Genomic DNA, 56700 nt, shown 5'->3' with positions numbered 1-56700 from the left:
GAGGGGGGCTTGACAACCTGTGGCTGCATGCTGCAGCTTGATACCATTGTTCTGCGGGGGCGAACATGGGGGCTATGCGTCGAGGTCTGGCGACTGTTCGACATCGTTTGATATCTGTTCCGGCCAGGTTGGTGGCCGTTGGGCGGATAGGATCCATCCCTTTTACATTGCCGACCATCGCTCTGCCGTTGGCTGCGAGAGGATGGAAACTTGCGGTGCGAGGTGCGTGGGCCAGGACGCTGAGCTCCGTGGTCGTGAGCGCGTTGTGCGCGCTGACCGGTTGGTCCGCTGATGGAGTAGCCAAGGGTCATCGGGTGTCGGCGCCGTATCGCGCGCCCCGTTGCGATGATCCTGTGGTGATCGATCAGATCATTGCTGAATTCCCTGGCAGATACCGAGCCTCGGGCGTTGCGCCTGTCCTCGTTCGCGCGCGTGAGGCCGGTTGGCAGTCCTGGCCCCAGGACCGCTGGCCGCGGCGCTTCTGTAAAGGGACGATCATGGCGCCGAGTGACGCCGAGCGACCGATTTTCTACGTGATTGTTTCGAATGACCAAAGCTATGAGCTCGAATGGTGCGTCGTGGGCCTCGATGTTGCGTGGCCTTACGATCCACGATGCAGGCTTGCGCGGCCCTAGCTCAGCAACGGGGTAAGACCTCGAGAACTGTGTGCTTCGCTCGGCTGGCTGGCCGAACGAGAAGTGGGGGACGTCATGCGTACAGTTATTGTCGAGTCGATCCGTCAATTGGGACGGTGTCGCAGCTTCGATCCATGGCCATTGAAACGAGCCGCTGCGCGCAGGCCATCAAGCCGTGTGGGTCGCATCTGCACGGTTCTCGCCGCAATGGCGCTGACAGGCTGCTCGATCCATCCGCTGGTGGATGATGTATCCCCGATCCCGACGGAAGCGATCGTGGCAGCCGCCCGTTGCGAGTTGAGGCTTGGCCTCGTTCACCAGGTCGAAGTCTGGTTCGCCGACGAGGACCCGCCGGTCACGGGATTTGACCCGAACACCATTGGCAACGCGGCTAATCTGGCGCGGATGAAGAAGCGCTTCCCCAAAGTCAAGGAGAGCCATTGGGATGATTATATGGATATTGCGATTGCCTATGAATGGAGCTTCGACATCACGGAAACCAATCATGCCGACGCCGGTGTCGGCTTCCGGCTGCCTACGCTCAACCCGGTCGGCGCCTTCGATCTCACCGCCGGCGGCAATGCCAACGCGACCAGACAGGCCAAGCGCACTTTCAAGAATCAGGACAAGTTCAGCACCCTTCTGACACAGGACTGGTGGAATTTTTGCAACGACGTTGACCGCTCCATCGAACATTTTCCAAACACCCCGGCAGACCGTCCGCCATTCCAACCTCAACCCGTCCGCCCTGTGTATCCGATCACCGGCACGATCGGATTGGCGCGCGCCGTGACGTCGTTCTTGAAGATAGCGGTTCAGGACGGCGCACTGGACACCTTCACCGACGAACTGACCTTCACCACGACATTCGATGGAAAAGTTGGCGGGGCCATAACGCTTGCGCCGGTTCCAAAGGAATTCCGCCTGGTGAATGCCACGACGAATCTCGCTGGCTCCCGCCTGGACATCCATAAGGTCAAGGTCAGCATGGCCTTTCCGAAGGCTCGGGTCACGCAAAAGAGTGAAAAGCAAAAGGTCGATGAATTGCTGAAGGACGTCGTCGGCGGCTATGAGCTGAACTCTCAGTGGCGCGCGGCCTATACGCTTTGCGTCATCGATGCGAGGAGCCGCGAGGACGACTTCAAAAATCTGCGGCTTGATCCACCCGAGGTCAGCTGTCTCGCCTCGACGGACGCATTCTATCCGCGAGGAAACGGCCGCACCAATTCGCTACTCCTTGGCCGTCGCTCCGAGCGTTTTGAAGAGCGGGTCAATTATGAGCAGCAAAAGCAGAGGACGAAAGCGTTGCTGCAGGGAAGGCCCGACGTCTCGCCGGGCTCGCCTCCGGTCCCGGAAGACCCGGCCGGATCGAAACCGCGGCCGTGATCCTGCCTATTGAGGATTGGGTCGGACAGTGTTGACTCGGCGAAAAGCCGGCGACGCAGCAACGATCACGCCGGGACGACGATATGGTCCGGCGCAATGCCCGCCCGGTGGCGCTCATGCATCGCGGTGTACGCGGCCTCGATGTGCCGGGTGAAACGTTTGGTATCGAACAACGGTGCCATGAGCCGGTTGGCCGCCAGCCTGGCCTTGAGCGCTGCGAGCTTTTCCGGATGGGTCGCAAGATCGATCGCCATGCGCTCGTAAGCCTCCGGCGATTCCGCAACAAGCTCGGGCAGGCCGATCGCATGGAGCAAGCTTCCCGCGACCCGGCCGGCAAAGGTGTCGCCGAGAATCGTCAGCACCGGCAGGCCGGCCCATAGCGCATCGCTCGCGGTCGTATGGGCGTTGCAGGGAATGTTGTCGAGGAACAGGCCGGCGAGGCGATGGCGTGCGAGATGGTCGGGCATCGACACCCGCGGTGCGAACACGAGGCGCTCCGCAGCGACGCCGCGCGCGACCGCCTCCTTGCGCAGATTCGCGGCAGCACGGGCGTTGCCTTCGAGGAGCCACAACATGCTGCCCGGGACGCGGCCGAGAATCCTCATCCACCGATCGAACATGTCAGGCGTGATCTTGTAGTTGTTGTTAAAGCAACAGAACACGAAGCCCGTCGGCGCCAATCCCACCTCGCCGCGCGTGAACACGCGATCGGCAATGACGCGCTTGTCGTCGTTGGCCTGATAGCTGCCCGGCAGAGCGACTACCTTTTCGCTGTAGAACTCGCGATGATGATCCGGAATCACCGTACGATCGGCGATGATGTAGTCGATGAACGGGGCACCGAGTTCCCGGGTAACCCAGATAATTGACCTGGACGGGGGCGGGCCGGCGGCCAAGCACTCTGGTGCGGGATCCTCCGGTAAAGCCTTTCAAATCGACCAGGATGTCGATTTCCAATCGTCTGATCAGGTCAGCGACCTCATCGTCGCTCATGTCCTGGACCTCGACAAATCGATCGAACGACGCTTCCAGCCGTCGACGCATCTCCGGGTCGTTGTTGGGCGACCATGAGATTGCCACCGTCTCGAATTTCGACCGGTCGTGGCACTCGAACATTCCTGCCATCAGATTCGATGTCGCGTGGTTGCAGAAGTCCGACGAGAAATAGCCGATCCGAATGCGATCGTGATGGTAACGCTCGCCGCGCCAGCGCGGACTTTCAGACGGCGGGTGATTCCTCGCGATCCATCGCGTGGCGCAGAGCAGTTGGTCGGCGGCCGATGAAGGAATGCCAAACAACAGGAATGGCGGCGCGACCGCGTTCCGGTTCCTGATCGACTCGATGAAGTGGTCGCACGCGGCGTCGAAGTCGGCCCAGTCGCAAATGTGGAATTTGGCGTGCAGGCGATCGCCTTCGATGTTGGCCTGGTCCGGCTTGAGCGCGACGGCCTTGTCATAGGCGGCGAGGGCCTCGTCGTAGCGCGCGAGAATGGATAGAACCCCGCCGCGGTTGGCGTAGGCAGCCGCATCGTCGCCCTTGTACTGGATCGCCTTGTCGATGCTGGCGAGCGCCGCCTCATGATGCCTGAGCTTGAACAGCGCCATGCCGCGGTTGTTGTAGGCCTCGGCATAGTCGGGCCGCAGTGCGATCGCCTGATCGTAACTTGCGATTGCCTCTTCGAGACGATCCAGCTTGATCAGCACGTTGCCGCGGTTGTAGCAAGCGCCGGCAATTCCCGGCGCCCGGTCGTAGCTCGCGAGCGCATCGTCGAACCTTTCGAGGTCATTGAGCACGTTGCCGCGATCGTTGTGCGCGCCGGCATCGTCGGGCTTGAGCGCGACCGCCCGGTCCAGGCTCGCGAGGGCCTCCTCGAGTCGCTCCAGCTTTCTCAGCGCGGCGCCCCTGTTTCGATGGGCATCTGCATGGTCGGGCACCAGCGCGATCACGCGATCGTAGCTCGCGATGGCCTCCTCGTGGCGTCCAAGCTCCGCGAGCGTAAGCCCGCGATTGTAGAGTGCCGGCGCAAGGTTTGGCTTGAGCGCGGTCGCCCTGTCGAAGCTCGCGAGCGCTTCGTCGAGGCGACGCAAATCGCGCAGCGCATTGCCGAGGTTGTTGTGCGCGTCCGCGACGTTGCCGTTGAGATTGATCGCTCGCCGGATCAGGTCGACGCCGCGCTGGCTGCGGCCGGTCTGGGCGGAAACCAGGCCCAGCAGATGCAGCGCATCGAAGTCGTTTGGCTGCTGCCTAAGAATGTCTTCATAGATCTTCTCCGCTGCCGCCAACTGCCCGCGCTGATGCAGCGCGACGGCCTGTCCGAAGGCGAGCTGCAAGGCGGTGGAACTGGATTTTTGAGGTTTACCTGTTTCGGGCATCCGACTGCTTCACGCGCTCCGTGTCCGATCCGGGGTTCCAAAAGCAGTTGCAACAAGCGGGTGGAATTGCGTCAGGTCTTGAGCCTCAAATCCTGAGCTTCAGATCTTGGCCCTCATGCTACCCGACATGTCGGATGCCCCGCGATATGGATCGCCCGTCCATGAAAGGTTGCAAAACTGGCAGATCGCCCTCGATTGCGCAACGGTGTCAGGGAGCAATTCGAGCAATAGCCGGGCAGAAGCGGGTGGTCCTTGGCCGCTCTGCCGGTTGCGTGCCACTTGATATCTGCATTGCCTCGAAAGCAACCGGCGGACGTGGGGCACCCACTCGCAGTGGGCGACCTGTGCGTCCGCCGGAAAACCGGGATGCTTCTCGATTCGTCGATACAACGAAGGTCAGTGCGTGCTCATGCGGCGACCAGGACCGGTTGCGCCGGCCGCTTCGTGATCATCAGTGACAGCACGGCAGCTAAGATGCCGGTCAAGCCTGCGATCATGAAAGCCTGCAGGTAATCGCCCTGGGCCGAGCGCACGAAGCCGGCGAAGAACGCGGCGCAGGCGGCGCCGAGCTGATGGCCTGCCACCACCCAGCCGAACACCAGCGGTGCGTTCTTGTCGCCGAACGCCTCGTTGGCGATCCGCACCGTCGGCGGCACGGTCGCGATCCAGTCGAGACCATAGAACACCGCGAACACCGACAGGCTCACCAGCGAGAAATCCGAGTAGGGCAGATAGATCAGCGACAGGCCGCGCAGCCCATAATACAGGAACAGCAATTTGCGCGGATCGAAGCGGTCGGTGAGCCAGCCCGACAGCGTGGTGCCGAACAGGTCGAAGAACCCCATCAAGGCGAGCAGGCTCGCGGCCTGCACTTCGACGATGCCATGGTCGCCGCAGAATGCGATCAGATGGGTGCCGACCAGGCCATTGGTGGTGAAGCCGCAGATGAAGAAAGTGGCGAACAGGAACCAGAACGCCCGCGTCTTCGCTGCGCGTGCGAGGTTTGAGAACGCGGCGGTGAAGGGATTGCCTTGCGCCGGCGGCGCCGCATGATCGTCGTGCTGGCTGCCGAACGAGCGCAGGCCGACCGAGGCGGGCCGCTCGGGCACCAGAAAATACACCAGCGGGATCAGCGCCGCGCAGCACGCGGCCACCGTCAGCACCACCGGCTTCCAGCCGCCCCATTCCACCAGCGCCGCGAGGCCCGGCATGAAGATCAGCGTGCCGGTCGCGGTCGACGCCGTCAGCAGCCCCATGACGAGGCCGCGATTGGTGGTGAACCAGCGATTGACGATGGTGGCGCCGAGCACGTTGGCGACCGCGCCCGAGCCGATGCCGGAGAGCAGTCCCCAGCTCAGGAACAATTGCCACGGCGCGGTCATGAAATAGCTGGCGCCGGTCGAGGCCGCCATCAGCACGAGCGCGCCCAGCACCGTGCGGCGGATGCCGAAGCGCTGCATCACGGCCGCGGCGAACGGGCCCGCGAGGCCATAGAGGAAGATGCCGACCGCGGCCGATGAAGAGATCACGCCGACGTCCCAGCCGAAGGCGTGCTGCAGCGGCAGCATCAGCACGCCCGGCGTTGAACGCAGGCCGGCGGAGGCGAGCAGCGCAAGGAAGATCACGGCGACGACGACGAAGGCGTAGTTCTGGCCGAACGGCCGTCTCGAGGTAGGGGCGGCTTGAATGGATGGTTCTGGCATGTTACTTACCGGTACGTATTGCGATGCGGCATGTATACGTACCGGTTAGTAACATTGTCAAGCGTGCCGCGTTGGGAGGATCCGGATGGCTGCCATGAAGAAATCAGTCGAACCGCCGGCGGAACGCCCGGTGCGGGCCGCCGACCGGATCCGCGCCTCCGCGGCCGAGCTGTTCTATCGCGAGGGCATCCGCGCGGTCGGCGTCGACGAGGTGGTGGACCGTGCCGGCGTCACCAAGCCGAGCCTCTATCGCAGCTTCGCGTCCAAGGACGATCTCGCCGCCGCCTATATGCGCGACTACGAGCTCGACTTCTGGGAGAGGTTCGAGAAGCCCGGTGGAAAATCCTATTCGGATGCGCGCGAGCACGTGCTCGCCTATATCCGCGAGCTGTCGACGCGCGCCGTGCGCAAGGGCTATCGCGGCTGCGGCCTCAGCAACGCGACCGTGGAATATCCGGCGCGGGACAATCCCGCGCGGCAGGTCGCCGAAGCGCACAAGAAGCTGTTTCGCAAGCGCCTGCGCGAACTCGCAGCCGGCATGGGCGCGCGTCATCCCGCGGTGCTCGGCGACGCCCTGCTGCTGCTGATCGAAGGCATCTACGTCACCGGCCAGCAGTCGGAGGAGGGACCGGCGCAGTCGGCGCTTGCGGTGGCGAAGCTCGTGATCGATGCGAGCGTGGCGAAGGGGTGACGTTGTGCTGCATCGAAGCTCCGCCTCCCCCTGCGGAGAGGTCGGCGCGCAGCGCCGGGTGAGGGGCTGCGCTCTCTCGTGAGACCTGCGGCCCCTCACCCGATTTGCTGACGTAAATCGACTTCAGAGCGAGCTTCGCTCGTCTCGGCCCCGTCGGGGAGGGGTGAGCCGCCTGCCGGCTTACGACCAGCGTCGAAACACCAGGCTGGCGTTGACGCCGCCAAATCCGAATCCGTTCGAGATCGCGTGTTCAATGGCCATCGGCCGCGCGAAATTGGCGACAAGGTCGATGCCCTGCGCCGCCGGATCGGCGTGCTCCAGGTTGAGCGTCGGCGGCGCGACCTGGTCGCGCAGCGAAAGGATCGTGAAGATCGCCTCGACGCCGCCGGCAGCTCCCAGCAGATGTCCGGTCGCCGACTTGGTCGCGCTGACGGCAATCCGTCCCTCGCGCCCGAACACCCGTTTGATGGCTTCGAGTTCGGAGAGATCGCCGACCGGCGTCGAGGTCGAATGCGCGTTGAGATGCTGGATCTGGTCGGGCCGCAACCCGGCCTGCCGCAACGCCGCCTCCATCGCGCGCCGCGCGCCGTCGCCGTCTTCCGGACCCGCGGTGATGTGATAGGCGTCCGCCGTGGTGCCGTAACCGACGAGCTCGGCGATCGGCTTGGCGCCGCGCCGAAGCGCGTGGTCGAGCTCCTCGATCACGAGCACGCCGGCGCCTTCGCCCATCACGAAACCGTCGCGGTCGCGGTCGAACGGCCGCGACGCCCGCGCCGGCGTGTCGTTGAACGAGGTCGACAGCGCCCGCGCCGCCGCAAAGCCGCCGAGGGCGACCGGATCGATGCAGGCCTCCGCGCCGCCGCAGATCGCAACGTCCGCTTCGCCCGACCTGATCAGCCGCGCCCCATCGCCGATCGCCTGCACGCTCGCGGCGCAAGCGGTCACCGGCGCGCCGATCGGACCCTTGAAGCCGTATCGGATCGTGATGTGCCCGGCCGCGAGATTGGCCAGGAAGGACGGAACGGTGAACGGCGACAGCCGGCGCAGCCCGCTTGTCTCCGCGGTGCGCACCGCGTCCGCGATCGCCGGAAACCCGCCGATCCCGGATGCGATCACGGTCGCGGTGCGCTCCTGCGCCCGCGCCTCGGTCGGCATCCAGCCCGCTTGAGCTGTAGCCTCCGCCGCCGCCAGCAGCGCGAACAGGATGAAGCGGTCCATCTTCTTCTGGTCCTTGCGCGGCGCCGCCAGATCAGGATCGAACCCGCCCTCGGCATCGGAGGCCTTGTCAGGGACCTGTCCTGCGACCCGCGCCGGCAGCGCCGCCGCCCACGCCGGCAATGCGCTGAGCCCGGACCGCCCCGCCAGCAGCCTCGACCACACCAGTTCGGTGCCACAGCCCAGCGGGGACACCGTGCCCAGGCCCGTTACGACAATTCGACGCATGGTGCTCCTGTTGTGGTCTTTGCGAACCGGCATGGCCTGGACGCGGGACTGCCCAGATTTATATGACGATTGTCATCTATTGGTTCGACCGGTCGAACGTCAAGGTGCGGCGTCACGCCGTTCGTAGGTGTTCCCGCGTTTCCCGCAACGCTGAATCCAGCGTCTGTGCGAACTTGCGGCTGCCATAGACGCCGACGAGCTCAGCGACGCCCTGTTGCTGACTGTAAGCATCTACGGCATGGGTCGACGCTCGCGGTGGCCAAGCTGCTGATCGATGCGAGCGTGGCTATGCCCTGAGATGGATGAATAATGGCGAGGCCGATTGAGCGAAACTCGATCGATTTTTGTATTTTATCTCAGTGACTTAATGGTGCGAGGGCTTTATTTTAGTGGCACGCGTCACGGCGATTCCAATAGTTTACACGCGGAAGCAATTCCAGATGGTCCGCCGACCAAGCGCGTACACACGCATCGACCATTTGAGGAACCTTTTCCGGGGATAAATTGCGGGGCATCGTTAGCGCATCGTGCTCCACCTTGAAGTGAACCCAAGCTCTTTCTACTTCGCGATGAGCTCCCAGTCTCAAGCCTCGGCGCTCGAGCAGCGACCGGCAGCAAGCCACGGGCCGGCTAACCTAGTGAGACAACGATGGTTCAGTTGAAGCATTCCGAAAAGAGAATTCTCGAAGACGCGCTCGACATGAGCAGCGGCTACGTACTCAATTTTTCCGATCGAACCTTTGCTGAATTCTTTGACGACCATGGGATCACAATCTACCAGGAGAAGTACGGCTTTAATGGCACTTCAAAGGCCAAGCATATGCGTGCCTTCATCGAGGTCGAGGATGCATTCACACTCTGCCGTGTGCTGCGGCAGCTATGGGAGCATCGGGAGAGCATACCTTCATATCAAAGGGCCGACGCTACAGGGCAGTTGAAAACGAGGTTTTTCGCTTTAGTCAACAAGTTGGAAAGTGGCGATGAAATCCCTCGTACCGATGCGATCGACCGCTTCGCCCGCGACGAAACACTAGAGGAACTTGTGGCGTCAATCGAGCGCGACATTGGAGCCAATAGGCCCGCCGCTGCGCTCGACAGACTTCACACGTACTGCATGAAGAAGTTTGGGCACCTGTTGGATGTGCACGGCGTCAATTGGGATCGAGCGGAACCTCTACACAGCCGGGTCGGTAAGTATGTGAAGGCGCTTGGTCAGGAGCGGGACCTGCGCGACGTTACCTCGCAAATCATTAAGAACGCGATCGGTGTGTTCGATAAGTTCAATCATGTGCGCAACAACCAGTCCCTCGCGCACGACAACGATCTGCTAGATCAAGCCGAAGCGCGATTCGTTTATGATTCCATCACAGCTATTCTACGATTTATCAAAAGCGTTGAGGCCAAGTTCGACACCGCGGGCGTGACGACGGCGGCTGCAGCCAACGATGACAAAATTCTATTTTGAACAAGATCGCCAGACGCTATGGCGTGAGAACCTAGTGGGACAACGAAGGATGACCGACAATCAAAACCCGGAAGGCGTGCGCGTCATGTCGTGGGCGCAGATAGAAAATCTCGGCGTCAACGAAGCGACTGGAGAATTGTATTGGCGCGGTAGGCCGGTGGAGACGAAACGTCCCCTTGTCCTTTCGTCCTGGCAAAATTTGTCGCCTTCCTCGTCGCAGCCTTCACCATCATGGGCGGGTTAGGTGCAGTTGCTCAAGGTTGGGCAGCTTACAACGATTGGGCCTGCAAGGTGAAATGGGTTGCGGTGTGTCCACCGCCAAATTGATTTGGTACTAGTGCTAAGTTACGGTGACGGTGCGCTCAACTTCGCACTGGCGATTTAGTGCAATTCACCGCAATTGAATCACACACTGCGGCAGCCGCTTTTCGGGAACACTGGCCATGGCGTCCGAACCAGAAGTACCCGGTGAGCCACGGCGGAAGCGGGCACGAGGCGAAAAGACCCGACGAGGCAATCCAAACCGGCTCACGGTCGATCAGCATGTGTTCCCAGCTAAGAGCATCGAACGTTTTGTCGATACAGATGGGCGCGTGTCTGTGCAGTTCCTGCAGCGCAACAAATCGGTCCGCGCGAAGTCGGATAACTCGATTTTTTGCGCCGATCGTTCATGGGATCAGCGAGTCGAAAGAGGATTCATGAAGCAAATTGAAGACGCGTTCCAAGAAGCCGTAAGGCCTATCCTGGAGGCGAAGGCAACAAGTGTGTCAGCCGAAGCCAGGCCCACAATCGACCGTATGTACTCGCTTTGGTACTGGCGTGCTCGCTACAGAGACCTAGAATCGCAGGAAATCGACCTAAAGGGGATTGTTGGTAGCAATCTTTCGCTCGAGCAGGAAGAGAACCTGGAGAGCAACGGGTACATGTTCGCTCGGGCAAACGGTAAGATGCCGGCGCGCCAGATGAACGGTGTGACGCTAATGATCCGCACGTACCGCTATGCTGACTACCTCACCAACACCATTTCCAGGTGGGGGGTGATCAGAGCGCGGGCCGGGGAGTTCATCGTGCCCGATATGCCATGGCATGGCGTCCTCCCGCTAACGCCGCAACTAGCGTTCATCAACTCCGCACCGGATGGCCTGTTTACCGAAGAGAGCGTGGCGGAGTTCAACAGTGCGATGCGCGCGGGCAGCGAGAACTATTTTTTTGCGCGCGATTTCAGGTGCTCGCCGTTCAGTTTGCCGTAAGCAGACAGAATTTGCGCAGCATCGGCGCCATCGATGATGCACTATCGACGTGGTCTGCGTCGCTCGTAGGCAACGGCAACTGCGGTGGCAGTGTCCACTTAAATCCTCTATTTGGTGCACCGTCCGTCACCATAATTTGGCGAGTGCTCCTTGTTAAGTATTGTTCCCATCTAACTCGCTTCGGCTATTGCAACGGGCGGCGGTGGGAGGGGAGCGAACGCCGTAGTTGCCGTAGCTTGGATTCCCGGCAACGAGGGTTGTTCCGGATTTTCCTTTAGTTCGCGCATATCTTTCGCCATCTCGGTCATTGTCGCGATGCTAATATTAAACACCGTATCGGCCCCCGGCTCATCCAACGTGTCTCGCGGATGCATCAATGGGTTACGATCAAACTCCCGAATCCTGTCGATCATTGCCGCCACTTTCGGAGATGGGTATTTTGATTTTCGTTTACCGCGCGTGTTCGACAGACGCGTGAAGCCCTTTACATAGTCATACCAACTACGAAATTTTGGCTTCTTACCTGCCACCGCTTCGTAATAGTCCTCCATGACGATCTCAAGGCCACGCAAGGCATGGAAGCCGCAAGCGGTGTAGCTATCTACCGCAAAACATCGTCCGGCCTCATCAATCTCCTGCATGGCTTCTTTGGAAATTTGGCCGCGGTAGTTCCCGTGAATCTTATCGGAGGCGCGGTTCACAAGAGAGGCAGTATCATAGATTGCTTTCCTTTCGATAAAGTACGTCTCGTTGTCACGGCACTCAGCCTTGAAAACATGCGTAAAGCTCTCAAGTGCAGTTCGCACGGAGTAAAAGGTCCAAGACTCCAATTCCGTGTTTGTATCCCTGAATACTGCGCTCCCGTCAGCGCCCTTCGTCATGATGTATTCCGCAATGAATTTACGAGAGGCAGCACTTAACGCTCTTGCTTCGTTCCTCGCCAATTGAAAAGCGTCCTGTTCGGCAAACGTATCCAATGCGTCGGCCGCAGCTTGCAGCGGCCACCAAGCTTCTACGATCTTTAGCTTTTGGCCCGAATTAACAACGTTCCCGAGGCGAACTAGCGCCGCCCCGATCTCATAGAAATCAACGACATTCAGCCGCTTCATCGGACGGCACCTCTGTCTACCAATAGAGTTGGGGAATCGGAAAACTCTACCAGAGATACTATGTTCAGTCAAAGTTGTGGCTCCTCTCTTTTGGACTATCGATTCGAATGACCGTCCCTCTCTGCAGCGATCAATCTCGATAGTGGTTTTGGCCAAACACGTGTGGGAGGATCACGCTCGGATGACCTATCTCCTGTGCGCAAAGTGCGTTCAGCTTCACCGAGACAATCATCACTTCATCCCCTCTAACATCTTCCGCACCTCCCCCAACACCTCCCGAATCCGCCTCCGCTCTTCGATCGCATCCCTGGTGAACAGCCCGTGCTTGCGCGCGTTCCGGTTTGCCCTTGGCGCGCCGGATCCCTCGGCGCCGCCGTGCATGCGGCAGCGCGCCTTGCCGTGCACCGCCGGCGCGCGGCACGCGCCGCCCGAGCGGGTCCTGGCGCCGCAGCGCGGGCTCGCCCGCATCGCCCCGGTGGTTCTGATGTGATCGCTCATGCCTCTGCGTTTTGCCCGGCATCGGCGGCATCGTGCCGTCGCCCGGCGCTCGCGGGCCTCAGTGCTCGCGCCGCGGCGGCCGGGGTCTGGTCGGAGACGATCACGCTCGCGTGCTGGGTGATGGTGCCGACGATGGCGTTGCCGCCGTCCTCCACCTTCACGTTCTGCACGGTGATGGCGGGCTCGCGCTGGCTGCGATAACGATTCAGCGCGTCGATCTGGGCGGGGAAGGTGCGGGTGAGCCGGCCGAGCGCCCGCGCGGCGCTGTCGTGCTGGGCGAGGTCGTCGGCATGCGCGAGGTGATGGGCGCAGCGCATCGCCATCACATGCACCGACACCATCTGCGCCACCAGCATGGCCTCGACGGAATCCCGCGGCTTGAGGCTCTTCACCATCGAGATCATGAAGGCGAGGTTGACCTCGCAGGGCCTGCCGCCGCTCACGCTGGCCTTGACCAATTGCCGCAGGATGCCGTCCATCGCGTCGCGATCGGCGACGCCCAACGCGTTCGCCATCAGCGCTTCGCCGAGCTTGCGGTCGGGATGGTCGATCGCGTATCCGCGTCGCGTGAGTTTTATCCGCGGTGTCGCGGCGGCGTGGCTCGGATCGGTTGCGGCGACCGTGGTCGGCGTGGTGGCTTCAAGTTCAGGTGTCATGTCGACGATCCCTAGGGGGTGCGCGGCACGCGCGCAGGCGATCGCTCGCTGCGGCTGCCGGTGCGATGTCGATTGTGGGGAGGGGGCGGTCGCAAGCGCAATCGTCGCGCCGCTTATTGCGGGCGAGGGAGGCGCTTGCACGATTTCGGAATATTGGAAATGTATCGCTGAGTTGCCCGACGTGTCAAGTTGCCTTGTCGAGCGCCGGCAGCCGGCCGCTTACTGTGCATGGGGTTGTTTTCGATATTTTGCCTGCGCGCCCCGCGGCGGACAGTTCCGCCGCGGTCGCCCGCAGTCATGCCGCCACGGCACGGGGCGATAACCCGCCGGCGGGTACCGCGTGCCGACTGGATCACTATACTGGCCGGAATGTTGCGACCCGGGCACGGCCTGACCTCCGGCCTGCGGATCAAGGAGACGAGATGAGCGAGACCATTGGCTTCCCCGATCCCGACCTCGATCTGTCCGATGGTTTCAAGCCGCATACCTCGCATTGGGGCGTGTTCTCGGCGCGGCTCGGCAAGCAGGGTCTCGAAGTCCGGCCCTATGGCGGCGATCCCGATCCGAGCGGCATCGTCAACAACTTCCCCGGCGCGCTGCGCCACCAGGCGCGCATTGGTAAGCCCGCGATCCGCCGCGGCTGGCTCGAGCGCGGGCCCGGTCCCGACGAGCGCCGCGGCCGCGACGAGTTCGTCTCGGTGAGCTGGGAGCAGGCGATCGATCTGCTCGGCGGCGAGCTCGCGCGGGTTCGCGACACGCTCGGCCCGGGCGCGGTGTTCGGCGGCTCCTATGGCTGGTCCAGCGCCGGCCGCTTCCACCACGCGCAGAGCCAGGTGCATCGCTTCCTCAACATCGCCATGGGCGGCTATGTCCGCTCGGTGAACTCCTATTCCTCGGGCGCGTCCTCGGTGCTGCTGCCGCAGATTCTGACCGGCTACGAGGACATCACCAAGCGCAACGTCACCTGGGAGCAGATCGCGGCCGAAACCGACATCGTGCTGGCGTTCGGCGGCATGGCGCTGAAGAACTCGATGGTCGCCGGCGGCTCGATCAGCAAGCATGTCGAGCGCGGCGCGATGGCAGCCGCGCAGCGGCGCGGCTGCCAGTTCATCCTGGTCAGCCCGCTGCGCGAGGATCTGCCGGTCGAGGCCGGCGCCGAATGGCTGACGGCCACCCCCGGCACCGACACCGCACTGATGCTCGGCATCGTCCATACGCTGGTCAGCGAAGGCCTGCACGATCAGGCTTTCCTCGATCGCTACACCGAGGGCTGGCCGGTGTTTTTGCGCTATCTCACGGGCGAGAGCGACGGTGTGCCGAAGAGCGCCGAATGGGCCGCCGCGATCTGCGGCATCGACGCTGAGGCGATCAGGACGCTGGCGCGCCGGCTTCCCGGCCGGCGCGCGCTGATCACCGTGTCGCATTCGCTGCAGCGCGCCGAGCATGGCGAGCAGCCGGTGTGGATGGGCATGGTGCTGGCGGCAGCGCTCGGCCAGATCGGCCTGCCCGGCGGCGGCTATGCCTATTCGCTCGGCGCGATCGGCTATTACGGGCGGCGCGTCAACGCGGTGCCCGGGCCGACGCTCGGGCAGGGCCGCAACGGCATCGCCGACTTCATTCCGGTGGCGCGCATCGCCGACATGCTGCTCAATCCGGGCACCACCTATCGCTACAATGGCGAGACGCGGACCTATCCGGATATCCGCCTGGTCTATTGGGCCGGCGGCAATCCGTTCCACCACCACCAGGACCTCAACCGCCTGCGCAAGGCATTCGCGCGGCTCGATACGCTTGTCGTGCACGAGCTTGCCTGGACCGCGACCGCGCGCCACGCCGACATCGTGCTGCCCGCGACCATGACGCTTGAACGCGAGGACATCGGCTATTCCAGCAACGATCCCCTGATGGTCGCCATGCACCGGATCGCCGAGCCGTTCGGCCTCGCCCGCGACGACTACGACATCTTCGCCGATCTTGCCGAGCGGCTGGGGGCCCGCGAGCCCTTCACCGAAGGCCGCACCTCGCGAGAGTGGCTGCAACATCTCTACGAGCCGACCCGCAAGGCGCTCGCCGCGCGCGGGCTCGAGTCGCCCAGCTTCGAGGAGTTCTGGGCGCGCGGCAGCCTGGTGGTGCCGCAGCATCTCGACGACGGCGGCTCGCTGCGCCGCTTCCGCGAAGACCCGCTCGCGCGACCGTTGCCGACCCGAAGCGGCCGCATCGAGATCTTCTCGCAGAAGATCGCCGATCATGGCGATGCGGATTGTCCGGGCCATCCGGTCTGGCTCGAAAAGACCGATACGCCAAAGCCGGATACGCCGTGCTTCCTGGTCGCCAACCAGCCGGTGACGCGTCTGCACAGCCAGCTCGATTTCGGCGGCCATTCGCTCGATGCCAAGCACCGCGGCCGCGAGGTGGCGCGCATGAATCCGCGCGACGCTGCGGCGCGCGGCATCGGCGACGGCGACATCATCCGCATCTTCAACGCGCGCGGCGCCTGCCTTGCCGCGGTGCATGTCACCGACGGCATCGCATCAGGCGTGGTGCAACTGCCGACCGGCGCCTGGTACGATCCGATGGACCCCGAGGAGGAGGCGCCGCTCTGCGTGCACGGCAATCCCAACGTGCTGACACGTGATATCGGCACCTCATCCTTCGCGCAGGGCTGCACCGGCCAGCTGACGACTGTCGAGGTGGAGCGTTTCAACGGCAATCTGCCGCCGATCCGAGCGTTCGATCCGGCGTAATTTCACCATCGGATCACGAACAAATCATCTGTTGGCGCTGGATGACGCCGAGCCGTTCGGCTACGGCATCACGAAGTCGTCCCTGAGTTCCGGATTTGCCGAGATGCACCTGAAAACCCTGCTTCACCTTGCCGTCGCAGCGACAATCGCGCTCGGTTCGTCCAGCGCATGGGCGCAATCGGCCGCCGAGCCGGCCTATGGGCCGGAATTGCAGGGTTTCGACTATCCCTATCCGGTCGAGCACTATCGCTTCAGCTCGCAGGGGCAGGAGCTCGACATGGCCTATCTCGACGTCAAGCCGGCGACGCCGAACGGGCAGACCGCGGTGCTGCTGCACGGCAAGAATTTCTGCGCCGCGACCTGGGACGGCACCATCAAGGCGCTCAGCGGCGCCGGCTATCGCGTGATCGCGCTGGATCAGATCGGATTCTGCAAATCCTCCAAGCCGGAACGCTATCAATTCACCTTCCAGCAGCTCGCCGGCAACAGCCGCGCGCTGCTGGCTTCGCTCGGCATCGAACATTCGATCATGGTCGGCCATTCGACCGGCGGCATGCTCGCGATGCGCTACGCGCTGATGTATCCGGAGGCCACCGACCATCTGGTGCTGGTCGATCCGATCGGACTCGAGGACTGGAAGGCCAAGGGCGTGCCGTGGCTCAGCCTCGATGGCTGGATGCAGCGCGAGGCCCGCGTCACCGCCGACAGCATCCGCGCCTATGAGCGCGCCACTTACTATGCCGACACCTGGGATGCGTCCTACGAGACCTGGGTGCAGATGCTCGCCGGCATGTATCGCGGCGAGGGCCGCGCCGCCGTGGCGTCGAGCTCGGCGCGGCTCTACGACATGATCGCAACCCAGCCGGTGTTCTACGAGTTCGAGCAGATCAGGCCGCCGACCCTGCTGTTCGTCGGCGACAAGGACACCACCGCGATCGCCAAGGACACCGCGCCACCCGAGATCCGCAAGACGCTCGGCAACTATCCGGTGCTGGGCAAGGCGGCCGCCAAGCGGATTCCGCATGCGCAGCTGATCGAATTCCCCGACCTCGGCCATTCCCCGCAGATCCAGGCGCCGGCGCGCTTCCACGCGGCGCTGCTCGGCTGGTTGCAGCATCCGGAAACCGGTGCGACGTTGGTCAAATAGCAACGCGAGACGAGCGGGCGACATCATGACGACAGCCGAGATGGTCAGCGTGTTCACGGTGGATGGGCAGGGCGGCAATCCCTGTCCGATCGTGGTCGATGCAAGCGGCATGAGCGCCTCCGAAATGCAGGACGTCGCCCGCCGCCACGGTCACGAGTCCGGCTTCGTGTTGCCGGCCGAGAGCCGCGATTTCGACGCCACCTTCCGCTTCTTCGTTCCGAACCACGAAATGGAGATGTGCGGTCACGCCACCATCGGCGCGCTCTGGCTGCTGGCGCGCCATGGCAAGCTGCCCGGCGATACGGTCCGGATCTCGACGCGCAGCGGTCCCGTCACCGGCTTCATCAGCCGGGATCATAGCGGCGAGCCGAGTGTCGAGATCACCCAGCCGGCTGGGAAGACCGTTCCGCTCACCGATGCACAACGCGATGACGTGCTGCGGGCGCTTGCGGTCGGGCCGGATGCGCTCGGCACGGCGACGCCCTGCAATGCCGTCACGTCGCGGATCAAGACCCTGATCCCGATGCGCTCGCCGGAGGCGCTGAATGCGTTGGATCCCGCGGCCGAGCAGGTCGAAGCGGTCTGCGGCCGGATCGGATCGACCGGGCTCTATCCCTTCGCGGTAATCGACCAGAAGGCGCGTCTGTTCGAGGCGCGGCAATTCCCGCGCTCGTCCGGCTATCGCGAGGATGCCGCAACCGGCATTGCGGCCGCGGCGCTGGCGTTCGGATTGCTCGACAGTGGCCTGGTCGCGCCGAACGACGCGGAGATTCGCATCCTGCAGGGCCGGGCCATGGGGCGCCTGTCGGAGATCCGCGTCCGCATCGGCTTTGCCGGTGGCCGTGCTGTCGGCTGCCTGCTCGGCGGCAATGTCGTGTTGATGGCTGCGCCGTCACACTGAATGAGCTAGCTCGATTCCGCGGCGCGCTTGGCGCGCTCCCGCGCGCTGGCGTGCACCGGCGACGATTTCCGGGCGCCGGGGCCCGGATGCACATGGACCGCCTTCGCGCTCAGCGGCTCGCCGCACTCCGAGCAGACCATGACAGGGTCGAACATCTTCCCGCAGCTCTTGTGTTCGTGCAGCAACGGCCGGCCGCGCGCGTCGACCATGTGGATGTTGCCCCAGTGCACGATCGACATGATGATCGGATAGAGGTCGAGGCCCTTCTGCGTCAGGATGTATTCGTAGCGCTTCGGCGCCTCCTGATAGGGAATCTTGCGCAGCACGCCGAACCGCACCAGCTTCTTCAGCCGGTCGGCGAGCAGATGCCGGGTGATCCCGAGCGATCCCTGGAAGTCATCGAACCGTCGGATGCGCAGGAAGCATTCGCGCAGGATCAACAGGCTCCAGCGGTCGCCGATCACAGCGACGGTGCGGGCCAGCGAGCACGGCTCCTCCTCGAGGGTATCCCATTTCATCGGCGTCTCCTGCGATCTGCGACGGCATCGCACATAAAATTCTAAAACAGAACTTACGTCATTTCAATAGGATGCCTACGTGGTGGCTGCCACTCGGTCATTGGATGACAAATATCATATTGACAGTTCTAAAATAGAACTTATGGTCCGGGCCACGATCAACCGGGCGGCAACAGGCGATGGCCGCCCATCGAAGGGAAGGGCGTTCCATGGCTGCTCCGCTCAAGGTCGAATTCCATTTCGATTTCGGAAGCCCCAACGCCTATCTCGCCGAACTTGCGCTGCCCGGGATCGAGAAGCGCACCGGCGTCAAGTTCGACTACATCCCGGTGCTGCTCGGCGGCGTCTACAAGGCCACCGGCAACATGTCGCCCGGCGAGTCGCTGCGCGGCATCAAGAACAAGCCCGAATACAACGCGCTCGAGACCGAGCGTTTCCTGCGCCGCCACAACGTCACGAAGTTCGCCATGAACCCGTTCTTTCCGGTGAACACGCTGGCCTTGATGCGCGGTGCGGTGGCCGCGCAGTTCGAAGGCGTGTTCGAGCCCTATTTCCGCGCGGCCTACAACCACATGTGGGTCGAACCCAAGAAGATGGACGACCCGCAGGTGTTCCGCGCAGCTTTCCTGTCTTCGGGTCTCGACATCGATCGTCTCATCGCCCGCGCCCAGCAGGATGACGTCAAGAAGAAACTGATCGACAACACCAGCGATGCGGTCGCGCGTGGCTCGTTCGGCTCGCCGACGTTCTATGTCGGCAACGAGATCTTCTTCGGCAAGGACAAAGTGCGCGAGGTCGAGGAGGAGATCGTCGCGCAGCTGGCCGCCGGGCAGCGCAAGACCGCCTGAGCAGTAAATTCAACACAACAAGCCCAAAGGGCAGCGACAGGGAGGTTTCAGTGCAGGCGCCGATCCGGATTATCGAAGGAAGTGTGGAAGGCTTGCCAAACCGCATCCACGAGGTGATCGATCATCACGTCGCGGCGACGCCGGATCATCCAGCGCTGATCGACGACAAAGGGCAGCTGACCTATCGCGAGCTCGACCGAACGGTCGGCCGTGTCGCCGAGGCATTGCAGGCGCTGGGCATCCGCGCCGGCGACCGCATGATGATCGTGAGCGAGAATTCGATTCCGCTGGCCTGCCTGCTGCTGGCGGCGAGCCGGCTCGATGTTTGGTCGATCGTGGTCAATCCGCGGCTGTCGCCGCGTGAGCTGGACCAGATCAGGGATCACAGCGGCGCGCGTCGTGTGTTGCTGACCGCCGATGTATCCCAAGAGGCGGCCGCGCATGCCGCGCGCTACGAGGCAGCCGTGCAGGATGTCGGCCCGCTCCGCGGCGTTGCCGTCACCGGGCTGAATCTCGCGACCACGACCGAGCCGGTCGAGGCCGATGGCGCCAACCAGGTCGCGGTCCTGATCTACACGTCCGGCACCACGGGTACGCCAAAGGGCGTGATGCTGACCCATCGCAACCTGCTGTTCAGCGCTCGCGGCACCGCGGGCTTCCGCAAGATGGCGGCCGACGACGTGCAATATTGCGTGCTGCCGATCTCGCATATCGTCGGCATCTCGCTGCTGACGATGACCTTGATGGTCGGCGCCTCCGTGCGCCTGGTCGCCAAATACGATCCGGCCGCGCTGGTCAGGGCGATGGCCGAAGAGGGCATCACGATCCTGAACGGCGTCCCCGCGACTTATCAGCGCCTGCTCGAATACCGGCGCAACGCCGGGCTGCCGAAGCTCGACCGCGGCCGGTTGCGGGTGATCTCGGTGGCCGGTGCGCCGCTCGATCTCGAACTCAAATCCCGGGTTGAGCAGGAGCTCGGGCTCCCGCTGCTCAACGGCTATGGCATCACCGAATGCTCGCCCGGCATCTCCGGTGTCCGGCCCGATAGCCCGCGGGCCGACCACGCGGTCGGCGCCGTGATGCCGGGGTTGGAAGCAAAACTGGTCGGCCGCGACCTCAAGCCGGTTGCATCAGGCGAGGTCGGCGAGCTGCATGTCCGCGGCCCCAACGTGATGCGCGGCTACTACCGCGCGCCCGATCTGACCGCCAAGGCGATCGACCCCGACGGCTGGTTCAACACCGGCGACCTGGCTCGCTTCGAGAATGACGTCCTCTACATCGTCGGGCGCACCAAGGAAATGATCATCCGCTCCGGGTTCAACGTCTATCCGGCCGAGATCGAGGCGGTGCTGAGCACGCACGACGCCGTGGTGCAGTGCGCCGTGGTCGGTCGCCCGGTCGAGGGCAATGAGGAAGTCGTTGCCTTTGTGCAGCTGATCAAGGGTTCGACCGCCACCGTGCAGGACCTGATGGCCCATATCGCACCGCAACTGACCTCGTACAAGCGCCCGTCGGAGATTATCCTGATGGACGCGCTGCCCGCGACATCGACGGGCAAGCTGCTGAAGCACAAGCTCGCGGAGTCGCTGCGCAGCTGAGGCTGAGCCGCCGCCGCAAGCCAGTTCCCTCAAACACAACCGGAGTACACCATGCAGAAGAGAAACAAGACGGTGGCCGTCATTGGTGCCGGTGATTTTATCGGCGGCGAGATTGCCAAGAAGTTCGCCGCCGAGGGTTTTACGGTCTTCGCCGGCCGCCGCAACGGCGACAAGCTCGCGCCACTGGTCAAGGAGATCGAGGCCGCCGGCGGCGAGATTCATGCGCGCTCGCTCGACGCGCGCAAGGAGGAGGAGATCACCGCATTCCTCAATGACGCCGACAAGCATGCGCCGCTGGAGGTCTGCATCTTCAACATCGGCGCCAACGTCAACTTCCCGATCCTGGAGACCACCGAGCGCGTGTTCCGCAAGGTCTGGGAGATGGCCTGCTACTCCGGCTTCCTGGCCGGCCGCGAGGCGGCACGGCTGATGACGGCGCGCGGCGAGGGCAACATCTTCTTCACCGGCGCGACCGCCTCGCTGCGCGGCGGCAGCGGCTACGCTGCGTTTGCCAGCGCCAAGTTCGGCCTGCGCGCCGTGGCGCAGGCGATGGCCCGCGAGCTCGGCCCGAAGAACATCCATGTCGCACATCTGATCATCGATTCCGGCGTCGACACCGAATGGGTGCGGCAGCGCCGCATCGAGGCGCTCGGCCCGAACGCGCTCGATAATCCCGACCTGCTGATGCCGCCGGCTTCGGTCGCGACGTCCTACTGGCAGCTCTACCAGCAGCCGAAGAGTGCCTGGACCTTCGAGCTGGAAATCCGGCCGTTCGGCGAGAAGTGGTAGGAGCGGTTCATGGAGCTGGCGCTCTCTCCTGAAGACGCGGCGTTTCGCGACGAAGTCCGCGCCTTCATCAAGGACAATTATCCGGCGGAGATGCGCGTCCCCAATCCGGAGACCGATCTCTCCAAGGAGCAGATGCTGCTGTGGCATCGCATCCTGCACGAGAAGGGCTGGATCGCGCCGCTCTGGCCCAAGGAATATGGCGGGCCCGGCTGGTCGATCACCCGCCGCTTCATCTTCGAGCAGGAGACGACGCGCGCCGGCACGATGCCGCCGCTGGCGTTCAGCGTCACCATGGTCGGCCCCGTCATCTACACGTTCGGCAACGCGGCGCAGAAAGCGAAGTTCTTGCCGCGCATCCTGTCCGGCGAGGACTGGTGGTGCCAGGGCTATTCGGAGCCGGGCTCCGGCTCCGACCTCGCCACCGTTCGCACCAAGGCGGTGCGCGACGGCGACCACTACATCGTCAACGGGCACAAGACCTGGACCACGCTGGCACAGCACGCCGACTGGATCTTCTGTCTGGTCCGTACCGACCCGGCCGCGAAGCCGCAATCCGGCATCTCGTTTCTCTTGATCGACATGAAGTCGCCGGGGGTGACGGTGCGACCGATCATCACTATCGACGGCTCGCACGAGGTCAACGACGTCTTCCTGGAGAACGTCCGCGTCCCCGCCGAGAACCTGATCGGCGAGGAGAACAAGGGCTGGACCTACGCCAAATTCCTGCTCGGCAACGAGCGCACCAGCATGGCCGGCATCGGCCGCTCGACGCGCTATCTCAATCGGCTGAAGAAGATCGTGAAGGCCGAGATCCCGGAAGACGATCCGGCGCATCTGGAATTCATCAGGGATATCGCCCGCGTCGAGCTCGACGTGCTGGCACTGGAGGCGACCGAGCTGCGCGTCGTCGCCCAGATGGCGCGCGGCATCGACCCGGGGCCGGCGGCCTCGCTGTTCAAGATCCGTGGCACCGAGATATTTCAGGATATCACCGAGCTGACCCATCGGGCGATCGGCAATGACGGCCTTGCGATCCGCGAGCATCCGGTCAGCGCCAACCGCTTCATGCCGGGTCCAGACTACGGCCACACGGCGTCGGAGAAATATCTCAACTCGCGCAAGCTCTCGATCTACGGCGGATCGAACGAGATCCAGCGCAACATCATCGCCAAGGCGGTGCTTGGTCTTTAGGGCATGATGCTCAAACAGGGCGGCTGAAGCGTATCTCATCGCACTTTAGCGACGGCGGCACGAGAGGATCGGATGGATATCCAGTTCACGGAAGAGCAGGAATTGTTGCGGTCCAGCGTGCAGCGGCTGCTGCGCGACCGATATGACTTCGATGCGCGCCGCAAGATCGTCGCCAGCGAGGACGGCTTCAGCCGCAAGCATTGGGCGGAGTTCGCCGAGCTCGGCCTGCTCGCCGCGCCATTCTCGGAGGCCGCCGGCGGCCTCGGCGGCGGGCCGTTGTCGACCATGATCATCATGCAGGAGTTCGGCCGCCACCTCGTGGTGGAGCCGTTCGTCGAGACTGTAGTCGTTGCGGGTGGCCTGCTCGAGCACGCAGGTTCCGATGCACAGCATCAGGCCTACATTGCCGATATCATCGCGGGATCGAAGCTCTGGACGCTGGCCTGGACCGAGAGGGGCTCGCGCTTCGATCTTGCCACGGTCACGACGACAGCACGCCGGGACGGAAATGACTACGTCCTCACCGGCGAGAAGACGGCGGTGATGGCGGCGCCGTGGGCGGACTATCTGATCGTCTCGGCGCGCACCTCGGGCCATCGCCACGACCGCGGCGGCGTCAGCCTGTTCGTGGTCGATCGCCGCGCTGCCAATCTCGACCTGCAGAGCTTCAGGACGATCGATGGGCGCCGGGCGGCCGAGATCAGCCTGCGCGGCGTACGCGGCGAATTGCTCGGCCGGGAAGGCGAGGGCGTTGCCGCGCTGGAAGCCTGCCGCAACCGCGCCATTGGCGCGCTCTGTGCCGAGGCGGTCGGCGCGATCGGCGAGCTGAACGACGCGACCCTCGACTACTCCAAAACGCGCAAGCAGTTCGGCGTCACGATCGGCAGCTTTCAGGTGCTGCAGCACCGGATGGTCGACATGTTCATCGCGCATCAGGAGGCGCTGTCCCTGATGCAGCATCTCAGCCTCAGCCTTGGCGATGACGAGGCCGGCATCTCCCGGCTGGCATCGGGCGCCAAGTCCAAGATCGGCTATGCCGGCAAGTTCGTGGCTGACCAGGCGGTGCAGCTGCATGGCGGCATGGGCATGACCGACGAGCTCAATGTCGGCCACTACTTCAAGCGGATTTCCTCCATCAACATCCAGTTCGGCGACCCCGCCTACCACGTGCTGCGCTATGCGCAGCTCGACGCGGCCGCCTAAGCCAGAGAGGCAAGCATGTCACAGGATGCAGTCATCGTTTCCACCGCGCGCACCGGCGTCGGCAAGGCTTATCGCGGCGCGCTCAACAACACCGACGGCCCGACCCTGGCCGGCCACGTGATGGCCGAAGCCGTCAAGCGCGCCGGCATCGCGCCCGACGAGGTCGAGGACGTGGTGATGGGCTGCGCCATGCAGCAGGGCACCATGGTGATGAATGTCGCGCGCAAGGGCGCGATCCGCGCCGGCCTCCCGGTCACGGTTGCCGGCACCACCATCGACCGGCAATGCGCCTCCGGCCTGCAGGCGATCGCGGTCGCGGCGCGCTCGGTGATATCAGACGGCGTCGAGATCGCGATCGGCGGCGGCATCGAGTCGATCAGCCTGGTGCAGAACGAGCACATGAACCGGTTCCATGCCGTCGACGACGGGCTGATGGCGATGAAGCCCGAGATGTACATGTCGATGCTGGAAACGGCCGAAGTCGTTGCGGAGCGCTACGGGATCGGCCGCGACCAGCAGGACGAGTACAGCCTCGAGTGCCAACGCCGTGTCGGTGCCGCATTGCAAGGAGGCCGCTTCAACGACGAGATCGTGCCGTTCACGACCAAGATGGCCGTGGTCGACAAGGAAACCAAGGAAGTCAGCTATCAGCAGGTGACGCTGGCCAAGGATGAAGGTCCACGTCCCGATACTACCGCGGACGGCCTGGCAAAAATCAAGCCGGTGTTCGAGGGCAAGACCATCAGCGCCGGCAACGCCAGCCAGCTCTCGGACGGCGCCTCGGCCTGCGTCATCATGAGCGACAAGATCGCCGCGCAGAAGGGGCTGAAGCCGCTCGGCATCTTCCGCGGCTTCGTCGCCGCCGGCGTCGAGCCGGACGAGATGGGCGTCGGCCCGGTCGCAGCGATCCCGCGGCTGTTGAAGCGGCACAATCTGAAGATCGACGATATCGATCTCTGGGAGCTCAACGAGGCTTATGCGGTGCAGGTGATCTATTGCCGCGACAAGCTCGGCATCGATCCGGACAAGCTGAACGTCAATGGCGGCTCGATCGCGATCGGCCATCCCTACGGCATGACCGGCGCGCGGCTCACCGGTCACCTCCTGATCGAGGGCCGGCGGCGCAAGGCGAAATACGGCGTGGTCACCATGTGCATCGGCGGCGGCATGGGCGCCGCGGGCCTGTTCGAAATTATCAATTGATTGGAAGCGCGGGAGAAACTTGTGAAGACAGCAATCACTGAACTGTTCGGTATCCAGCATCCGATCATCCAGGGCGGCATGCATTATGTCGGCTTCGCCGAGATGGCGGCCGCGGTGTCCAACGCCGGCGGCCTCGGCATCATCACCGGCCTGACCCAGCGGACGCCGGAGCTGCTCGCCAAGGAGATCGCGCGCTGCCGCGACATGACCGACAAGCCGATCGGCGTGAACCTCACCTTCCTGCCGAGCTTCACCGCGCCGCCCTATCCCGAATATATCGCTGCGATCCGCGAGGGCGGCGTCAAGGCGGTGGAAACCGCGGGCCGCAGCCCGGAGCAGTACATGCCGGCGCTGAAGGCGGCCGGCATCAAGGTGATCCACAAATGCACCTCGGTGCGGCATTCACTGAAGGCCGAGAAGATCGGCTGCGATGCGGTCAGCGTCGACGGCTTCGAGTGCGGTGGCCATCCCGGCGAGGATGACATCCCGAACATGATCCTGCTGCCGCGCGCGGCAGACGAGCTGACGATCCCGTTCGTGGCCTCGGGTGGCATGGCCGATGCGCGCAGCCTCGTCGCCGCGCTGTCGATGGGCGCGTCCGGCATGAACATGGGAACGCGCTTCATTGCGACCAAGGAAGCGCCGGTCCATGCCAATGTGAAGCAGGCGCTGCTCGATGCCGACGAACTCGACACGCGCCTCGTGATGCGCGCGCTGCGCAACACCGAGCGGGTGCTGAAGAACAAGGGCGTCGACGAGCTGCTCGAGATCGAACGCGAGAAGGGCGGCAAGCTCAAGATCGAGGACATCCATGAGCAGGTCGCCGGCGTCTACCCGAAGGTGATGATCGACGGCGAGACGGATGCCGGCGCCTGGAGCTGCGGCATGGTGGTCGGCCTGATCCACGACATCCCGACGGTCCAGGAGCTGATCGACCGCATCATGAGCGAGGCCGAAGCGATCATCCGGCAGCGGTTGACTGGCTTCCTCGACGGCAAGTTTGAAACCGCAGCGTCCCGCGCGGTCGCCTGAGGGAGCGTGCGATGACCGAGCATGTCAAAGTGGAGGTCGCCGCCGGCGTCATGACGCTGACCTTGCGACGGCCGGAGAAGAAGAACGCCCTGACCGGCGCGATGTATGACGCGATGTCGAACGCGCTGAAGCAGGCCGAGGCGGATCCATCCGTCCGCGTAATCCTGTTCCAGGGCGACGGCGACAGCTTCACCGCGGGCAACGACCTCGCCGATTTCGCGAGCCAGGCGCGCGGCGAAAGCGCGGTCGACAGCCCTGCGCATCGCTTCATCGAGACCATCAGCAAGGTCGGCAAGCCGCTGGTCGCGGCCGTGCAGGGCAATGCGGTCGGCGTCGGTACCACGATGCTGCTGCATTGCGACCTGGTCTACCTCGCCGAGAACGCGCGGCTGATCACGCCCTTCGTCAATCTGGCTCTGGTGCCGGAGGCGGCATCGAGCTGGCTGCTGCCCTTGCGGATCGGGCACGCGCGCGCCTATGCGATGTTTGCGCTCGGCGGGCCGATGGATGCGCAGGGTGCGCTGGCATCCGGCCTCGCCAACGCCGTGGTGCCGCAGGCCGATCTCCGCAAGAAGGCCCATGACGCGGCGGTCGCGCTGACGAAGCGGCCGGCCGGTTCGCTCAGCATGACCAAGCAGCTGATGCGCGAGCAGCAGCGGATCGCGGCGCAGATCGCCGCAGAAGGCGTGCTGTTCAAGCAGCGGCTGACGACGCCGGAGGCGCGCGAGGCCTTTGCCGCGTTCGCCGAGCGGCGTCAGCCTGATTTCACCAAGCTGTCGGCCTGACCGGCAGCGCAGATCACGGACACATCGAGGGAGCGAACAGCATGGGCGTCGTCGGCAGCCATCAATATCCCAGCATGGAATCCGTGATCTACGGCAAGCCGGCGGCAGAAGCGCTGCGCGAGGAGGCTGAGCGGCTGAGCGCGAAGCGTGTCTATCTGATCGCCAGCCGGACACTGAACACCACGACCGACGAGATCGAGAAGATCCGCAAGGCGCTCGGCGATCGCCATGCCGCGACCTTCGACGGCGTGCCGCAGCACACGACCCGGGATATCGTGACCCAGATCGCGCGGCAAGCCAGCGAAGCCAAGGCCGATCTCGTCGTCGCGATCGGCGGCGGATCGGTGGTCGATGCGGCGAAGATCGTGCTGATGTGCATGGAGCATGAGATCTTCGAACCTGATGGCCTCGACGGCTTCGAGACCACGCCCGACCGCCGGTTCGGACCGTTCCGCAACCCGAAGGTCCGGATGATCGCGATCCCGAGCACGCTTTCGGGCGGCGAATACAATTCCGGCGCGCTGGTCACCGACACCAGCCGCAAGCTGAAGCAGATCTTCAATCACCCGATGATGATGCCGCGCAGCATCATCCTCGATCCCGCGATCACCAAATATACGCCGGAGAAGCTCTGGCTCGGCTCCGGCACGCGGGCGATGGACCACGGCATCGAGGCGATCTGCTCCAGCCGCCCCAACGTGCTGGTCGATGCGGTGTGTCAGCAGGGGCTGCGCTATCTGCACCACGGCCTGCTGCGCACCAAGGCCAATCCCGACGACGAGGCGGCGCGGCTGAGCTGCCAATTGGGCTCGTGGCTGTCGGCGTTCGGCTTGCAGTCGCGGGTGCCGATGGGCGCGAGCCACGCCATCGGCCACGTGCTCGGTGGCACCTGCGACGTACCGCACTATTTCTGCACGGCGGTGATGATGCCGAGCGTGCTGCGCTACAACCGCCCCGCGACGGAAACCGCCCAGCAAGCGATTGCCGCCGCGCTCGGTGCGCCCGGCCGCGACGCCAGCGAGGCGTTCGCTGGCTTCGTCGCGGAGCTCGGCCTGCCGCGGCGGCTTGCCGATGTCGGTGTCGATGAAGACCGCTTCGAGCTGATCGGCCGGAACGCCATGCTGTCGATCTTCACGCGCACCAACCCGCAGCCGATCCGCGAGCCCGGTGATGTCGTCAAGATCCTGAAGCTGGCCGCTTGAGGCAACAGCACCCGGAGCAGCCCATCATGGCGGCCTTGCGTATCTTCTCCTATCTGCCGAACCCGCGGGTCTGGAAGGCAACCATTGCCGCGCGGTTCTGCGGCATCGACGTCGAGGTCAGAGGCGCCTCCGGCAAGGAGTTGCGCGACTGGCTGTGGGATTACGATGCCCATCCTCTTACCGAGCAGGAACGCGCCTCGCTGTCGTCATTGGCGCGGACCGGCCGGGTCGGACTGACCGGCGCGCAGCTGTTCAAGACCGATGCGTTCATGGCGGCGCAGCCGTTCGGCAATGTGCCGGCCGCGTTCGGCGCCGACGGCAAGGTCGGGATCTTCGAATCGAACAGCATCATGCGCGCGGTGGCGCGGCTCGGCGAGGCGGCGTTCCCGCTCTATGGACGTGACGCCTATGAGGCGTCGAGGATCGACAGCTTTCTGGATGTCAGCCTGGTGTTCGCGCGGGACACGCAGATCTATCTGCTCGCGCTGTCGGGCGGCACGGTCGACGCCGCGATTCATGCCCGCGCCAGGGATGCGTTCGCGATCTATGCCTCGGGGATCGAGCAGGCACTGTCGCCACGGCGAGAGGCGCTGGTCGGGGACGGCATCTCGATTGCCGACATCTGCCTGGCAGCCGAGCTTGCGCTGTTCATGAACGAGCATGGGCGGGCCGAGCAGCTGCAGAAGCAGGGGTTGGACAAGATCCTGCATCTGGGGGTGCAGGATGCGTATCCCCTGATGTTCGCGCACTTCGCCCGGCTGGTCGAGCACGAGCACATCAGGCCGGACCTCAAGCCTTATGTCGAGAAGCTGCGGTCGAAGGCGGCCGCCTGATCTTGAAAATTGTTGGCTGCAACGCGGAGGATTGACTGCATGACCGCACCCGTCTGTCTGATATCCGGCGTTGGGCCCGGCACCGGTTCGGCGCTCGCCAGGAGGTTCGCGGAAGGCGGCTATCGCGTCGCGCTTCTTGCGAGGAACGAGGAGCGTCTCGCCGCGCTGGAGCAGCAGCTGCCGGGCGCAAAGGCCTATCGATGCGATGTGTCCGATCCTTTGCAGGTCGAGACGGTGGCGTCGGCGGTGGAGGGGGATCTCGGCCATCCCGCTGTCGTGATCCACAACGCTGTCGGCGGCGCGTTCGGGACGTTCCGCGAGATCGATCCGCAGATTCTCAATCGCAACTTCCAGGTCAACACGATGGGCCTGTTGTATCTGGCGCGGCGGTTTGCCCCGGCGATGATCGGCGCCGGGAGGGGCGCCATCGTTGCGACCGGCAACACCTCGGCATTGCGCGGCAAGGCCGGTTTCGCGGGGTTCGCGCCGACCAAGGCGGCGCAGCGGATTCTGGCCGAGGCGATGGCGCGCGACCTCGGGCCGCAGGGCGTCCACGTCGCCTATCTCGTGATCGACGCCGTGATCGATCTGGAATGGACGCGCAAGCGCTGGCCAGAGCGGCCGGACGACTTCTTCATCAAGCCGCGCTCGATCGCGGACGAGGTTTGGCACGTCGCCCACCAGGACCGCAGTGCGTGGTCGTTCAACGTCGAGATCAGGCCGTTCGGCGAAGCCTGGTAGGCGCCGCACGGCGGTCGCAAGCGCCGGTAAATTCATAAGAGTTCAGGGGGAGTTCATGTTTGTGAAGACGTTTGCTGTATCCATCGCAATGCTCGCGGCCGTCGCCGCGGCTCCTGTCCGCGCCGAAACGCCCGGCATCTCGGAATCGGAAATCAAGATCGGGGCGACATTTCCGTTCAGCGGCCCGGCGTCCCCGCTCAGCAATACCGGCAAGGGCCTGATCGCCTACGTGCATTCCATCAATGATCGCGGCGGCATCAACGGCCGCAAGATCAACCTCATCACCTATGACGATGCCTACTCGCCGCCCAAGGCCGTGGAGCAGACCCGCAAGCTGATCGAGAGCGACGAGGTGGCGTTCCTGTTCAGCCCGCTGGGCACGCCCGGCATCGGCGCAACCATCAAATACGTGACCGCGAAGAAAGTGCCGCACCTGTTCGTCGTCAGCGGTGTGACCAAGTTTGCGAATTTCGCCGAGTTTCCGCTCACGACCACCGGGCTGCCGAGCTACAACACCGAAGGAAAGATCTACGCCAAATACATCGCCCAGACGGCGCCCGACGCGAAGATCGCAATCCTCTACCAGAACGACGATCTCGGCCGCGACTTCGTGGCTGCGTTCAAGGAGACGCTGAAGGGTGAGTTCGACAAGAAGGTTGTGACGTCTCCCTATGAGGTCACCGAGCCCACCATCGAATCCCGCGTGGTGACGCTGAAGGCCTCCGGCGCCAAGGCATTCCTGATCGCCGGCACGCCGAAATTCGCCGCGCAAGCGATCAAGAAGGCGAGCGAGATCGGCTGGACGCCGCTCACCATCGTGAACTACGTGTCGAGCTCGGTCTCCTCGACCATCGTGCCGGCCGGCGCGGACAAGGCGGTGGGCGTCGTCGTGGCGACCATCGCGAAGGACCCGAACGACAAGAAGTGGGCCGACGATCCCGGCATCAAATGGTATCGCGCCCACTTCGAGAAATATCTTCCGGGCGCCGATATCGGCGACAGCAACTATCTGTTCGGGACCCAGCAGGGCCAGATCCTGGAGCAGGTGCTGAAGCAGTGCGGCGATGACCTGTCGCGCGAGAACATCGTGAAGCAGGCGCGCAACATCAAGGGGCTTGTGCTGCCGACCTTGATGCCGGGCATCACGGTCAACACCGGGCCCGACAACAGCATGGCCTATACGCAGCTTCAGCTGCAGCGTTGGACGGGGAGTTCCTGGGAGCAGTTCGGCGGCGTGCTGAGCGCCGAGCCGAACTGAGCCGCCACATCGATTGTGCGCTAGTGGAGCCGGCGTGCGATCGGCTTCGCCAGCGTACCATGCCAGCCCCATTGCGATGAGCGGTCGCTCGACCGCAGGCTCGCCAGCAACGCCGTGGTCTTCGGTTGCACGCGCGAGCCGTCGATCACCTCGAGCTGGCCGCACCGGTTGAGCGTGTGCAGCTTGCGCCCGCTCCATAGCGGCCCGGGCTTGAGCAGATGCCGGACCGCCTGCTTGTAGGTCGTCGGCGACAGTTCGAGCACTTCCGCAAGGCCGAGCGCCGCGCCGTATCCGTTGGTGCAGTCCTGCACCGGCCGCCACAGTCTTCCATTGACGGTCACGAAGTTGCCGGCCGGCCGCGTGGTCGCGCGATCCATCAGGATCGGATTGGCCGCATGCGGCTGCCAGGGGCCGAGCAATTGCCCGGCGTAATAGATCGCGAGCGTGTCGGAATAGCCGCCGGTGCCGTCGCGCCAGGCGCCGAACATGTAGTACAGGCCGTTATGCTGCGTGACGGTTACATCGGCCAGTTCGAGGCCGGACAGCAGCGTCGAGTGCCGCTCCCACTTGTCCGGAAAGCGGATGCATTTGTAGATCGGAACGTCCCGGTGGGCGGTGCTTTCCGGGATCATCCAGAGCTCGCCGCCATCCTCGATCAGGAACGGGTAGGACAGATGCCAGGGCTCTTCCAGCACGGGCATCACTGAGCCGACCGGCCCGCTGCCGTCGAATTCGACCGCGGAAATGATGCCCTTGCCGGTGCGGTGGTCGAGGTCCTCGAAGAACACGAAGGTCCTGCCCTGCCATTTCACCGGGACAGGATCGGCATAGAAGTGGTTGCCGGGATCGCCGAGCACGTTCCAGGCCGGTCCCGACAGGTCGCCGGTGCGCCAGATATCGGTATTCCCGGCGAAGCGCCAACCGATATGCCAATGCGGCGCGTAGCAGCACAGACGATAGATTTCCTTGGCGATCGAAGTCGCGACACCACGCACGACAAAGGGCGCGGGATTTGGCGCTGCGCTACTGTTTACCGGCGCTGCCAATTGCGGCACCAGCCGCGGCGCTCCCGACAATATCGGCGGCAGCATCGACAGCGTGCGTGCCATCACCGTTTCGAGCCCGCCGCTCAGGCCGGCCGCGATTTCCGCGGAGGGATGGCCGCGGTCCATCACCGCGCCGTCGAGCTCATTGACGATTTCGATCACCGGTAGATCGCCGGCGAGAATGGCCGAAAATATCGCGCTCTCGCCCGTGCGCCCGTTGAACCGTGGGCGAAGATAGAGCCTGGCGGAGCAGTTCGGATCCCGCGCGGCGCTGGTGAAGTCGATCACCACGTCGGGGTTGCCGGCGCGTGGACGCTGCGGGATCGCCTTCGGCCGGTCGGCCTCGCCGGTCTTGCCCTTGCGCAGGACGATGCGCTCGAGCTCGAACAGCACGTCGAGGCCGGCGGGTCGAGGCTCCGGCGTCGTGGTCCAGGCGATTTGAACGGGAACATCCTGATCGTTGACGCGCAACGACTCGCGGCACATCCAGAGCCGCGGCTGCGCGCGGTCGCAGCGAAACTCGATAATCATGGCCAGCCCAACTTCCTAGTGCGCGTCCGCCCCCACAGCGTCGCCGAGAATGCGGACGTATTCCTCTATCATGGCATCCAACGAATAGCGCGACTTCAGGCCCACGGCGCTTTGCCGCAGCTGATCGCTCAACACGCGATCGGTCAGGACCTTCGACACGGCGGCCGAGAATTCGCCCTCGTTCGACGCGTCAACGAACACCGCGGCAGGCTGTCCCTGGTAGGACAGCACCTCGCGCAGCACGGGAAGATCGTTGACGACGCAGGGAATGCCGGCGCTCGCGGCTTCGACCGCGGCAAGGCCGAAGGTTTCGGCCTGCGTCGGAAATACGAAGACGTCGAGGCAGGTCAGAAAATCGGCCACCTGGCGCGGCGGAATCTCGCCGATGAAGTGCAGCCGGCCCGCGACATCGAGCTCGTCCGCCAGGGATCGCAGCCGCCCTTCATCCGCACCTTGGCCGGCGAGCGCAAGGTGCCAGGATGGATCTGCGGCGAGCAGGCGAATGGCCGCATCGAGCCGCTTGTGCGGGTGCAGCCGTGCCGCGCAGCCGAGCAGGGTACGGTCCGGCGGCAGCTTGAACTGCTGCCGCGCAACGTCCTTCGGCAGGCTGTGCGACTTGTCGTCGAAGCCATGCGGGACGTGCTTCATGCGCGATCGATAGGGCGCGGGATAGCGCGCATATTCGCGCTCCATGTCCCGCGAGTTCAGCGTGATGCAGTGGAAGAAGCCGGTCGAACCCATGATGATGTCGGCGGCACGCACCGGCATGCTCATCGACAGTGCCGAGGATACCTGATTGGCGATAACGGGAGCGCGGCTGACGAGGCGCGACACGCCTCCGCCGATCACGTTGCCGAAGTGCTGGAAAGTGAGGACGACATCGGGCTTGATGGTCCTGAGATGGCCGGCCAGCGCCCACAGCATCCGCAGCAGCGCCACCGGGTTTCCCGGACGGGTCTGCGCGCAATAGAACGTATTGGGCGGCTCGTCGAAGGAATCTGATTTGCGGAAGAAGAACAGGTTGGCGACGTCATAGCCGCGCGCGGTGAGGCCGGCGCCGAGCAGCCGCGAGATCTCCTGCGCGCCGGCGTTCTCGGCCTGGGTCTGCACCAGGACGACGCGCAGCTTTCGCTTGCTCTCGTTCGGTCGATCGCGCGATGCGGTCGATGCCTCGCGCAATTCTGTGCTTGGCGTGTGTTGGAGCACGGATTCCTCACCCGTTGAAGGAGTGGATTCGTCCCCTTCATTTTTGCGCGCGTAACTATCACGCGAAGCGCGCTCGTGCACCGGGTAGCGCGTGATGAGGTTACTGCTCATTTAGCAATCAACATGTGTCAGCAATCGAGATCTATTATCTCACAGATAGGGTACCGCCGGCTCGTTAACTAATTGGTTACGGCAACGCGAAGAGGGGGTAACCGGCGATTAACCATAGATATTTACGTTGGAGCAGTACTGTCAGTTGAATTCGAGTCAGAACCCATGAAGTTCGGTAGCCGCACAGGCCCGAGACGTTCCGAAGTCACGGAACCCGCAGCGTCGTGGGAAACTGCCGGCGTGCCGGCCGGGCAATCTTCGGCGGAAACCACCAAGGGCGTGCTTAGCATTCCGGGTGTATTGGCCTTTTTCCGCGAGAAGGGTCAACGAATCCTGATGCTCGCTGCGGTCATCTTCGCGGTCGGTGTCATTGTGTTGATGTTGATCCCGGCGCGCTACGCCGCGACGGCGCTCGTCGTCGTCGATCCGCGCGAGCAGCGCGTCACCGCAGACCAGGACGTCCTGCCCGGGATCGGCCAGGATGCCGCAGCGCTGCAGAGCTACGTCGAGATCGCCAAATCCGACGGATTTCTCGGACCGCTGATCGATCAGCTCAAGGTCGCCGAGGACGGCGACGTTTCCGGTAGCACGACCGACACCACGCGGCTGCTCGACCGGTTTCGCAAGCGACTCGACATTTCCCGGCGCGGATTGACCTATGTGATCGCGATCACGTTCACGTCCAACAATCCGCAGCGTGCGGCCTACTACGCCAATGCGGTGGCCGAGGCGTTCGTCGCCAGCCAGCGCGGGACGCGCAGCGTAGCAACCGATGAAGCGGCCGACTGGCTGAAGAGCCGGCTCAAGACATTGAACGACCGGCTACGGACGTCGGAAGATGCCGTCGCCAAGTTCAAGCTCGAGCACCGGATCGTCAACGCCGGCAAGGAATCCACCACACAGCAATTGCGCGTCACCGACCTGACGCAGCAGGTCGCCGCGGCGCGCGCCCGCACTGAAGAAGCCAAGGCGCGCTATGAGCAGTTGCAACGCGACCTGAAGGCCAATGTCGATGGGCCGGTCAAGCAGGACCTGCTGAGCGCGCTGCGCGCCCAGCGTTCCGCGCTCAACGACCAGATTGCGCAGAAGCGCGGGGTGCTCGGCGATCGTCATCCCGACCTCGTGATGGCGCTCAGCCAGTTGAACGATCTCAACCGGCAGATCGAGATCGAGCGCAAGAAGAACATCGATACCGCGAAATCGGAATACGAGGCACAGCGCGACCAGCAGAAGGCGCTCGAAGACCAGTTGAAGGCGGCCGAGCAGCAGATCCTTGTCGACGGCCAGGCGCTCGTCAAGCTGCAGGAATTGCAGCGCGATGCCGATGCCAACAAGAATATCTACGAGCAGTTCCTGTCGCGCTACAGGACGACCGACGAGCAGCGCGGTCTTCAGAACTCGCAGACCAAGGTCGCTTCTCCGGCGACGCCGCCAATTCGTTCAACGCTGCCGCCATTGCCCCTGCTGCTCGTCGCGCTCGCGATCGTCTCGCTGCTGACGTCGACGGCGATCTTCGCCGTTCCCGGCCTCGATCTGAAGCAGCTCCCGATCAAGAGCATTCCGCCGCTTCGTCGCACCGAGACGCCCGCACCGGTGCCGGCTCCGGCCGCGCCGCAATCTGCGCTGCCGCCGGGATTGCCGGTGCTGGCCCGCATTCCCAACATGGTGTCATCGGATGCGGTCAAGAGCGTCTGGCAGACCCCGATCTCGACGACGGCCGAGCCCGATCTCAGCCCGCATCTTCAGCTGCTGACCGAGAACATCGAGCAGCTTCCGGGTGAGCACGGCAAGGTGGCGCTGCTGCTGTCGGTCGAGACCGGTGTGGGCGGCAGCACCGTCGCACGCTCGCTCAACCGGTCCGCCGTCAAGAACGGCATGCTCAGCGTCCTGATCGAAATGGAAACGAGGCGCACCGAAGTCGTTCCGCCGCAAGGCTCGGGGATCATCAAGGCCGATTTGCCGTCGGTCGTCGAACTGCTGGGCGCCAGCAGCAAGGCGCCGCCCTATCCGCAGGACGACATTCGCGCCGATTTCGGCCTGATTATCGTCGATGCATCGTCGCTTGCGATGCAGCCGGCCGCGGTCGCGCTGGCCGCCCACGCCGACCTGGTGATTTTGGTGGTGCGCGAGGGCGCCGCCAACCCGGCTGCGATCGGCAAGGCGCGGGCCGATCTGTCCAAATTCGGTTCGGTCCCGATCGCGCTCGTCGTCAATCGCGTGGCGGGCAATGCCGCGGTCAGCAACTCTCAGCGCGAAGCCCTGGGATTGGCAAGCTGAAGCTCTGAATTCTTGTTAGACGCGTTTTCTTCACGCGAACCGGTGTCCATCCCGCGTCAAGTGCGGGACAGGCTTTCGCTTGAAATCGCTCTAATCCTTGCTGTCCGCAACACGGACGGCGTAAGCGCCAGCCTTCGACGACGAGAGATGCGATAGCACCAGAATTGACGGGTCGACGCCGGTCCGCCGGCGGCACAGCACATTGAGCGCGATGGTGGCGAGCATCAGGGACGCCGTCGCCGAGATCGCCGCCCCGAGCACGCCGAGCCAGGGGATCAGCACGACAAATCCGACCAGCCGCAATGCCACGTTGGCGGCGACCACAGGAACATAATCGCGCTCGTGCCCGGTCAGCTGCAGGACCGCGGCCGACGGCCCGCCGGCGGCCTGGAAGGCCGTTCCGATCGCGAGCACGATCAATACCCACTGCTGCGCGGCGAAATGCGGTCCGAACAGGCCGAGCAGGTAGGGAGCGCCGACCCAGACGATGACGAGCCCGCTGACCACGCAGAGCGCGGTCACCTCGGCCATCAGCTTCAGCGTATGTTCGAGCTCGCGGTGGTTCTTGCTGAAATACAGCGATGGCAGCCGGCGCGCGCCGAACGTGTAGAGCGCAGCGGAAAGCATCGCGAAGATGTTCGCCAGGCGCGAGGCGGCGAAATAGACGCCCGCGGTGGCCGGATCCAGCATCCAGTAGACCAGGATGACGTCGAAATACTGGTTTGCTGCTTCGAGAATCGATGCGAGCCAGAAGCGGAACGCGCTGCGGTTCCAGCGCGATGTCTCGAAGCGCGCCGTGACCGAGCGCAGGTTCGGCAGCACGCGCACGATCGACACGATCTGCACGACCAGCCCCAACGCCATCGCGACCGTCATCACGGTGAACAGCTCGGCGGGGGTGAGCTCGCGATGACCGAACAGCGCTGCGACCAGCACCAGGACAACGGCAACCCGCCAGAAGAATTCGCGGTTGCCTTCGCCCATCAGGATGCTGACCAGTGATCGTGCGATCTGGCTGCCGAGCATCAGCCCGGCATTGACGGCGGTGAACGCCGAGACCGAGAGGATCAAGAGCCACCATTCGCCGCGAATGCTTGCCACCGCGGCGATCGCGGCAATCGAGATCAGCATCCCGATCAGCGAGTACTTCAGGCTCGACAGCAGCACGCCCTTGGTGAACTCGGCCTGACCGCGCACCTCGTACTCGTTGAGGAAGCGAACCAGCAGCAGCTCCTGGCCGACCAGGCCCACGACCGCGCCGATCTGGGCGATGGAGAGCAGGGTTGCGAAGTCTCCGAACGCGTCAGGCGTCATCGCTCGCGCGGCCAGCGAGAACAGGGCGAACGCGAGTCCGCCGCTGCCAACCTTGAGGAGGATGGTCCCGGCAACGCCGCGCGTCACATCGCGCCGTAGCATTTGGAGAACAGAGGCAATCACAAGAGACGTCTCAATATCCTGTCGGACGACCGACCTTAGCAACCGGTGAGGTCTGGAGTGTTAAAGTTCTCTTGCTAAAATTCCGTTCCTTCCAACCGGGCTTGAGGCGCCACGGCCAATATGTCGCGCTGCTCCATTCTGGAACGCCGTCGTCCTCGCTGTGTCCAAACGGCGCAGATCGGATTTTTCTCCGCCACCCGGTTCGATAGCATGGACCACGCCGGTTGAAGCCACGTTAGCGCGTCAACGGCGCCGGTCGAAGCCGCCACGGCCAGGCCATTGCCCCGCCCGCCTGCCGCGGAGCGTCTAAAACATCAGTTTCATGACTGTTATGGCTGCAAGCCGTGTGCCGGGAAGAGGTTTGATCACGGGCGGAGCGCTGTCGTTAACCTCAATAGTGGAACTCGTCGTGTTCGTTCTGCGAGGCGGCAGGGCGGCAAGGAAATTGCAGTTCCGTTGCCAATTAGCCGTCGGAGCGGACAAAGATGATTGCCGAGAAAAGCGCGACCCAGCCGATCGCACCCAGCGAGGCTGAAACGATCGAAGCGGACGTTGCCATTGTCGGCGCCGGTCTGGCGGGCTCGCTCGCGAGGGCCGTTCTCGCCCGAGCCGGCTATCGGGTCGTCCTGATCGACAAGCGCTCGATTCCGCCGGATGAATTCCGCGTCGAAAAGATTGCCGGGCGGCAGATCGATATCTTCCGCCGCCTGGGTTTCATCGACCACGTCGAGGCCGTCGCCGCGCCCTATGACCGCGTGCTCAACATCAGGGACGGCAAGCTGGTCGATATCGGCGTCGGCAGGTCCTACGGGATTTCCTATGCCAACCTCGTCAACATGGCCCGCGGCCTGACGCCGGATACGTCGAGCTTTCTGCTCGACCAGGTCACCAATGTCAGCTGCAGCGAGGATCGCCAGCAACTGACGCTGGCCTCCGGAAAACGCGTCGTCTCGCGCCTGGTCGTTCTGGCGACCGGCATGGCGGGCGCGCTTGGCTACAATCTCGGAATGCGCCGGCAGATGCTTGCCGAGCGCCACTCGATTTCGTTCGGGTTCACCATTGCAAAGCCGGACAACGCGCCGTTCGGTTTCGACGCGCTGACCTGCTACGGCAAGAAGGCAGCTGACGGCGTCGACTATCTCAGCCTGTTTCCGATGTCGGGCGGCATGCGGGCGAACCTGTTCATGTTCCGCGATCCGACCGATCCGATCATGCGCGAGCTGCGCCGCGACACCAGACGGACGCTGCTTCGTCTGATGCCGGGACTGGAGCGCTATCTCGGCGATTTCCAGATCGTCGGCCAGGTGCACAATTGGGTCATGGACCTGTCGGTGACCGAGGGGCATCTGCAGCCCGGCGTCGTGTTGATCGGCGATGCCTACCAGACCAATTGTCCCGCGGCCGGTACCGGCGTGAGCCGGCTGCTGGTGGATGTCGAGCGTCTTTGCACCGAATATGTGCCGAGCTGGCTCAAGACCGACGGCATGGGCGCGGAGAAGATCGCGCAGTTCTATTCCGATCGCGACAAGCTCGCCGCCGACCGGCATTCGCTGGAACTGGCGCGCTTCCGCGAGGCTTTGACCTCCAACACCGACGTTCGCTGGACCATGCAACGGAAGCTGCACTTCCTGCGCCGCATGGTCACGCATCAGGTTGACCGGATTCATCCGGGATGGGTCATGCGCGTCCGCAGCGCGCTGCGCTAAAGGGGCACGCTTCTCAAGCGGCTCTAAAGCCGGACGAGTTTTGAGTGAATCGGCTTGGTGCTGTCTCGGTTCACCTCTCCCAAAGGAGAGGTGAGCTTTCGACGCAGTCCAGCTCAACCTGATTTCATCACGATCTAGCGTGTACCGGTCGAGGTGCGGATCGGCCTCAGGTCGGTCACCCGCTTCGCCGCCTGCTTGATCCAGGGCGCCTGCTTCAGCGCAAACAATGCAAGCGATCCGGCCGCGCTGCCGGCCTGCGTCACGCCCGACATCGGCGTGGGCTGGCCGCCGAACTGCATCTTGTAGGGCTCGTCACCGATGGTGAAATCTAGCACCCGGTCTCCACGCTCGATGCAGTCCTTGGCGACACTTTCGAACGTCAGCGCGCCGATCGACTGGCTCTTGTATCCCTCGATGTCGAAAGCCGTCATAACGATGAGCAGGCGGCCGCTGTGGGCGAGGCCAAGTGCCGTGGCGATGACCTCGCCATCCATCTTCATGGTGTAGAGCCGGGTAAAGGCGCCCATCCCGCGAAGCGCCACGCTCGAATAGAAATCGAAATACTCCGGACGCTGCAGCAGGTCGCCATCACCGTGCGCCTGAAACCGCGGACCGCGAAACTTCCTCATCACGTCCATGGCTTCGCCGATGGAGGCGCTGTCGGTGCAACATGCGAAGGTGAGCGTGCCCTTCTTGTGGATCTGGCGCCACTTCTTCGCCAGCTCCTTCACATAGGACTTGCCCAGCGCGTTGATCTGCCATTGCTCGAACGGCGCGGACAGGACCGTCGCATAGGCATTGGTATCCATCAGGCTGCGATGAGGCGCCCCGAGCAAATTCTCGATCGGCATCCTGGCATCGAGCAGCTTGGGAATGCGCAGCAGGTCGAACGGCCGGACCAGTTTGCGAAGCTTCTCGCAGGCCTGGCGGTCCTGCAGCAGTTCGGCGAAGGTCTTGGCGGCGCAGACCGGCGACAAATAGTCGGACACGCGAAGGTCGGCGAATTCGATCGTCCGCATCGGCCCGCGGCGCACGCGCAACAGCGGCAGCACGGCCGCCAGCGCCTTGTTGGCGCGGTGACGGACGATGACGACCAGCGGCTTCGCTGCCGCGGCGGGAGCGAGCTTGCGATAGAGGCTGTCGAGCCACAGCGGATGCTGGAAGGCGGTCGCGTCGGAGCCTTCGAACAATGTCGCGTATTCTTCAGACAGGAAGTCGAATGCGTCGTCGATGCAAACATCGAACGCGTCATCATTCTTATTCATGTGAAACCAAACAAACGGGTTTTCAAAAGCGCCGGTCGAGCCGCCGTGATCTCCTTATAGCAAAGGCTGACGACCTCGCGCACCGGGAGAATACGATTTGTATTAATGCAGTCCCCCGACCTTTGCGCAGTGTTGCTGCTCGAACGTTGCCGGCCTGGCGGGATCCGGTGTGATGCTGTCGCTGTTGCCGCGCCGCTTTCGTTAACCATCCCTTACGGCTCGTCTTACATCAAACTGCCGTGCGCGATCGCAAGCGGTCTGGACCGGATATTGCAGTTTGGGGCTCGTAAGGATTGGAGCCCTGCCGAAATGTTGACTAACAGCCAAAAAGCCCGCGTTTCCGACGCAATTTCGCCCACACAGGCCGATCGCGTGCGGCCTCGGCGTCTCGATTCGGATGTGGCTGCTCCATCTGTCCGGATTTGCGACACTTCGAGCGTTTCCTCCGCGGATGTGCCGGCCGGATCATCGAACGGCGTGGAGCGCCGCATCAATCCTGTCGGCAGGGCCGCCACTGCCGGTGTCCTCCGCGCGACCATCGGCGGGCTGCGGCTCGCCGTGCTCGATCGCGAGCAGACCGCGGACTTCATGGTTGAGGCGGTGTATCCGAACCGGCGGATCAATCGGCCGCTGTATCTGACATCGGCCAATGGCGAGGTGCTGTCGCGCTGTTCCACCGAGCCGATGACCGATCGGCTGTTCCGTGCCGCCGACCTGATCAATGCCGACGGGCAGCCGCTGGTCATGGTGTCGAAGCTGCGGTCGCCGAACCCGCTTCCCGAGCGCGTCGCGACCACGGATCTGTTCCACGACGTCGCGCGCAAGGCGGAAGAACTCGGGCTGACCTTCTACCTGCTCGGGGCGAACGAGGCCGAAAACAAGGCGGCCATCGCCAATGTCCGCCGGGCTTATCCGGCGCTCAAGATCGTCGGCCATTCGCACGGCTATCTGCGCGGCGACGCGCTTCGGGCCAAGGTGGATGAGATCAACGCGCTGGCGCCGGACTTCCTCTGGGTCGCGCTTGGCGTGCCCTACGAGCAGGCCTTCGTCGACGAATTCATGTCGCGGCTTGGCAACGTCGGCGTCATCAAGACGTCGGGCGGATTGTTCAACTTCCTGTCCGGATCGCGGCCGCGCGCGCCGAGATGGATGCAGATCGTCGGACTCGAATGGGCCTGGCGCCTTTGGCTCGAGCCGCGCCGGCTGTTCTGGCGCTATCTGACGACCAATCCGCACGCCCTCTATCTGCTGTTCAACCGGACCCGGTCCTCGTCGACCAGAAACTGAAGCACCTGTCGCTTACAAGCTGCGCTCCGGCCGATCCTCCGGAGTCGCAAGTTCATCAGATGAGCTGAGTACAACCGACATGACGCCGCTCGCGGCGCATGCGGATTGCGCGGTACGCCCTGCCTTGCCTTGCATGGCCTGAGGAACAATACTCGCTCCGGACAGCCAGACCCAAGGAACCGAGAGCGTTGCCGGACATTGCGGGCAGGGAACAGTTCGATGTCAGGCGCGCAGCCTTTGCCGCGACCATCGGCAACATGCTGGAGTTCTACGACTTCATCACCTACAGCTTCTTTGCGACCGAGATCGGGCGCACCTTCTTCCCCGCGCATAGCGAATACGGCAGCCTCATGCTGTCGCTTGCAACCTTCGGCGCCGGTTTCCTGACGCGCCCGATTGGCGGCATCGTGCTCGGCATCTTTTCCGACCGGGTCGGCCGGCGGCCGGCGATGCTGCTGAGCTTTGCGCTGATGGGTGGCGCGATCCTGACGATCGCGCTGACGCCGTCCTATGCTGCGGTCGGCGTCGTGGCGCCTGTTATCGTGATCCTGGCGCGGATGCTGCAGGGGTTCGCGCTCGGCGGCGAGGTCGGACCGACCACGGCCTATCTCATCGAAATCGCGGCACCCAGGAATCGCGGCCTGGTGGTGGCCTGGCAGCCGGCCAGCCAGGAGGTCGCGGCGACCGCCGGCGCCCTTGTCGGCGTCATCCTGAGCAGCACGATGGCGCCCGACATGCTGCAGGCTTACGGATGGCGCGTTGCATTCCTGCTCGGGGCCGTCTGCCTGCCGTTCGGCATCTGGATGCGCCGGACGCTGCCGGAAACGGTGCCTCACGGCGACCGGGCCGCGGCGGGCGTTGAGCGCGCGAACCATGTCACGCTGGCGCGCCGGCATCTTCGGGTGATCCTGCTGGCGGTGATGATCCTGGCCAGCGGCACGATCTCGACCTACGTGACGCAGTACATGACGACCTACGCCAAGAATACGCTGCATGTGTCGCCGTCCCTGGCGTTCACCGTATCGCTGGTGAGCAACGGACTTCAGATCATCGGAGCAGTGCTAGGTGGCTGGCTTGCCGACCGGCTCGGACGCAAGCCGATCATGATCTGGCCGCAGCTGGTCGTGCTGGTGCTGACCTATCCGGCGTTCCTGTGGATCGTCCGCGACCCCGGCGCGTGGTCGCTGCTGTTCGGCTTCGGCATCCTGTCGTTCATCGGATCGCTGCCGTTCACCGCGTTCTACGCCGCCTTCACCGAAGCGCTGCCGCAGAGCATTCGCGGCGGCGTTTTCGCGACGATCTACGCGGTCGCGATCGCGACCTTCGGCGGTACCGCGCAGCTCGTGGTCACGTGGCTGTTGCACGTGACCGGCGATCCGCTGGCGCCGTCCTGGTACCTTCTGCTCGCGGCGGCGGTCGGCATCCTGGCCATGAGCCTGATGCCCGAGACCGCGCCGGTGAAGACCGGCGAGAAGTAATCGCGGAGCTCAGTCCATGTCGCGAAAGGCGTGGCCGTTGGCCTCGATCTCTTTCACGAGCTGCGGCGGCAGGTTGGCCTGCGCCGAGGTGCCGTCGAACACCCAGTCCTTGGCGTCGCCGAGATCGGGAAGGCCGGCGCCCTTGCGGACATAAAGGCCGACCGATGCCTTCTTCGGGTTGATGTAGAGATCGTAGTCCATTGCGCGCCTCCTCTTCGTTGGAGTTCAACGGAAGCTCCGGCACGGATCGGCCGGAGGCTTCCTGGAAGAGTCAACGCCGGCAGGTCTAGGCGGGTTTCTTCGCCTCCGGCGCAAGCACCACCGACGCTTCGCTGGTCAGCATCAGGAAGGTGAAGGTCTCCTGGAAGTAGAGCTGGACCGAGGTCGCGGAGTGGCTGAGATAGCCGATCGAAAGGTCCTGGCCGATCGAGAGCTGGAAGTCGCCGCCGCGGGTGGTGAGCAGGACGCCGCCCGCGATCGCGGGCGCCCAGATGATCTTGCCGTCGATCAGGCGCTGGATGTGCTGCAGGACGGGGTAGCCGTCGTCGGTCGCGCCGCCGATCGCGGTATAGGGTTCGGTGCCGAGCAGCAGCGTGTATGGACCGTTGACGCCGGCGAGCCGCAGCTGGCTGACCGCCTGCGCGACCACGGCGGGGTAATTCTTGATGCTCGGCGGCAGCTTCAGCACCGGGTTGCTGGTGCTCTGGCGGATGCCCTGAATGCCGGCGGCCGTGTAGCCATCGAACACCGCGCGATCCTCGGCGAACGCGATCTTTCGTGCAGCGTCCTTGAGCGGATCCCAGTCGGAATCATTCGAGCCGCGCTCGACATCGTCGATCGCCTGGCGCGACAGCTCGAACGGCACGCGCAACTCGACCAGCGCGCGGACGTCGCGTTGCGTTGCCTCGACGCCGTCGCCGGGCGTCGCGATTTTCTTGAGATGGCCGGTGCCGACCGCCGAGAAGTCCGTGCCCTTCGGCCCATCGACATCGACGACACGGCGCGCCGCCAGATGGCGCTTCAACGTCCGCGAGGCTTCCTCTTCGATCTGGGCCCATGCCGCGTCCGAGATGGGGGCCAGTCCCCGATGAAGGTTATTCATGTCCAGCCTCTCCTTTGAGTGAGCCGATCCCGAGCGAGCCGTCGGACGGCGGTGTTTTTTGTGCAGGAGCCTCGTCAGCCCCGGCATCATCCAGCGACGGCTCCGCCGGCGCGGGTGCCGGTGGCTCGCTGGTGACGTCTTCCAGGAAGGTCGCCGACGGGACGAAGAACAGCGTGCCGGTCACGGCGCGGCTGAAGTCGAGCAGGCGGTCGTAATTGCCCGGCGGCTTGCCGACGAACATGTTCTCCAGCATCTGCTCGATCCGGTGCGGGGATTTGGCATAGCCGATGAAGTAGGTGCCGAACTCGCCCTTGCTGATGTTGCCGAACGGCATGTTGTCGCGGACGATGTCGAGCTCCTCGCCGTTCTCGACGATCGTCGTCAGGGCATTATGCGCATAGCTCGGCTTCACCGCATCGTCGAGCTCGATGTCGGACAGCTTGGTGCGGCCGATGATCTTCTCCTGCATCTCGACCGGCAGCTCGTTCCATTTCTTCAGATCGTGCAGGTATTTTTGCACGATCACATAGCTGCCGCCGGCGAAGGCTGCGTCCTCGTCGCCGATGATGGTGGCGTCGGTGGCCGCCTGGTCCTCCGGATTCTCCGTGCCGTCGACAAAGCCGAGCAGGTCGCGCTCGTCGAAATATTTGAAGCCATGGACCTCGTCCGAGGTGGCGACCGCATCGCCGAGCCGCGACATGATCTGTGTCGCGAGCTCGAAGCACAGGTCCATCGGCACGGCGCGGATGTGAAACAGCAGGTCGCCCGGTGTCGCGACGGCGTGGTGGACGCCGTTGATCTCGCGGAACGGATGCAGGCCTTGCGGCTTCGGCGCACCGAACAACCGGTCCCATGCGTCTGAGCCGATGCCCATGACGCAGGACAGCCGGCCCTCGAGATCGCGGAAGCCGACCGCGCGCACCAGCGCAGCGACGTCCGCACATAGCGACCGCACCACGGTATCGAATTCCGGATTGGGCTTGATCGTGACCGCAAGGAAGATGGCCGCGCGCGTCAGCTTCGCAGCGACCGGTTGCGGAACGGCTGATGGCACGCATCTCTCCTTAACTAACGGCACTTTAACGCGAATAACGTCTCGACTGGACGCCGGATCGACGTCCAGGCAGGGCAGAGGAGCATGCCACCGGAGCCTTTACAAGAGCCCGGATTGCTAGGCTTCCGCGGACGGACCAACCGGCTTGCCGGACTTCTCCTCCTCGAGGGTCACCGCAATGGCGGCGTTGGCGGAGAGCCGCACCTTGGAGCCTTCGACACCGGCAACGAAGCCGAGCTCGATATAATGGTGGTGACCCTTGTGGAAGCCGTCGCTTTCGCTCTTCTTGAGCTTGATGCGGTTGCCTTCCACGTGATCGACGGTGCCGACATGCACGCCGTCGGCGCCGATGACCTCCATGTTGTCCTTGATGTTCAGCTGCGTCATGACGCTCTCCCTGGTTGCAGGTCGGCCTGTACATTCAGCTTGCATATGATGGGCCCAGACGACGCCGCGATGACGGCGCGTCGTCGGCAATCGCGACTTCTCTCACACCGGTTCGAATTCGTCCGCCGCGGCGTTCTCCGGCTTCTTGCCGTTGAAGGTGAGGCCGGCCTTGGTGGCGGAGAGCCTCACCTGCGAGCCGTCGCGCACGTCGCCGGCGAGGATCATCTCGGCGAGCGGATCCTGCACGCTGCGCTGGATCACCCGTTTCAGCGGGCGGGCGCCATAGGCTGGATCCCAACCCTTCTCCGCCAACCAGTCGCGCGCCTTCGGATCGAGTTCGAGATCGATCTTGCGATCCTCGAGCAGCTTGCGCAGGCGGGCGAATTGAATCTCGACGATGCGGCCCATGTCGCTCTTCTGCAGCCGGTGGAACAGAATGATTTCGTCGATGCGGTTGAGGAATTCGGGGCGGAAGTGCGCCCGCACCATGTTCATCACCTGCTCGCGCACCGCGCTGGTCGGCTGGCCCTCCGGCTGGTTGACGAGATACTCCGCGCCGATATTCGAGGTCATGATGATCAGCGTGTTGCGGAAATCGACGGTGCGGCCCTGGCCATCGGTCAGGCGGCCGTCGTCGAGCACCTGCAGCAACACGTTGAAGACATCCGGATGCGCCTTCTCGATTTCGTCGAACAGCACGACCTGATAGGGCCGGCGCCGCACGGCTTCGGTCAGAGCGCCGCCCTCGTCATAGCCGACATAGCCGGGCGGTGCGCCGATCAGCCGCGAGACCGAGTGCTTCTCCATGAACTCGGACATATCGATCCGGACCATCGCGGTCTCGTCGTCGAACAGATATTCGGCGAGCGCTTTGGCGAGCTCGGTCTTGCCGACGCCGGTGGGGCCCAAGAACATGAACGAGCCGATCGGCCGGTTGGGATCCTGCAGGCCGGCGCGGGCGCGGCGCACCGCGGTCGACACCGCACGCACGGCCTCGGCCTGGCCGACGACGCGCTTGCCAAGCATCTCCTCCATGCGCAGCAGCTTGTCCTTCTCGCCCTCCAGCATCTTGTCGACGGGCACGCCGGTCCAGCGCGACACCACCTGCGCGATATTGTCGGCGGTCACGGTCTCGCTGGCGGACGAGGTCTCGCTGGCTTCGACCGCAGCGAGCTTCTTCTCGAGCTCGGGAATGCGGCCATAGGCCAGTTCGCCCGCCTTCTGGAATTCGCCCTTGCGCTGCGCGTTGGCAAGCTCGGTGCGCAATTGCTCGAGCTCGCCCTTCATCTTCTGCGCGTCGGAGAGCTTGCTCTTCTCCGAACGCCATTTCGAAGTCATGTCCGCCGACTTCTTCTCGAGATCGGCGAGATCCTTCTCGAGCGTCTGCAGGCGGCTCCTGGAGCCGAGATCGGTCTCCTTCTTCAGCGCCTCCTGCTCGATCTTGAGGCGGATGATCTCGCGGTCGAGCGAGTCGAGCTCCTCGGGCTTGGAATCGACCTGCATCTTCAGCCGCGCTGCGGCCTCGTCCATCAAATCGATGGCCTTGTCGGGCAGGAAACGGTCGGTGATGTAGCGGTTCGACAGCGTGGCGGCGGCGACCAGCGCCGAATCCGCGATGCGCACGCCGTGATGCTGCTCGTATTTGTCCTTCAGGCCACGCAGGATCGAGATGGTGTCCTCGACCGTCGGTTCCGAGACGAACACCGGCTGGAACCGCCGCGCCAGCGCCGGGTCCTTCTCGACATGCTTGCGGTATTCGTCGAGCGTGGTGGCGCCGATGCAATGCAGTTCGCCGCGGGCCAGCGCGGGTTTCAGAAGGTTCGACGCGTCCATCGCGCCGTCGCCCTTGCCGGCGCCGATCAGCGTGTGCATCTCGTCGATGAACAGGATGATGCCGCCCTCGGCGGACGTCACCTCCTGCAGCACCGCCTTGAGCCTTTCCTCGAACTCGCCGCGATACTTGGCCCCCGCAATCAGCGCGCCGAGGTCGAGCGCAAGCAGCGCCTTGTCCTGCAGGCTCTCCGGCACGTCGCCATTGACGATGCGCAGCGCAAGGCCCTCGACGATCGCGGTTTTGCCGACGCCGGGCTCGCCGATCAGAACGGGATTGTTCTTGGTGCGGCGTGACAGAACTTGAATCGTGCGGCGGATCTCCTCGTCGCGGCCGATCACCGGATCGAGCTTGCCGTCGCGCGCCGCCTGGATGAGGTCGCGGGCGTATTTCTTCAGCGCGTCATAGGCATTCTCGGCCGATGCGCTGTCGGCGGTGCGGCCCTTGCGCAGGGCGTTGATCGCTGCGTTCAGGTTCTGCGAATTGACGCCGCCCTTGGCGAGCAGCTTGCCGGCCTCGCTGTCCTTGTCGGCGGCGAGCGCCTGCAGCATGCGTTCGACCGAGACAAAGCTGTCGCCGGCCTTGTCGGCCGCCTGTTCCGCGGCGGCGAAGGCGCGCGCGGTCTCGGGCGCCATATAGATCTGTCCGGAGCCGGCGCCGCTGACCTTCGACACCTTCGCCAGCGCGTCTTCGGTCGCCTTGAGGATCGCGCGCGAGTTGCCGCCGGCCCGGTCGATCAGGCCGGCCGCGAGGCCCTCATTGTCGTCCAGCAGCACCTTCAAGATATGGAGCGTCGAAAACTGCTGGTGCCCCTCGCGCATCGCGAGCGATTGTGCCGATTGAATGAAGCCGCGGAGGCGATCGGTATATTTTTCAATGTTCATGGTGGCACCTCAAGGCAGCACAAGCTCGTCGAGATCAAGTTATGCCACGCATTGCCGCCGGCGACAGATGGCGGAACGATGACATCCATCAAGCGGCAGCCGAGTTGCAATCGCGCCTGCGGAAAACCGCGGGCCTGGCGCTGCCGCAGGTCGTATCGTGTGGTCGTTTCAGGGGAGTGTCAATCGCGGAACGCGACCGCCGGCATACCGCTTTCGAGGTGTTGCGGTGTTCGCTTCTGGCACTCATCCGGAGGCACTGCTACGGACACGCCGGCAAATCGGGATCGGCATCACGCCGATGGTGGCTCGGCTGATCGCGGCGCTTGCGAAGCGAGCGGCGCGACGCTCCCGGATCGTTGCAATCGTGCGCGAGCCGAAGTCGTGTTCGCGATTTCAATAGGAGGATGATCTCGCGCCGCGTGGAGTGCACGCGATGATGCAGAACTGCGCCGCGCAATGTTCCGCTGAATCGCGCGATGATGAGTCACTGCACACTCTGAACTGGCGATGAATAGCTGCGTGATGCGTTTCCGGCTGTTTCAGGTTGATGTAAGGTCAAGGCGTTAGCGATGAAGTGTGTCGGTGCGTTGCCGATGCGCGGAACTTTTGTTCCGGTTCTCACGTTGAACGTGTTCATCGAAGAGGCTCCCAATGATCACTCGTTTCCTTTCGACCGCGTCGTGCGCCGCGCTGGCCACGGCGCTGTTCACTGCGACGGCCGTGCCGGCAATCGCGCAGGACGCGGCATGCGCGCCGGTCTCTGCCGTCGATACCGCGCCGCCGCCGTTGCCGACCTACGATCAGCCGCCGGTGCCCGGGCCCGGTTACATGTGGTCACCGGGCAATTGGTCGTGGGACGAGGATCGCGGCGATTACTACTGGGTGCCGGGCACCTGGGTGCAGCCGCCGCGGGTCGGACTGCTGTGGACCCCCGGCTACTGGGGCGCATTCGGCGGCGGCTTCATTTTCCATCAGGGCTATTGGGGTGATCGCGTCGGTTTCTACGGCGGCATCAATTACGGCTTCGGCTACGGCGGTTCAGGCTATGAAGGCGGCCGCTGGGATCACGGCAATTTCTTCTACAATCGTACCGTGAACAATATTCAGGGCGCGCGCATCACCAACGTCTACGAGAAGAACGTCACGATCAATCAGACCACCATCAACAACGTCAGCTACAATGGCGGTCGCGGCGGCATCGAGGTGCGGCCGACTCCCGCCGAACGTACGATCGCCAAGGAGCAGCATTTCGCGGCGACGCCGCTGCAACGCAAGCAGGTCGAGACCGCGAGCCAGGATCCGAGCCTGTTCAAGCGAGCCAACAACGGCGTGCCCGCCGTTGCCGCAACCGCGCGGCCCGGCGAGCTGAAGGGACCGGGCGTGGTCCGCGCGCGGCCGGCCGGCGAGGCTGTGCCTGCCACCGCGGCAAAGCCGGCGGCCGCGGAGCCGGCGCGACCGGGGACTGCCGCTGCACCGGCTGACTCCCACGCGCTCCCCGTCCCGGGCAAGGAGCTTCCGGCAGCGCAGCAGAATAAGCCGGCAGCCGAGGAGAAGCGCGCAGCTCCGGCGCCCGAGACGAAGGTTGAGCCGCATCCGGCTGCACCGGCGCCCGCCGAATCCCATGCGCTTCCGGTCCCCGAGAAGGGCATTGCAGCGCATCCGCCCGCCGAGCCGAACCGGCCTGCGGTCGAGGAGAAGCGCGCGGCGCCCGCCGCCGAGCCGAAGATTGAGCCGCGGCCTGCAACGGAAGCGGCGCGGCCTGCCGCGTCGGAGAGGCGGCCAGAGGAGGTGCGCAAGGAGGAACCGCGGCCCGAGCCTGCCGCAAAGCCTGTCGCGCGGCCGGAGCAGGCAGCAAGGCCCGAACCACGACCCGAGCCTGCGGCAAGGCCTGAAGCGCGGCCGGAGACGATCGCCCGCCCTGAGGCACATCCGCAGCCGGCGGCACGGCCGGAGCCGCACGTTCAAGCCGCGCCGCACGTTCAGGCGCCGCCGCATGCTGCGCCTCCCGCAGGTCACCCCGCAGAGGAGAAGCGGCAGGAGCAACGTTGAGGTAAGATCGCGCTCCGCCAGCTCGTTCCGGCGGAGCGCGCACTCTCTTCTGCCCGTGCGCAAGCGATCATCACTGGAGGTCGGTCATGGCACAGAGTCACGGTGGCAGCGGACAGCTTGACGATGGCAAGCCGCGCCTGAGCGAAGACGATATGCAGCGAGCCCTGCTTGGTCCGAGGGGCGTGCCGGGCAAGCCGGATCCCGCCAGGATGACGCCGCAGCAGAAAAAGAACATGCCGAACTATATTGATCCAGGACATACCTCGTAGCGGGCCGTGATCTGAGGCATGCTGGCTCGCCCATTGCCGGGCGGCGCGCGAGCGCACTTGCAAATCGGCTGCTTTTGCGCCCTCATGATTGCAGGTGCCCTCACGGTGTTGCGGAGCAGGTTGTGAGAAATCCGTACGAGGTTCTTGGCGTTGCCCCGACGGCGTCTTCCGTCGATATCCAGAAGGCCTATCGAAAGCTGGCGAAGAAGCTGCATCCGGATCTCAATCCGGGCGACAAAGCGGCCGAAGAAAAATTCAAGGAAGTCGCCGCAGCGAACGATCTGCTCTCGGATGCAGACAAGCGCAAGCGCTTCGACGCCGGCGAGATCGACGCTGATGGTACCGAGCGGCCGCAGCATCGCTACTACCGGGATTTCGCCACCGCGGATGGCGGGCATCCCTATGCCGATAGCTCGGGTTATGCCGACTACATGGACCAGGACGACGCGTTTGCCGAGTTGCTTCGACGCACCGAGCAGGCGCGTGCCAACCGGCGCGGCCACGACCTGCACTACAGTCTCGTGATCGATTTCGCAGAATCGATCGCCGGCGCGAGCAAGCGCCTGACGCTTCCCGATGGCGGCACGCTCGATGTGACGATCCCGGCGGGCCTGATCGCCGGCCAGGTCATTCGCCTGCGCGGCAAGGGCATGCCGGGCAGCGGCAAGGGCGGCCCCGGCGACGCGCTGATCGAGGTCGAGGTGCGTCCCGATCCGCGCTTCACCCGCGACGGCGACGACATCTCGCTGGAATTGCCGATCTCGCTGTCGGAAGCCGTGCTCGGCGGCAAGGTCAACGTTCCGACCCCGACCGGCGCGGTCACCATGACGGTTCCGAAAGGCGCAAACACCGGCACGACGCTGCGGTTGCGCGGCAAGGGCGCGCCCAAGGTCGGCGGCGGTCATGGCGATGAGTTCGTCAAGCTCAAGGTGGTCCTGCCCAAGGGACCCGATCCCGCGCTCGAAGCGTTCGTGTCGAACTGGGATCGCAAGGGATTCAATCCACGCGATGATGGTGCATCATGAACAGGCAGCAGTTCCTCATCGATGCGGGTCTGGAGGTGCAGACCCTGGAGTTCTGGATCGAGCAGCAATGGCTCGTTCCGGATGAGAGCACGCAAGAGATCAGCTTTTCCGACACCGACGTGGCGCGCGCGCATCTGATTCGGGATCTGAAGGGCGATTTCGGCGTCAACGACGAGGGGATCGACGTCATCCTGCATCTGGTCGACCAGCTGCACGGCCTGCGCCGTGCGTTCGAGGAGTTGCACAAGGACATCGCGTCATCGCCGCGCTAGCCGCCTCGCTAGCGGCGAACTTCAGTCCCGGGAGACGATCATGACGGACAAGCCGACGCCGCTGGCCCATGGAGAGATCGACGTTCTGATTTTGCAGGCGCTGGTGCGTAAGCTGATCGCAAAGGGCGTGCTGACGCCGGACGACGTCCGCGCGATGCTGTTCGAGGCCGCGAAAAACCTGGACCTCGTCGGCAGCGAGCTGACGACGGAAGCTGCCAACATCATCGTGCAGGAAGATCTGGCGCCGGCATTCCTCGGCGGCTGATTTCTTCAGGTCTGGCCGCTGCGATTGGAGACCAGCCGGATTTGGGTGATCTGGTCGGCGTTGCCGGCGAGATAGGCTTGCGCGTCGCGCATCAGCCGCTCGATTGCGGCGGCGTCGTAGCTCGGATGGCGGGTGTTCAAATGCAGGTCGGTCTCGATCTGCATCACATTGGTCGTGGCATCGGCGCCGATCTCGATCGAGAACGACACCAGTGAAACGTGCGGGCTCTTGAATGCCATGTCTTGATCTCCTTTCGTCGCGCAGTGGGCGCCGCCGCTTCAGGCCGCAGAATCTTCCCTCGCGGTTGCCGCATCTAGTGCGGCAGCGCCAGAGTTTCCGCGGTCGAGCTCCTCGATCATGCCGCGGGCGATCTCGCGCTCGCCCATGATCACGATGTCGGCCCCGAGGCCCTTCAGATGATCGACCTCGGCGTCGGAATGCGCGCGCGCGATGATCTGGATCTCGGCATTGGCGGCGCGGGCCTGCTCGACGATCTGTCCGGCCTCGAATGCCTCGGGAATGGCGATGACCAGCGATCGCGCGCCGGCCGGATTGGTCGCGCGCAGCACGCTGGCGCGCGCAGCGTTGCCCATCAGGGCCTCGATGCCGCGCTGCCTGAGCTTTGCGACCATATCGTCGGACGCCTCGACGGCGACGAACGGCGCGTTGCGCTGATGCAGGGCATCACCCACGAGGCTGCCGACCCGGCCGTAGCCGACCAGGATGGTGTGATCCCGCAGGTCGGTGACCGGGATCGGCTCGGCGGTTGCGGCCGTCGGCGAGGAAGCTTGCGGCTTCTCCAGCCGCGAGGTCAGCCAGTCGACCACCGCGAACACCAGCGGGTTGAGCATGATCGAGAAGATCGCGCCGGCCAGGATCAGGTCGCGGCCGGCCTTCGGCAGCAGATTGAGCGCGACGCCGAGTTCGGCCAGGATAAAGGAGAATTCGCCGATCTGGGCAAGGCTCGCCGAGATCATCAGGGCGGTCGCCATCGGGTGACGGAACAGCACGACGATCAAGAGCGCTGCGAGCGACTTGCCGACCACGATGACGAACAGCGTCGCAAGAAACGGCCAGGGTTCGCGCACCACGCTGAGCGGATCGAACAGCATGCCGACCGAGACGAAGAACAGCACCGCGAAGGCGTCGCGCAGCGGCAGGGTCTCCTGGGCGGCGCGCTGGCTCAGCGGCGATTCCCGCAGCATCATCCCGGCGAAGAAGGCGCCGAGCGCCAGCGAAACCCCGAACAGCTTGGTCGCGCCGAACGCGATGCAGAGCGCGATCGCGAGCACGGCCAGCCGGAACAGCTCGCGCGACCCGGTATGCGCGATGTAGTGCAGGGCCCACGGGATCAGCCGGCGTCCGACCACCAGCATCAACGCGATGAACACCGCGATCTTGACCAGCGTCAGCACCAGCACGCCGGTCAGCCCGAGCCCGAAACGGGTGGCGAGCGGGTCGGAGGCGAGCGCCGCGCCATCGCCGCCCTGGAAGCTTGCGACCGCCGGGAACAGCACCAGCGCGAGCACCATGGCGAGGTCCTCGACGATCAGCCAGCCGACCGCGATCTTGCCGCGTTCGCTGTCCATCAGGCGGCGCTCCTGCAGCGCGCGCAACAGCACGACGGTACTTGCGACCGACAGCGCGAGCCCGAACACGAGGCCCGCGCCGACGGTCCAGCCCATCAACAGCGCGAGGCCGAGGCCGAGCAGCGTGGCGACCGCAATCTGCGCGATGGCGCCGGGCACCGCGATCGCGCGCACCGACAGCAGGTCGTTCAGCGAGAAATGCAGGCCGACGCCGAACATCAGGAGAATGATACCGAGCTCGGCAAGCTCGGTTGCCAGCGCCTGATCGGCGACGAAGCCCGGCGTGAACGGACCCACGGCGACGCCCGCGAGCAGATAACCGACCAGTGGCGGAACCCGAAAGCGCTGGGCGATGGTTCCGAAGACGAAGGCGAGTCCAAGGCCCGCGACGACGGTCGCGATCAGAGGTGTGTCATGCGGCATTTCGCCTTGTCGCACAGCATGGTTGGTGGTGCACCGCGACCATTTGAGGCGCGGCATTCCGCGCGCGGAACTGTGATCTATTGCTCATGTCGTGAGCATATGATCTCATGCCGGGATGGATCCGCGGCTGTCCCAAACCGATCTCGTCATCTTCGACTGCGACGGCGTGCTCGTCGACAGCGAGGAATTGAGCTGCCGCTGCCTCGCCGAGGCGCTGACGAAGGCCGGCATCGCGATGAGCACCGAGCGGGCGCTCGAACTCTTCCTCGGGCGCAGCACCACGGCCCTGGTCGCGTATTGCCGGGGCGTGGGCAAGCCGTTGCCGGCGACCTTCCTGCCTGAATTGGCGCAGCAGGTGCGCGAGACCTTCCGATCGCAGCTCAGGCCGATTGCGGGTATCGCTGCCGTGCTCGCGGAACTGCAGCTGCCGTATTGTGTCGCTTCATCGAGCGATCTTGACCGCGTGAGGTTCTCGCTGGAGCTGACCGGTCTTGCGTCGAGCTTCGGGCCGCGGCTCTACACCGCGCAGATGGTCGAGCATGGCAAGCCGGCGCCGGATCTCTTCCTGTTTGCCGCGGGCAAGATGGCAGCCGATCCGCGCCGCACGCTTGTGATCGAGGACAGCGTCAGCGGGGTGACTGCGGCGAGGGCCGCCGGGATGAAAGTGTGGGGATTTGTCGGCGGCGCCCACTATCAGTTGGCGGACGGCAGTGCTCTGCTGAAGCAGGCCGGGGCGGATCGAATCTTCGCCGCGATGACGGATTTCTGGAACGAAGGCTGACGCAAGATCATGGCTGCGCCCGACAACGAAAAGTCTCGCCTCGACGATGCGGCGCGCGCCGGCTGGCTGTATTTCATCGCGGGCCACACCCAGGACGAAATTGCGAAAATGCTGCAGGTGTCGCGTGCCTCGGCGCAGCGCCTGGTGTCGTTGTGTCTTGCGGAGCGGCTGATCACGTTTCGTCTCGAGCATCCGATTGCGGCCTGCATGGAGCTGGCATCGCGGCTGAAGGAGCGGTTCGATCTGGTGCATTGCGACGTCGTGCCATCGGATCCGGCGGCGCCGCTGTCCAATGCCGGGATTGCGGAGCGCAGCGCCAATCTGCTGGAGCTGACGCTGCGCTCGCAGACGCCTGTCATCGTGGCGCTCGGCACCGGCCGCGCGGTCCGCGCCGCGGTCGAGCGGGTCTCGCCGATCGAGCGGCCCGATCACCAGATCGTCTCGCTGGTCGGAAACATCTCCGCCGACGGCTCGGCAAGCTTCTACGACACGGTCGGACGGCTCGCCGACCGCACCGGTGCACGGCATTACCCGATGCCGCTGCCGTTCCTGATGTCGAGCGAGGACGAGCGCAACCGCATGATCCGCATCGATCCGATCGCGCGGGTGAGGGCGGTCGCCGCCAAGGCCGATCTGCGCCTGATCGGCATCGGCCAGATGGACCAGAAGGCCCAGGTCCATGTCGACGGCTTCGTCACCCGCGAGGAGTTGCTGGAGATGATGCGGCTCGGCGCGGTCGGCGAGGTGACCGGCTGGGCCTATGACGCCAAGGGCAAACTGATCAAGGGCGGCACCAACAAGCGGCTGACCAGCATTCCGCCGCAGATCCCGGCGGTATCGACCACGATCGCCGCAGCCGTCGGCGCCGCCAAGGTGCCGTCGATCAAGGCCGCGCTGGCGGGCCGGGTGATCAACGGCCTCATCACGGACGAGGCCACCGCACGCGCGGTGCTGGATCGCTAGGCGCTGCATCAGTTTATTCGAAGCGAACCGCGCGTTGCGCTTCGCCTCGCCCCGCGTGCGGGGAGAGGCCGGAACGCATCGTCAGATGCGTTCCGGGTGAGGGGGGTCTCCACGTATTCCTCTGGTTTCGTATGCGCGGAGAGAGCCCCTCACCCCAACCCTCTCCCCGTAAGAACGGGGCGAGGGAGCGCAGTCCCGTTGCGGTCGCGAAGGCGACCCACCTTCTTGGGCGCTAGCCGCTCCCGTTCGCTTCCGCACAA

The 56700-nt window shown here is 64.3% G+C and carries 51 protein-coding genes; 31 read left to right on the top strand and 20 right to left on the bottom strand.

Annotation, left to right across the window (positions count from 1 at the left end):
• Positions 1-710: 710 nt before the first annotated feature.
• Positions 711-2021: a Y4kA family protein gene (locus CO675_RS15670; protein WP_143279019.1), complete on the top strand. Its 1311-nt coding sequence runs from the start codon at positions 711-713 to the stop codon at positions 2019-2021.
• A gap of 65 nt (positions 2022-2086) precedes the next feature.
• Here the strand turns inward: CO675_RS15670 and CO675_RS15665 are convergent, their stop codons facing one another.
• The 3 genes from CO675_RS15665 to CO675_RS15655 form a co-directional block, all read right to left on the bottom strand.
• Positions 2087-2683 carry an O-linked N-acetylglucosamine transferase family protein gene (locus CO675_RS15665; protein WP_158231254.1) on the bottom strand — a complete coding sequence of 199 codons (597 nt, stop codon included), beginning with the start codon at positions 2681-2683 and terminating at the stop codon, positions 2087-2089.
• Entirely contained in the window at positions 2667-4394 is a 1728-nt protein-coding gene (locus CO675_RS15660) for a tetratricopeptide repeat protein (protein WP_097672807.1), read from the bottom strand. Before CO675_RS15660 ends, CO675_RS15665 begins: the two co-directional genes overlap by 17 nt.
• A gap of 407 nt (positions 4395-4801) precedes the next feature.
• Positions 4802-6097 (bottom strand): MFS transporter, encoded by a 1296-nt coding sequence (locus tag CO675_RS15655; protein WP_097672806.1) that lies wholly within the window; start codon positions 6095-6097, stop codon positions 4802-4804.
• Between the two features lie 94 nt (positions 6098-6191).
• Between CO675_RS15655 and CO675_RS15650 the strand changes: the two genes are divergently transcribed.
• Positions 6192-6788, top strand: a complete 597-nt coding sequence (locus CO675_RS15650) for a TetR/AcrR family transcriptional regulator (RefSeq protein ID WP_097672994.1) — start codon at positions 6192-6194, stop codon at positions 6786-6788.
• Between the two features lie 180 nt (positions 6789-6968).
• Here the strand turns inward: CO675_RS15650 and fabF are convergent, their stop codons facing one another.
• Complete coding sequence (gene fabF / locus CO675_RS15645; RefSeq protein WP_097672993.1) at positions 6969-8231, bottom strand: beta-ketoacyl-ACP synthase II; 1263 nt, start codon at positions 8229-8231, stop codon at positions 6969-6971.
• Between the two features lie 649 nt (positions 8232-8880).
• Here fabF and CO675_RS15640 point away from each other — a divergent pair.
• The 3 genes from CO675_RS15640 (at position 8881) to CO675_RS15635 (ending at position 10946) form a co-directional block, all read left to right on the top strand.
• Positions 8881-9696 (top strand): abortive infection family protein, encoded by an 816-nt coding sequence (locus CO675_RS15640; protein WP_097672805.1) that lies wholly within the window; start codon positions 8881-8883, stop codon positions 9694-9696.
• Entirely contained in the window at positions 9677-9940 is a 264-nt protein-coding gene (locus CO675_RS39950) for a hypothetical protein (protein WP_143279018.1), read from the top strand. Before CO675_RS15640 ends, CO675_RS39950 begins: the two co-directional genes overlap by 20 nt.
• A gap of 199 nt (positions 9941-10139) precedes the next feature.
• A complete protein-coding gene (locus CO675_RS15635; protein ID WP_143279017.1) occupies positions 10140-10946 on the top strand; it encodes a hypothetical protein in 807 nt (268 codons plus the stop codon).
• Between the two features lie 170 nt (positions 10947-11116).
• Here the strand turns inward: CO675_RS15635 and CO675_RS15630 are convergent, their stop codons facing one another.
• The 3 genes from CO675_RS15630 to CO675_RS15620 all read right to left on the bottom strand — a co-directional run bounded on the left by CO675_RS15630 (position 11117) and on the right by CO675_RS15620 (position 13209).
• Entirely contained in the window at positions 11117-12055 is a 939-nt protein-coding gene (locus tag CO675_RS15630) for a hypothetical protein (protein ID WP_097672803.1), read from the bottom strand.
• A gap of 231 nt (positions 12056-12286) precedes the next feature.
• The gene (locus CO675_RS41740) at positions 12287-12523 is read right to left on the bottom strand and encodes an HGGxSTG domain-containing protein (protein WP_283808109.1); all 237 of its coding nucleotides are present in this window, start codon (positions 12521-12523) and stop codon (positions 12287-12289) included.
• 26 nt (positions 12524-12549) lie between these two features.
• Positions 12550-13209 (bottom strand): hypothetical protein, encoded by a 660-nt coding sequence (locus tag CO675_RS15620; protein ID WP_097672801.1) that lies wholly within the window; start codon positions 13207-13209, stop codon positions 12550-12552.
• 422 nt (positions 13210-13631) lie between these two features.
• On the opposite strand from CO675_RS15620, the gene CO675_RS15615 reads away from it, so the two are divergent.
• From CO675_RS15615 to CO675_RS15605, 3 genes are all read left to right on the top strand, one after another.
• Positions 13632-15953, top strand: a complete 2322-nt coding sequence (locus CO675_RS15615) for a molybdopterin guanine dinucleotide-containing S/N-oxide reductase (RefSeq protein ID WP_097672800.1) — start codon at positions 13632-13634, stop codon at positions 15951-15953.
• 103 nt (positions 15954-16056) lie between these two features.
• The gene (locus tag CO675_RS15610; protein WP_097672992.1) at positions 16057-17100 is read left to right on the top strand and encodes an alpha/beta fold hydrolase; all 1044 of its coding nucleotides are present in this window, start codon (positions 16057-16059) and stop codon (positions 17098-17100) included.
• A 25-nt stretch (positions 17101-17125) separates the two neighbouring features.
• Entirely contained in the window at positions 17126-18001 is an 876-nt protein-coding gene (locus CO675_RS15605; protein ID WP_097672799.1) for a PhzF family phenazine biosynthesis protein, read from the top strand.
• 5 nt (positions 18002-18006) lie between these two features.
• Here CO675_RS15605 and CO675_RS15600 read toward each other — a convergent pair whose 3' ends face one another.
• Positions 18007-18519, bottom strand: coding sequence for a winged helix-turn-helix transcriptional regulator (locus CO675_RS15600; protein WP_097672798.1), 513 nt, complete (start codon positions 18517-18519; stop codon positions 18007-18009).
• Between the two features lie 209 nt (positions 18520-18728).
• Between CO675_RS15600 and CO675_RS15595 the strand changes: the two genes are divergently transcribed.
• The 12 genes from CO675_RS15595 (at position 18729) to CO675_RS15540 (ending at position 31202) form a co-directional block, all read left to right on the top strand.
• Complete coding sequence (locus tag CO675_RS15595) at positions 18729-19367, top strand: 2-hydroxychromene-2-carboxylate isomerase (RefSeq protein WP_097672797.1); 639 nt, start codon at positions 18729-18731, stop codon at positions 19365-19367.
• A gap of 50 nt (positions 19368-19417) precedes the next feature.
• The gene (locus CO675_RS15590; RefSeq protein ID WP_245452771.1) at positions 19418-20965 is read left to right on the top strand and encodes a class I adenylate-forming enzyme family protein; all 1548 of its coding nucleotides are present in this window, start codon (positions 19418-19420) and stop codon (positions 20963-20965) included.
• A gap of 51 nt (positions 20966-21016) precedes the next feature.
• Positions 21017-21754: an SDR family oxidoreductase gene (locus CO675_RS15585; protein ID WP_097672795.1), complete on the top strand. Its 738-nt coding sequence runs from the start codon at positions 21017-21019 to the stop codon at positions 21752-21754.
• Positions 21755-21763: 9 nt separating this feature from the next.
• Positions 21764-22945, top strand: coding sequence for an acyl-CoA dehydrogenase family protein (locus CO675_RS15580; protein ID WP_097672794.1), 1182 nt, complete (start codon positions 21764-21766; stop codon positions 22943-22945).
• 72 nt (positions 22946-23017) lie between these two features.
• Positions 23018-24148 (top strand): acyl-CoA dehydrogenase family protein, encoded by a 1131-nt coding sequence (locus CO675_RS15575; protein ID WP_097672793.1) that lies wholly within the window; start codon positions 23018-23020, stop codon positions 24146-24148.
• A gap of 15 nt (positions 24149-24163) precedes the next feature.
• Complete coding sequence (locus CO675_RS15570) at positions 24164-25351, top strand: acetyl-CoA C-acyltransferase (protein ID WP_097672792.1); 1188 nt, start codon at positions 24164-24166, stop codon at positions 25349-25351.
• 21 nt (positions 25352-25372) lie between these two features.
• On the top strand, positions 25373-26383 hold the full coding sequence (locus tag CO675_RS15565; RefSeq protein ID WP_097672791.1) for an NAD(P)H-dependent flavin oxidoreductase: 1011 nt from the start codon (positions 25373-25375) through the stop codon (positions 26381-26383).
• Positions 26384-26394: 11 nt separating this feature from the next.
• Entirely contained in the window at positions 26395-27168 is a 774-nt protein-coding gene (locus CO675_RS15560; protein ID WP_097672790.1) for an enoyl-CoA hydratase-related protein, read from the top strand.
• A 41-nt stretch (positions 27169-27209) separates the two neighbouring features.
• Positions 27210-28370: an iron-containing alcohol dehydrogenase gene (locus CO675_RS15555; protein ID WP_097672789.1), complete on the top strand. Its 1161-nt coding sequence runs from the start codon at positions 27210-27212 to the stop codon at positions 28368-28370.
• Between the two features lie 26 nt (positions 28371-28396).
• Positions 28397-29203: a glutathione S-transferase family protein gene (locus CO675_RS15550; RefSeq protein WP_097672788.1), complete on the top strand. Its 807-nt coding sequence runs from the start codon at positions 28397-28399 to the stop codon at positions 29201-29203.
• Between the two features lie 39 nt (positions 29204-29242).
• Entirely contained in the window at positions 29243-29944 is a 702-nt protein-coding gene (locus tag CO675_RS15545; protein ID WP_097672787.1) for an SDR family NAD(P)-dependent oxidoreductase, read from the top strand.
• Positions 29945-29999: 55 nt separating this feature from the next.
• Positions 30000-31202 carry an ABC transporter substrate-binding protein gene (locus tag CO675_RS15540; RefSeq protein ID WP_097672786.1) on the top strand — a complete coding sequence of 401 codons (1203 nt, stop codon included), beginning with the start codon at positions 30000-30002 and terminating at the stop codon, positions 31200-31202.
• A gap of 20 nt (positions 31203-31222) precedes the next feature.
• Here CO675_RS15540 and CO675_RS15535 read toward each other — a convergent pair whose 3' ends face one another.
• A complete protein-coding gene (locus CO675_RS15535) occupies positions 31223-32779 on the bottom strand; it encodes a glucosamine inositolphosphorylceramide transferase family protein (protein WP_097672785.1) in 1557 nt (518 codons plus the stop codon).
• Between the two features lie 15 nt (positions 32780-32794).
• The gene (locus CO675_RS15530; protein WP_097672784.1) at positions 32795-33985 is read right to left on the bottom strand and encodes a glycosyltransferase family 4 protein; all 1191 of its coding nucleotides are present in this window, start codon (positions 33983-33985) and stop codon (positions 32795-32797) included.
• A 276-nt stretch (positions 33986-34261) separates the two neighbouring features.
• Between CO675_RS15530 and CO675_RS15525 the strand changes: the two genes are divergently transcribed.
• The gene (locus CO675_RS15525) at positions 34262-36373 is read left to right on the top strand and encodes a GumC family protein (RefSeq protein WP_198964614.1); all 2112 of its coding nucleotides are present in this window, start codon (positions 34262-34264) and stop codon (positions 36371-36373) included.
• 90 nt (positions 36374-36463) lie between these two features.
• On the opposite strand, the gene CO675_RS15520 is transcribed toward CO675_RS15525, so the two are convergent.
• On the bottom strand, positions 36464-37789 hold the full coding sequence (locus CO675_RS15520) for a lipopolysaccharide biosynthesis protein (RefSeq protein WP_502693385.1): 1326 nt from the start codon (positions 37787-37789) through the stop codon (positions 36464-36466).
• Between the two features lie 506 nt (positions 37790-38295).
• Here CO675_RS15520 and CO675_RS15515 point away from each other — a divergent pair.
• Positions 38296-39516 carry an FAD-dependent oxidoreductase gene (locus CO675_RS15515; protein WP_097672782.1) on the top strand — a complete coding sequence of 407 codons (1221 nt, stop codon included), beginning with the start codon at positions 38296-38298 and terminating at the stop codon, positions 39514-39516.
• A 134-nt stretch (positions 39517-39650) separates the two neighbouring features.
• On the opposite strand, the gene CO675_RS15510 is transcribed toward CO675_RS15515, so the two are convergent.
• Positions 39651-40781 carry a GNAT family N-acetyltransferase gene (locus CO675_RS15510; protein ID WP_097672781.1) on the bottom strand — a complete coding sequence of 377 codons (1131 nt, stop codon included), beginning with the start codon at positions 40779-40781 and terminating at the stop codon, positions 39651-39653.
• A gap of 477 nt (positions 40782-41258) precedes the next feature.
• Here CO675_RS15510 and CO675_RS15505 point away from each other — a divergent pair, with 477 nt between their 5' ends.
• A complete protein-coding gene (locus tag CO675_RS15505) occupies positions 41259-42068 on the top strand; it encodes a WecB/TagA/CpsF family glycosyltransferase (protein ID WP_097672990.1) in 810 nt (269 codons plus the stop codon).
• A 188-nt stretch (positions 42069-42256) separates the two neighbouring features.
• Positions 42257-43546, top strand: a complete 1290-nt coding sequence (locus CO675_RS15500; RefSeq protein WP_097672780.1) for an MFS transporter — start codon at positions 42257-42259, stop codon at positions 43544-43546.
• Positions 43547-43555: 9 nt separating this feature from the next.
• Here CO675_RS15500 and CO675_RS15495 read toward each other — a convergent pair whose 3' ends face one another.
• The 6 genes from CO675_RS15495 to CO675_RS40550 form a co-directional block, all read right to left on the bottom strand.
• The gene (locus CO675_RS15495; RefSeq protein WP_097672779.1) at positions 43556-43747 is read right to left on the bottom strand and encodes a hypothetical protein; all 192 of its coding nucleotides are present in this window, start codon (positions 43745-43747) and stop codon (positions 43556-43558) included.
• An 85-nt stretch (positions 43748-43832) separates the two neighbouring features.
• On the bottom strand, positions 43833-44648 hold the full coding sequence (locus CO675_RS15490) for a family 1 encapsulin nanocompartment shell protein (RefSeq protein ID WP_097672778.1): 816 nt from the start codon (positions 44646-44648) through the stop codon (positions 43833-43835).
• A complete protein-coding gene (locus CO675_RS15485; RefSeq protein WP_097672777.1) occupies positions 44641-45702 on the bottom strand; it encodes a Dyp-type peroxidase in 1062 nt (353 codons plus the stop codon). Before CO675_RS15485 ends, CO675_RS15490 begins: the two co-directional genes overlap by 8 nt.
• A gap of 117 nt (positions 45703-45819) precedes the next feature.
• A complete protein-coding gene (locus CO675_RS15480; RefSeq protein WP_097672776.1) occupies positions 45820-46089 on the bottom strand; it encodes a DUF2171 domain-containing protein in 270 nt (89 codons plus the stop codon).
• Between the two features lie 102 nt (positions 46090-46191).
• Positions 46192-48804, bottom strand: coding sequence for an ATP-dependent chaperone ClpB (gene clpB / locus CO675_RS15475; protein ID WP_097672775.1), 2613 nt, complete (start codon positions 48802-48804; stop codon positions 46192-46194).
• A 484-nt stretch (positions 48805-49288) separates the two neighbouring features.
• Positions 49289-49441 (bottom strand): hypothetical protein, encoded by a 153-nt coding sequence (locus CO675_RS40550; protein ID WP_158231252.1) that lies wholly within the window; start codon positions 49439-49441, stop codon positions 49289-49291.
• A 14-nt stretch (positions 49442-49455) separates the two neighbouring features.
• Here CO675_RS40550 and CO675_RS15470 point away from each other — a divergent pair, with 14 nt between their 5' ends.
• The 5 genes from CO675_RS15470 (at position 49456) to CO675_RS15450 (ending at position 52684) form a co-directional block, all read left to right on the top strand.
• Entirely contained in the window at positions 49456-50853 is a 1398-nt protein-coding gene (locus CO675_RS15470; protein ID WP_097672774.1) for a YXWGXW repeat-containing protein, read from the top strand.
• Between the two features lie 86 nt (positions 50854-50939).
• Positions 50940-51122: a hypothetical protein gene (locus CO675_RS15465; RefSeq protein ID WP_097672773.1), complete on the top strand. Its 183-nt coding sequence runs from the start codon at positions 50940-50942 to the stop codon at positions 51120-51122.
• A 122-nt stretch (positions 51123-51244) separates the two neighbouring features.
• On the top strand, positions 51245-52147 hold the full coding sequence (locus CO675_RS15460) for a DnaJ C-terminal domain-containing protein (RefSeq protein ID WP_097672772.1): 903 nt from the start codon (positions 51245-51247) through the stop codon (positions 52145-52147).
• Positions 52144-52419 carry a chaperone modulator CbpM gene (locus tag CO675_RS15455; protein WP_097672771.1) on the top strand — a complete coding sequence of 92 codons (276 nt, stop codon included), beginning with the start codon at positions 52144-52146 and terminating at the stop codon, positions 52417-52419. Before CO675_RS15460 ends, CO675_RS15455 begins: the two co-directional genes overlap by 4 nt.
• A 40-nt stretch (positions 52420-52459) precedes the next feature.
• Positions 52460-52684, top strand: coding sequence for a hypothetical protein (locus tag CO675_RS15450; protein WP_021081495.1), 225 nt, complete (start codon positions 52460-52462; stop codon positions 52682-52684).
• Between the two features lie 5 nt (positions 52685-52689).
• Here CO675_RS15450 and CO675_RS15445 read toward each other — a convergent pair whose 3' ends face one another.
• A complete protein-coding gene (locus CO675_RS15445; protein ID WP_097672770.1) occupies positions 52690-52923 on the bottom strand; it encodes a hypothetical protein in 234 nt (77 codons plus the stop codon).
• A 39-nt stretch (positions 52924-52962) separates the two neighbouring features.
• On the bottom strand, positions 52963-54696 hold the full coding sequence (gene ybaL, locus CO675_RS15440; protein WP_097672989.1) for a YbaL family putative K(+) efflux transporter: 1734 nt from the start codon (positions 54694-54696) through the stop codon (positions 52963-52965).
• 115 nt (positions 54697-54811) lie between these two features.
• Between ybaL and CO675_RS15435 the strand changes: the two genes are divergently transcribed.
• Positions 54812-55477 carry an HAD family hydrolase gene (locus CO675_RS15435; RefSeq protein WP_097672769.1) on the top strand — a complete coding sequence of 222 codons (666 nt, stop codon included), beginning with the start codon at positions 54812-54814 and terminating at the stop codon, positions 55475-55477.
• A 9-nt stretch (positions 55478-55486) separates the two neighbouring features.
• Positions 55487-56440: a sugar-binding transcriptional regulator gene (locus CO675_RS15430; protein ID WP_097672768.1), complete on the top strand. Its 954-nt coding sequence runs from the start codon at positions 55487-55489 to the stop codon at positions 56438-56440.
• Positions 56441-56700: the final 260 nt, after the last annotated feature.

The sequence above is a fragment of the Bradyrhizobium sp. C9 genome (assembly GCF_002532045.1).
Lineage (GTDB): Bacteria > Pseudomonadota > Alphaproteobacteria > Rhizobiales > Xanthobacteraceae > Bradyrhizobium.
This window is presented reverse-complemented; position numbering and strand designations above follow the sequence as displayed.

What these genes read in the sequence shown, in the direction of transcription:
- CO675_RS15610 (WP_097672992.1), top strand. Translation starts at nt 16,057, where the DNA reads ATGCACCTGAAAACCCTGCTTCACCTTGCCGTCGCAGCGACAATCGCG.
- CO675_RS15585 (WP_097672795.1), top strand. Translation starts at nt 21,017, where the DNA reads ATGCAGAAGAGAAACAAGACGGTGGCCGTCATTGGTGCCGGTGATTTT.
- CO675_RS15525 (WP_198964614.1), top strand. Translation starts at nt 34,262, where the DNA reads ATGAAGTTCGGTAGCCGCACAGGCCCGAGACGTTCCGAAGTCACGGAA.
- CO675_RS15545 (WP_097672787.1), top strand. Translation starts at nt 29,243, where the DNA reads ATGACCGCACCCGTCTGTCTGATATCCGGCGTTGGGCCCGGCACCGGT.
- CO675_RS15660 (WP_097672807.1), bottom strand. Translation starts at nt 4,394, where the DNA reads ATGCCCGAAACAGGTAAACCTCAAAAATCCAGTTCCACCGCCTTGCAG.
- CO675_RS15635 (WP_143279017.1), top strand. Translation starts at nt 10,140, where the DNA reads ATGGCGTCCGAACCAGAAGTACCCGGTGAGCCACGGCGGAAGCGGGCA.
- CO675_RS15555 (WP_097672789.1), top strand. Translation starts at nt 27,210, where the DNA reads ATGGGCGTCGTCGGCAGCCATCAATATCCCAGCATGGAATCCGTGATC.
- CO675_RS15510 (WP_097672781.1), bottom strand. Translation starts at nt 40,781, where the DNA reads ATGAATAAGAATGATGACGCGTTCGATGTTTGCATCGACGACGCATTC.
- CO675_RS15580 (WP_097672794.1), top strand. Translation starts at nt 21,764, where the DNA reads ATGGAGCTGGCGCTCTCTCCTGAAGACGCGGCGTTTCGCGACGAAGTC.
- CO675_RS15455 (WP_097672771.1), top strand. Translation starts at nt 52,144, where the DNA reads ATGAACAGGCAGCAGTTCCTCATCGATGCGGGTCTGGAGGTGCAGACC.
- CO675_RS15575 (WP_097672793.1), top strand. Translation starts at nt 23,018, where the DNA reads ATGGATATCCAGTTCACGGAAGAGCAGGAATTGTTGCGGTCCAGCGTG.
- CO675_RS15570 (WP_097672792.1), top strand. Translation starts at nt 24,164, where the DNA reads ATGTCACAGGATGCAGTCATCGTTTCCACCGCGCGCACCGGCGTCGGC.
- CO675_RS15630 (WP_097672803.1), bottom strand. Translation starts at nt 12,055, where the DNA reads ATGAAGCGGCTGAATGTCGTTGATTTCTATGAGATCGGGGCGGCGCTA.
- CO675_RS15465 (WP_097672773.1), top strand. Translation starts at nt 50,940, where the DNA reads ATGGCACAGAGTCACGGTGGCAGCGGACAGCTTGACGATGGCAAGCCG.
- CO675_RS41740 (WP_283808109.1), bottom strand. Translation starts at nt 12,523, where the DNA reads ATGCGGGCGAGCCCGCGCTGCGGCGCCAGGACCCGCTCGGGCGGCGCG.
- fabF (WP_097672993.1), bottom strand. Translation starts at nt 8,231, where the DNA reads ATGCGTCGAATTGTCGTAACGGGCCTGGGCACGGTGTCCCCGCTGGGC.
- CO675_RS15445 (WP_097672770.1), bottom strand. Translation starts at nt 52,923, where the DNA reads ATGGCATTCAAGAGCCCGCACGTTTCACTGGTGTCGTTCTCGATCGAG.
- CO675_RS40550 (WP_158231252.1), bottom strand. Translation starts at nt 49,441, where the DNA reads ATGAACACGTTCAACGTGAGAACCGGAACAAAAGTTCCGCGCATCGGC.
- CO675_RS15540 (WP_097672786.1), top strand. Translation starts at nt 30,000, where the DNA reads ATGTTTGTGAAGACGTTTGCTGTATCCATCGCAATGCTCGCGGCCGTC.
- CO675_RS15650 (WP_097672994.1), top strand. Translation starts at nt 6,192, where the DNA reads ATGAAGAAATCAGTCGAACCGCCGGCGGAACGCCCGGTGCGGGCCGCC.
- CO675_RS39950 (WP_143279018.1), top strand. Translation starts at nt 9,677, where the DNA reads ATGACAAAATTCTATTTTGAACAAGATCGCCAGACGCTATGGCGTGAG.
- CO675_RS15495 (WP_097672779.1), bottom strand. Translation starts at nt 43,747, where the DNA reads ATGGACTACGATCTCTACATCAACCCGAAGAAGGCATCGGTCGGCCTT.
- CO675_RS15670 (WP_143279019.1), top strand. Translation starts at nt 711, where the DNA reads ATGCGTACAGTTATTGTCGAGTCGATCCGTCAATTGGGACGGTGTCGC.
- CO675_RS15535 (WP_097672785.1), bottom strand. Translation starts at nt 32,779, where the DNA reads ATGATTATCGAGTTTCGCTGCGACCGCGCGCAGCCGCGGCTCTGGATG.
- CO675_RS15615 (WP_097672800.1), top strand. Translation starts at nt 13,632, where the DNA reads ATGAGCGAGACCATTGGCTTCCCCGATCCCGACCTCGATCTGTCCGAT.
- CO675_RS15600 (WP_097672798.1), bottom strand. Translation starts at nt 18,519, where the DNA reads ATGAAATGGGATACCCTCGAGGAGGAGCCGTGCTCGCTGGCCCGCACC.
- CO675_RS15560 (WP_097672790.1), top strand. Translation starts at nt 26,395, where the DNA reads ATGACCGAGCATGTCAAAGTGGAGGTCGCCGCCGGCGTCATGACGCTG.
- CO675_RS15655 (WP_097672806.1), bottom strand. Translation starts at nt 6,097, where the DNA reads ATGCCAGAACCATCCATTCAAGCCGCCCCTACCTCGAGACGGCCGTTC.
- CO675_RS15435 (WP_097672769.1), top strand. Translation starts at nt 54,812, where the DNA reads ATGGATCCGCGGCTGTCCCAAACCGATCTCGTCATCTTCGACTGCGAC.
- clpB (WP_097672775.1), bottom strand. Translation starts at nt 48,804, where the DNA reads ATGAACATTGAAAAATATACCGATCGCCTCCGCGGCTTCATTCAATCG.
- CO675_RS15430 (WP_097672768.1), top strand. Translation starts at nt 55,487, where the DNA reads ATGGCTGCGCCCGACAACGAAAAGTCTCGCCTCGACGATGCGGCGCGC.
- CO675_RS15450 (WP_021081495.1), top strand. Translation starts at nt 52,460, where the DNA reads ATGACGGACAAGCCGACGCCGCTGGCCCATGGAGAGATCGACGTTCTG.
- CO675_RS15480 (WP_097672776.1), bottom strand. Translation starts at nt 46,089, where the DNA reads ATGACGCAGCTGAACATCAAGGACAACATGGAGGTCATCGGCGCCGAC.
- CO675_RS15520 (WP_502693385.1), bottom strand. Translation starts at nt 37,789, where the DNA reads ATGCTACGGCGCGATGTGACGCGCGGCGTTGCCGGGACCATCCTCCTC.
- CO675_RS15550 (WP_097672788.1), top strand. Translation starts at nt 28,397, where the DNA reads ATGGCGGCCTTGCGTATCTTCTCCTATCTGCCGAACCCGCGGGTCTGG.
- CO675_RS15515 (WP_097672782.1), top strand. Translation starts at nt 38,296, where the DNA reads ATGATTGCCGAGAAAAGCGCGACCCAGCCGATCGCACCCAGCGAGGCT.
- ybaL (WP_097672989.1), bottom strand. Translation starts at nt 54,696, where the DNA reads ATGCCGCATGACACACCTCTGATCGCGACCGTCGTCGCGGGCCTTGGA.
- CO675_RS15640 (WP_097672805.1), top strand. Translation starts at nt 8,881, where the DNA reads ATGGTTCAGTTGAAGCATTCCGAAAAGAGAATTCTCGAAGACGCGCTC.
- CO675_RS15620 (WP_097672801.1), bottom strand. Translation starts at nt 13,209, where the DNA reads ATGACACCTGAACTTGAAGCCACCACGCCGACCACGGTCGCCGCAACC.
- CO675_RS15470 (WP_097672774.1), top strand. Translation starts at nt 49,456, where the DNA reads ATGATCACTCGTTTCCTTTCGACCGCGTCGTGCGCCGCGCTGGCCACG.
- CO675_RS15595 (WP_097672797.1), top strand. Translation starts at nt 18,729, where the DNA reads ATGGCTGCTCCGCTCAAGGTCGAATTCCATTTCGATTTCGGAAGCCCC.
- CO675_RS15490 (WP_097672778.1), bottom strand. Translation starts at nt 44,648, where the DNA reads ATGAATAACCTTCATCGGGGACTGGCCCCCATCTCGGACGCGGCATGG.
- CO675_RS15605 (WP_097672799.1), top strand. Translation starts at nt 17,126, where the DNA reads ATGACGACAGCCGAGATGGTCAGCGTGTTCACGGTGGATGGGCAGGGC.